Origin of the sequence: Streptomyces sp. NPDC090106 (genome assembly GCF_044747265.1) — a bacterium.
Lineage (GTDB): Bacteria > Actinomycetota > Actinomycetes > Streptomycetales > Streptomycetaceae > Streptomyces.
On record NZ_JBIVDS010000010.1, the window covers coordinates 1 to 55,418 of the forward strand.

Consider the following 55,418-nt stretch of genomic DNA (forward strand, 5'->3'; position numbering starts at 1 on the left):
CTGGCACCACCACGTCACCCTCGTATCGGCCGCTCATGCCTTCTGCACGCTGCAACGACTGGCACGAGACCCAAAAGACGTGGCGCAGGTCTGAGTCTCTACCAAGTCCTCCGGGAACTGCAGACCCTCCTCGCCACCTGGACCGGCGCCTGTCCCACCTGCCACCGCGACATACCCACACCCCTACGAACCTGACCAAGCCCTACTAGTAGGGCAGCAGGCGTCCCGACGGTGTCCTGCGGTCGATCGGCTCGTCCCGGCGCGGGGCGGGCCGGCGGGTGACGCGGACGCGGGTCTGGCTGATCATGGCGGCCTCCTCATGCCTGATGCGCCCAGCCTTGTCGCCGAGGGAGGCGCGCACATCGTGCAGAGGGAGTCATACCCCCTGACCTTGCGGGGGCATGCGCGCGGTCGCCCTCCTCCTTTCGGAGGAGGGCGACCGCGGTGCGTTCCCGGTCAGCCGCGGGCCGGGGTCACACCGACCGCAGGTACTGGTCGGGGACATGGACGTCCCCACCCAGCTCGCGTGCCGCCAGCCGCGCCCAGGACGGGCTGCGGAGCAGTTCGCGGCCCAGCAGCACGGCGTCGGCCTCGCCGTTGACGAGGATCTTCTCGGCCTGCTCGGGCTCGGTGATCAGCCCGACGGCGGCGACCGGCAGAGTGGTCGCGGCCTTCACCCGGGAGGCGAAGGCCACCTGGTAGCCGGGGCCGAGGGGGATGCGGACCCCGGCCGCGTTGCCTCCGGTGGAGACGTCGAGGAGGTCGATGCCGTGGGCCTGGAGGTCGGCGGCGAAACGGACCGTGTCGTCCGCCGTCCAACCGCCCTCCTCCAGCCAGTCCGTGGCCGAGATGCGGAAGAACAGCGGCTTGTCCTGCGGCCACACCGCGCGCACCGCGTCCACGACCTCCAGGGCGAACCGGGTGCGGTTCTCGTAGGAGCCGCCGTAGGAGTCGGTGCGCTGATTGGAGTGCGGGGACAGGAAGTTGGAGATCAGATAGCCGTGCGCGCCGTGGATCTCGGCGACTTCGAAGCCCGCGGCGAGCGCGCGCCGGGCCGCGTCCGCGAACTGGCCCACCACGTCCTGGATCTGAGCGACCGTCAACTCGGTCGGTACCGGGTGCCGTTCGTCGAAGGCGAGCGGGCTCGGGCCGAGCGGCTGCCAGCCGAGCGCGTCCGTCCCGAGCGGCGCCCCGCCGGTCCAGGGGCGGTCGGTGGACGCCTTGCGGCCCGCGTGCGCGAGCTGGACCGCCGGCACCGTGCCCTGCGCCACCAGGGCGCGGGTGATCCGCCGGAACGCCTCGACCTGGGTGTCGTTCCAGATGCCCAGGTCGTACGGCGAGATGCGGCCCTCGGGGCTGACGGCGGTGGCCTCGACGATCACCAGACCCGTGCCGCCGGTGGCGCGGGCCCCGTAGTGCGCGAGGTGCCAGTCGTTCGGCGCGCCGGTCTCCGGGCCCTCGGGCAGCGCGGAGTACTGGCACATCGGCGGCATCCACACACGGTTCGGGATGGTCAGTTCACGCAGGGTGTACGGCTCGAAGAGCGCGGTCACGGCGGGCTCCATTCGTCACGGGACCGGAAGTCGACTCGTACGATAGGCATCGTAGTACGCCAAGTGTCAAACTACGATGGTTCTCGTACAATGGTCCCTGTCGAGCCCGGGCCCGGGCTCGACCGCCCCGCCCGTGGGTGCGCCGCCCCCTCGCCAGTCGACTTCCCGCACCAGAGGAGCCGCCGTGACCTCGACCGTCGCCGTCAGCAGCCGCGATCTTCCGCACCCGGCGCGCGACGAGATCCGGCTGGAGGCGATCCTGCACGCGCTGTCCGACCCGATGCGCCTCGCGATCGTGCGTGAGCTCGCCGCCGTCGGCGACGAGCTCACCTGTTCGCAGTTCGAGCTGCCGGTCACCAAGTCCACGACCACGCACCACTTCCGGGTGCTGCGCGAGGCGGGCGTGATCCGGCAGATCTACCGGGGGACGGCCAAGATGAACGGCCTGCGCAAGGACGATCTAGACGGCCTCTTCCCGGGGCTGCTGGACTCGCTGCTCGGCGCCGCCGACCGGCAGGCCGTCCGGCTCGGCTGAACCGGCCTTCGTGGGCAGGTGGTTGAAGAGCAGGTTCAGCACGATCGCGGTCAGGCAGCCCGCGCTGATGCCGCTGTTCATGACCGTCTGGAACCAGTCGGGGAACTTGTCGTAGACCGTCGGCACACCGACCGGCAGCACGCCCATCGCCACCGACACGGCGACCACGGTCAGGTTGTGGTTGCCCTTGAAGTCGACCTGCGCGAGGGTCCGCAGCCCGCTCGCGGCGACCGTCCCGAACATCACCAGACCCGCGCCGCCCAGCACGGGCGCCGGTATCGCGGCGACGACCGCGCCCAGCTTCGGCAGCAGGCCCAGCAGGACGAGGATGGCGCCCGCCGTCGCGACGACCCAGCGGCTGCGCACCCGGGTCATGCCGACGAGGCCGACGTTCTGCGCGTACGCCGTGTAGGGGAAGGTGTTGAAGACGCCGCCCAGCACCGTCGACAGACCGTCGGCGCGCAGGCCGTCCGCGAGCGGGCGCGGCTCGACCCTGCGGTCCGTCATCTCGCCCACCGCGATCAGGTCACCGGTCGTCTCGGTCATCGTCACCAGCGCCACGACCAGCATCGAGGCGATGGCGGAGGCCTCGAAGGTCGGCGCCCCGAAGTGGAACGGCGTGCTGATGCCGAGCCAGTCCGCGTCGCCCACCCCGGCGAAGTCCGTGAACCCGAACGGCACCGCCACCGCGAGGCCCACCCCGATGCCGATCAGCACCGCGACCCGGCTCAGGAACGCCGGGGCGAACCGCTGCACGCCGAGCACGACCAGCAGCACGAACAGCGCCAGGCCCAGGTTCTTCGGCTCCCCGAAGTCCGCCGAACCGGCCCCGCCCGCGGCCCAGTTGCCCGCCACCGGCAGCAGCGAGATGCCGATGATCAGGATCACCGTGCCGGTCACGAGCGGCGGGAAGAACCGCAGCAGCCTCCCGAACACGGGGGCCAGCAGCATGATCGCGAGCCCCGCGACGATCACCGAGCCGTAGATCGCGGGCAGTCCGCCGCCCGTCGTGCCGATCAGCACCATTGGGGAGACGGCGGCGAACGTACAGCCCTGCATGATCGGCAGCCGGACGCCGAAGCGCCAGAAGCCGACGCACTGGATCAACGTCGCGACACCGCAGACGAGCAGGTCCGCGGTGATCAGATAGGCGAGGTCGGCGGGCGACAGCTTCATCGCACTGCCGACGATCAGGGGGACGGCCACGGCGCCCGCGTACATCGCGAGCACGTGCTGGAGGCCGAACGCCAGAAGATGGCGTGCCGGCGGGACTTCGTCGACAGGGTGCTTGGTCATGGGAGGGACCGTAAGCTCCTTAAACAGATTGTTGATTTCGCGGGTGTTGCGGGTTGGTTTCCCGGTCCACGGGCGATCGGGGCCCGGACCTGAACGGTCGCGCGGGGCCCCGCGGGCCAGGGCGTGCGGCGAAAACCCAGTGCGGTGCCCGCGGCGCCCGGCGCACCCCCTAGTCGGTGTCGCCTCGCGCGGCGGCCATCAGCGCGTCCCAGTCGGGGAGTTTCACCGTCGGCCGGCCCAGCGACGCCCCCAGTGCCGCCTCCGCCCGCTCGATCGCCCGCCAGCCCGGCCACTCGACCGGCGCCACCCCCTCGGCCCGCAGCACCTCCAGCGGATCGGCCCGCTCCACCTCGCGCGCGACGGCACCGGCGTCCGCCAGCAGGGAGGCCACCGTCTCCTTCGCGCACGGGCGGTTCGTGCCGATCACGCCCGTGGGCCCGCGCTTGATCCAGCCCGCCACGTACTCGCCCGGCGCCACCACGCCCTCGCGCAGGACGCGTCCGGCGAGATGGGGGACCGTGCCCCGGCCGGCGTCGAAGGGCAGCCCCTCCAGCGGGATCCCGCGGTAGCCGACCGACCGCAGCACCAACTGCGCCTCGACGTCCTCGAACCGGCCCGTCCCGGTCACCCCTCCGTGCCCGTCCGGCACCGTCCGCTCGAAGCGCACCGCGCCCACGCGCCCGTCCCGGGCGAGGAGTTCGACCGGGCGCAGGAAGAAGCGCAGATGGATGCGGCGCGCCGTGTCCGCGTCCGGCGTCCGCGCCCAGCCGCGCATCACCTCGACGTTGCGGCGCTGCGCCGCGGGCAGTCCGGAGGGGTCGAGGAAGTCCGGGTCGAGGCCCAACTCCGCCGGATCCACGATGACATGGGCATCCGGCAGCCCGCCCAGCTCCCGCAGCTCCTTGGTGGTGAACCGGGCCTGCGAGGGGCCGCGCCGCCCCACCATGTGCACCTCGGTCACCCGGCTCGCGGCCAGCGTGAGCAGCGCCGCCTGCGGCATGTCGGTGGGGCTCAGCTCGGTGACGCCGCGGGCCAGCATCCGGGCCACGTCGACGGCCACGTTGCCCACGCCGATGACGACGGCCGCGCGCACGTCACGCACGAACCCGTCGGCCACCGCGTCCGGATGGGCGCTGTACCAGGACACGAACTCGGTCGCCGACCAGCTCCCCGGCAGCTCCTCGCCCGGGACGCCGAGCCGCCGGTCGGTCGCGGCGCCGACGCAGTACACGACCGCGTGGTACAGCTCCAGCAGCCGGGCCGCGGACACCCCGCCGGCGCCGACCGGGACCCCGCCGAGGAACCGCACCCGCTCGTGCTCCAGCACCGTGCGCAGGGTGTTCTGCAGGGACTTGATCTTCTCGTGGTCCGGTGCCACCCCGTACCGCACCAGGCCGTACGGGCACGGCAGTCGGTCCAGGACGTCGACATGGACCGACGGATGGAGCTGGACCAGGCTCTGGGCGGTGTAGCACCCGCTCGGTCCTGAGCCGACGACGGCGACACGCATCACGGCGGAACTCCTTGTCCGTGGGGTCCCGTGGGACCGGAGGAGATCGGAGGAGGTCGCTGATGCCTCCAGCATCGCACCGCGGCCGCTGCGCTGACAGGGTGCTGTACGGGGTGGAGGGCGCGTGTCCGTTGGTATGCAAAGTGATCATGCGGTTACGTTCCGTATGTGCTAGAAGCATCCTTTCTTAATCTTTCTGATCGTTGTCCGATCGACGGTCGTGTGACCGTATGGCCGGCCTGGGAAGTTCAGGAGGGCGAGGGCGCCACCTCCTGGTTCAACGTGCGGCTGGCCTTCACCGACGGGGCCCGGGTCGACGCGCTCGCGGTGGTGGCCGACGGGAGCGTCTCCCTGGAGGACGTACGGGCCCAGCCGGCGCTGTGCCTGGACGATCTCGCGGCGCTGGCCGACTGGATCGAGGACCCGCTCTTCGAGGCGTGCGGGGTGCAGCCGGTGCCCGAGGAGGACGAACCCGTCGCGTCCCGCCGTGCGCGCCCGCCCTGGCCGCGCGGCATCGAGGGGCGCTGGCTCGTCGCCGAGGAGTACAAGGCGGCCCAGGGGGACGGTGTCGACCCGGTGCTCGCCGTGATGTGCGCGACCGGGCACAGCCGCCGCAAGTCGCTCCGGATGATCGCGCAGGCGCGTGACGCGGGGTATCTGACGCCGCGTCACGCCAAGCGCTGACAGGGGCGGTTGCCGGTCAGAGCAGGTCCCGCATCCGCGAGATCTCGCTCGTCTGCTGGGCGACGACGTCGTCGGCCATCTCCTCGATCTGGATGTTGTTGCCCTGCGACTTGACCTCCGTGGCCATGGTGATCGCGCCCTCGTGATGCGTGATCATCAGGGTCAGGAACAGTTCGTCGAAGGCCGCCCCCTTCGCCGCGCGCAACTTCTTCAGCTGCGCCTCGGTGGCCATGCCGGGCATCGCGGCGTGGTCGTGGGTCTCACCGGTCTCGTCCTTGCCCTGTGCCGTCAACCAGCCGCGCATGCTGGTGATCTCGGGCCCCTGAGCCGCCGCGATGCGGTCGGCGAGCCGCTTCACCGAGGTCGACTTCGCCCGGTCCGGGACGAGTCCGGTCATCTCCAGGGCCTGGGCGTGGTGCTCGATCATCGTCCGGGCGTACGTGACGTCGGCCGAGTTGGGCGAGTCGTCCTCGGCACGCTGCTCGGCCGCCTCCTCGGCGGACAGGGTGCGGTTCTCCCCGCCCGGCTCGCCGGGTGCGATCACCGAAGGACCGCTCCCGGAAGCCGACTTGGCGTCCGGGTCGGCGTCGGAGTCGCACGCGCCGAGCGCGAGCACGGTGACGAACAGAAGCGGCAGGACGCGGAACCGGGGCGCGACAAAAAACTTCATTGCGATCTTGTTGCCCCCTGTTGGTATGTGCATGGCGAAGACAATACTTCGTGGGTGCGTGAACCGTTCCGAAGGGAACGGGAACCAGGGAGGAAACAGTGATCCTGTTGAACAGTCCCCGAACTCGACACAGACGATTCGGAGTTGCCGCAGCCGCAGCCGGACTCATGGCGGCGCTCCTGACGGCGGTCCCGGCGTCCGCGACCCCCGATCCGGGGGACGCTCCGGCGGCCGGCCAGGAAGTGTCCAGGAGCGCCGGGGCCGACGTGAGCGCCGCGATAGCGAGCGGCGAGATACCCGGCCAGGACGAGATCGTCCACTCCGACAACATCGAGCATCTCACCAACATCGCCAAGGACGCCCTGCCCGGCTTCAACTCGGACCTCGCCTTCCAGGGCAAGTACGCCTTCGCCGGCAACTACGACGGCTTCCGTATTTTCGACATCAGCAACCCGAAGGCGCCCCGGACCGTCGCCCAGGTGCTCTGCCCGGGCTCGCAGAACGACATCTCCGTCTCCGGGAACCTGCTCTTCCTGTCGACCGACTCCTCGCGCAGCGACAGCAGTTGCAACAGCACCACCCAGCCCGCGACCGAGAAGTCCTCCTGGGAGGGCATGAAGGTCTTCGACATCAGCGACAAGACCAACCCCAAGTACGTCGCCGCCGTCGAGACCGCGTGCGGCTCGCACACCCACACGCTGGTGCCCGAGCGCCGCAATGTCTACGTCTACGTCCAGTCGTACTCGCCGAACGCCGCCTATCCCGACTGTCAGCCGCCGCACGACGGCATCTCCGTCATCAAGGTGCCGCGCAACGCCCCGGAGAAGGCCGCGGTCGTCGGCTTCCCCGTCCTGTTCCCCGGTGAGGGCCCGGACGGCGGCGGCAACCCCGGTTCGCCGACCAACCCCGGCGTGTCCAAGACCACCGGCTGCCACGACATCACCGTCCTGCCCGACCAGGACCTCGCGGCCGGCGCCTGCATGGGTGACGGCATCCTGTTCTCCATCAAGGACCCCGAGCACCCGAAGGTCCTCGACCAGGTGCAGGACAACGTGAACTTCGCGTTCTGGCACTCGGCGACCTTCAACCAGAAGGCCAACAAGGTCGTCTTCACCGATGAGCTGGGCGGCGGTGGCGCCGCCACCTGCAACGCGACGGTCGGACCGGACCGCGGCGCCGACGGCATCTACGACATCGTCGGCAAGGGCGACAAGCGCAAGCTCGTCTTCCGCGCCTACTACAAGATCCCGCGCCACCAGGCCGACACCGAGAACTGCGTCGCCCACAACGGCTCGCTGATCCCGGTCAAGGGCAAGGACATCATGGTCCAGGCCTGGTACCAGGGCGGTGTCTCCGTCTGGGACTTCACCGACTCCACCAAGCCCAAGGAGATCGCCTACTTCGAGCGTGGCCCGATCAGTACGGACACCCTCAGCGTCGGCGGTTCCTGGTCGGCGTACTACTACAACGGCTACATCTACTCGAACGACATCGCCAAGGGCTTCGACGTCCTGAAGCTGAGCGACCGCCGGACGGACCCGGCCAAGCGGGTACGGCTGAACGAGCTCAACGTCCAGACGCAGCCGGACTACTTCGACTGACCGTCCCGGTCGCGCTCCGGTGCGGCCTCGGTCGCGAAGAACCGCGACAGATCCGCGTCACCCGTCCCGCCGGACGCCCCCTCGGGGTCCGGCGGGACGCCCGACTCCCAGTCCAGCCCGTACCGTTCGAACAGCTCCGCGCGCAGCTCGGGGACGCCCATCGGCGCGCCCGGCACCAGCGCCGCGTAGACCGCGCCCATCAACTGGGCCCGCAGCATGGGGTAGTCGGCGTCCACGTCCGACGAGCCGTGCCGGGTGACGGTGTCCCGCAGCAGCTCGGCCAGCCGCCGCTGCTCCGCGCACGGGACGAACCCCTCGGCCGACAGCAGCCCCGCCATGTGCTGGCGCATCAGCACCGGACGCTCCCGGGCCAGCCCCAGGATCGCGTCGATGGCCCGCGCCAGCCGCTCCCGGCCGTCCTCGGAGCGCGGCTCGCGCTCCAGCGCCTCCTCCAGCGTGCGGTGCATCAGCCGGTGCACGGCCGACTGCACGAGCTGCCGCTTGCCGGGGAAGTAGTACGAGACCAGTCCGCGTGCCGAGCCCGCCCGGTCGGCGATGTCGCCGAGCGTCGTCGACTCGTACCCCTGCTCGCCGACCACCTCGACGGCCGCCTGGAGGAGCCGCTCCCGGGAACGCCGCCGCAACTCTTCATTGACCGAGGCGCTGCGCGGGGACATGCTGGACTCCTGCGTTGACTGGCTGGCAGCCAACTATACTCAGCGCATCCGGACCGGCCCGTGAAAGGCCAGGTCCGGGCTGCCGTCCGCCTCGGGCGACGCGGGGGATCGCCCGAGGCGGGCGCGCTTTCCGCCCCGGTGGTGGCCTGAGGCTACTGACCCGGGCCGTCCGCCGGAGCCGTCCGCGCCCCGCCGACGAGGTCCAGCACCGGCCGCAGTCCGCCGGGCCGCTCGGCCACCGGCAGATGGTCCACGAAGTGCACGCCGCACCCCAGCACGGCGGCCCCGCCGTCCGCCCGCCGGTCGTCGCCGACCATCAGCGTCCTGCCCGGCTCGACGCCCAGGTCGTCGCAGGCGGTCGCGAACAGCCGCGGATCGGGCTTCTGCACCCCGTGCTCGTACGACAGCACGTACGCGTCGACGTACGGGTCGAGGCCGTGCGCGCGGAACACCGGCCGCAGGTCCCAGCCGATGTTGCTGACGACGCCGACCTTGACGCCCCCCTCCGACAGTGCCCGCAGCACCTCGGCGGTGTCGGGGTACGGCCGCCAGGCCGCCGGGGTCATGTGCCGGTCGTAGAGCGCGTCGTGCAGGGCGGGGTCCGGCAGCGTGACGTGGCGGGACAGGCCCGTGTACGCGGCCCGGTGCAGTGCGGCGCTCTTGTCGCGCACTCCCCAGATCCCGGCGACGTCCTCCGGCACCCGTACCGGGTTCGCCCCGCCGGGCAGGGCGCCCATCACCTCCAGCGCCCGCGCGGCCTCGGCGATCTCGGCCTCGGGCCAGTCGGCGCCGGCGGCGGTGAGCGTGCCGCGCAGCCAGGACTCGGTGGACTCGACGCGGAAGAGGGTTCCGGAGAAGTCGAACAGCACAGCGATCATGGGAGGTGATCCTAGGTGTCCCGCGGGTGCCGGACCGCGGGTTCCGGTCACGCCCGCATCCGCCCGCGCACCAGGACGGCGAGCGCCACCGTCAGGGCGCCCAGGAGCCAGCCGCCCAGCACGTCGGTGGTCCAGTGGACGCCGAGCCAGACGCGGGTGAGGCCGACGCCGAGGACGGAGACGACCGCCACGGCCAGGGCCGCCCGGCGCAGCGGATGACCGGGGGCGTGATGGTGCAGCAGCCACAGCAGCAGGCCCAGGACGACCGTGGCCGTCATGGCGTGCCCCGAGGGCCAGGCCGCGTAACGGGCGCTGTCCACGGGGTCCGGCCAGGTCGGGCGGGGCCGGTCGACGGCCGCCTTGAGCGCCTGCTGGACCGCCGTGCCGAGCGCGCACGTCACCGCCAGCCACAGGCCCGTCCGCCACGCGGAGTGCCGCCACACCAGCCACACCACGACCACCGCGCACAGCAGCCGCATCGTCCACGGGTCCCAGACCCAGTCCGTCAGGACCCGGAACACCTGGGTGGGCCCGTACTCCTCGACCGCCCAGCGGTGCGTGGTCGTCGCGATGTCCTCGTCGAGGTCCATCAGGGGCCGCCACCGGACCACGACCAGTGCCAGCAGCAGCGCGGAGCAGACCGCGAGGCCGACGGCCGTGCGGGCGACGGTGCGCTGCCGCGGTCGGCCGGGAGGTGCGTCCAGGGTCGGCGTGTGCATACTGCGATCCTCGCCGACCCGTGAGCCGAAAGCGAACTCCGCGCACACGCACGGCCCCGCCGATGTCATGAGCGCACGGCGGCCGGTCGCCGCCGGGCGCGCCGGAGCCCGGTCCCCGGCCTGTCGGCGCGGCTCCCGTGCCGGTCGCCCTCAGTACCCGCCCAACGCCTGCAGCCCGGGGACGAACGCGACCAGGACCGGAATCACCGGTACCAGCGCGGCCGTTGCCGTCAGGCCCAGGCGGCGGGCCGCCGTGAGGCGGTCCGGAGGGGTCAGCAGTCGGTTCACCCGCTGGGGGACGAGGGCGTGCGGGGCCGGGACGGGGCCGAACACGCCGCGGTCCTCGTTGAGTTCGACCAGGGCGAGCGCGGTGGTCAGCCGGCCGAAGCGCCGGGAGGCCATGTCGTCGGCGGCGAGTTCGACGAGCCGGTGCATCTCGTCGCGGAACGCGGCGAAGACCGGCACCTGCGGGAACCCGCCCGCCAGCGCGGCCGAACAGTGCAGCAGCCAGTCGTGCCGGGCCTGGGCGTGGCCCTCCTCGTGGGCCACCAGGGCGTCGAGCTGCCGCCCCTTGAGACGGCGCAACGCGGCCGTGGTGATGACCAGTCGGGGCGTGGACCCCGGCAGCCACCAGGCGTCGGACCGCTCGCCCTCCAGCACCATGAGCCGCCCGGTCGTCCGCTCCTCGCCGGGCAACAGGGGCGAACGCACGACGAGTTCGGCGCGGCGTGAGCGACGGCGCCGCCGTGCCCGTACGACTTCGCGGACCAGCATCGCCGCGGTCCACGCACCGCCCAGGGCCAGCGTCACCGCGGTCGCCGCCGCCCAAGTGCCCCCGGCTCCCAGGGCGTACGCCTCCACGACCGCGCGCGGCGCGGGGGCGAAGACGTGGCCGCGCACCGCCTGCCAGGCCGCCGCCGCGCTGAGCGTCATCGACAGGGCGCAGCACAACAGGACCGCCGCCACCGCGCACTGCCAGGCCCACAGGGCGACCACGGGTTCACGGTCCGCCCAGTCGGCCCGGGCGAGCAGCCGGGGGGCCAGGACGGCGACCAGGGCGCCGAGCAGCAACAGTGCCGCGGGGACCATCATGAGGGCAGCCTATGAGCGGTCCGCCGCGCACGGGTACGGCATGCGGTACCGAAGTGACGCAGGGCACAGCCCTGGGCGCGACTCCCTCACATCGTCGCGAGCATCGCGACCATCGCGATCCCCATCGACAGCCGGCACGCCCGCGCCAGCTCCGGCCGGTCGCCCCACCCGACGGCCGCGCCCCCGGCCGCGGCCGGCACCAGCCGCACCCCCGACAGCAGGACGTACCCCACGAAGTACAGGAGCAGCGCCCCGGTCAGCACCGGCACCCCGGCGCCCGTGTGGTGGTGGCCGGGGGAGAGGGCCATCGTGACGGCCATGTAGACCATCGCCGACGCGCCGACCAGATGGTGGAGGTGATGGGTTCGCGTGCGGGCCGCCCACAGCGCCCGCAGCGCCGCCGCGCCGAACACCGCGGCGTAGGCGCTCCAAGCCCACGCGGGTGGGGTGAACACCGCCGCCGGCACGGCCATCGCGGCCATCCCGAAGCCCATGAGCGCCTCGCCGCCCGCGGTGCGGCGCTGCTCCTCGACCCCGCTGCGCATGCGCAGCAGACAGTAGGCGCCGGTCGCCGCGCACAGCGCGACCAGCAGCCAGCCGGGCGAAGCCGGTCCGTGCACACGCGCCTCCCCGTTCGACGGTCAGGTCAGGAATGCGATGCCCCGGCCACGCGGCGCGCACGCGAGCGCAAGGGTGTACACGGGGAGCATTCGGGGGAGCACGGCAGGTCACGGGGAGGGGCGGGAGGGCTCGGGACGGGCCCCGGGGAGCCCCGCCATATGTTTCACGAGTAAAACACCTGCTAATCTGTTTTCATGAGCAGTGCCACCCCCCGCCTCCCCCTCGCCGCCGCCCTCCGCCTCGGCCGTCCCTCGGACATCTGGTTCAAGCCCGCGCTGAGCGTGGTCGTGGCGGTCGCCCCGCCGAACCTCACCCTCCTCGCGCTCGGCCGCCTCGACCTCGCGATGTACACGATGGCCGGATCCCTCTGCGCGCTCTACGCCCACAACCGCCCCTACGCCGCCCGGGCCCGCGCCCTGGCCTGGGTGGTGCTCGGCATGCTCGGCGGGCTGGCCGTCTCCCTGGTCACCGCCTCGCTCACCACGAACGCGGTCGTGCTGGTCACCGTCGGCGCGCTGCTGGCCGCCGCGCAGAAGACCCTGTGCGACGCCACCCGGATCGGCCCGCCCGGCAACGTCGTCCTCACCTTCATCAGCTCCGCCTCCCTCTTCGCCCCGCAGACCCTCGCCCAGGTGCCCGGCCATCTCGCCATCGCCGTCGCCGCGGGCGTCTGGGCCTGGCTCGTCGGCATGGCACCCGGCCTGGTCCGGCCGCACGGCCCTGAACGCCGCGCCACCGCCCACGCCCTGAACGCCGCCGCCATCGCCGTCGAACGCCCCGAGGACGACCGCGCCCGGGCCGCCGCGGCAGCCGCCGTCCAGGCCGCCTGGCAGTCCCTGCTCTCGGCCGGCGCCCGCACGCCCGCCCGCCGCGCCCTGGAACGGCTCGTCGTCCGCGCCGAGGTCGCGTTCTCCGCCCCCGCCGACGCCTCCGCGGCCCGTCTGCGGAGCCACGCCCGCGACCTGCGCGGCAACGGACCGGTCCCGCGGGCCGAGGACGACCCCGAGCTGCTCGGCATCGACGTCGAACTCGCCGCCCCGGCCCGCCCCTGGTGGACCCGGCTCGGCCCGCTGACCCCGCTCGCCGTGCGCACCGCCGTCGGCTGCGCCCTCGCCGGATACGCCTCCCTCGCCCTCGGGGTCGGCCGCCCCTACTGGGCGCTGGTCACCGCCGCCTCCCTGTACCAGGCCAACCTCACCCTCACCTGGACCCGAGGCGTCCAGCGGGTCGTCGGCAACCTCGCCGGGGTGCTCCTCTTCGCCGCCGTCGTCCCGCTCGCGCATCTCGGCCCGGTCGCCCTCGTGCTGATCTGCCTCGCCTTCAACTTCGGCGCCGAAGCCCTGATCGGCCGCAACTACTGGCTCGGCAGCGTCTGCGTCACCCCGATGGCCCTGCTCATCACGGAGTTCGCCGGGACCCAGGAACCCGGACGGCTGATCACCGAGCGCGTGGCCGACACCGTCGTCGGCGCCCTCGTCGGCCTGCTCGCCGCGATCGTCGTCACCGACCGGCGGGCCGGTGACCGTGTCGAGCGGGCCCTCACCGCCGTGGAGAGCGCCCGAGAGCGGGTCGCGCGCCTGCTCGCCGCACCCGCCCCGCACCCCGAACCGCGCGCCCTGCCCGCCGCCCGCCGCGCGCTCGCCACCGCGCTGGTCGACCTGCGGGCCACCGTGGACGCCGCCTCCGGCGAGTGGTGGTCGCGCGCCCTGCCCCAGGAGCGGGTCGTGCGCGCCGAACAGGCGGGACACCGTACGCTCGCGGCGACGGTACGGCGGCAGACCACGGGAAAAGAGGGCGTACGGCCATGACGGCACCGAACGGACGGCAGGCGGACGCGACCACGGGTGCCCCGGGCGCCGCCGCGGTCCGGCAGGACACGGTCTCCGCAGTGGTCCGGCAGTGGCAGGCCGTCCACCCCGATCTCGACACCGGCCCCATGGAGATCATCGGCCGCATCAACCGCTCCGCCGCCCTCCTCCAGCAGGCCGAGGACGCCCCCCTGCGCCGCGCCGGTCTCAGCCGGCCCGAGTTCGACCTGCTCGGCGCGCTGCGCCGCACCGGCCACGAGCTGACCCCCGGCGACCTGGCCCGCGAGACCTTCTCCTCGGGCGCCGCCGTCACCAAGCGGCTCAAGCAGCTCACCGAACGCGGTCTGGTCGACCGCCGGGGCGACACCCGTGACCGCCGGGTGGCCCATGTCCGTCTCACGGACGCCGGCCGCGAACTGGTCGACGGCATCCTGCCCGAGCAGCTCGCCTACGAGACCGCCGTGCTCTCCGTGCTCGACGGCGAGCGACAGGGCGAACTCGCCACCCTGCTGGGCGAGTTGCTGGGACGCCTGGAAGGCCGCCTCGGCGCCCTGCGGGCCTGAACCGGGGCGGGGCCGGGACGGGACCGGGGCGGGGCCGGGGGCTCCGCAACTTTCGCTCCCCGACACGCCATTGACGTGATCGACGAGGGCTCCTTACGGTCGGTTCGACTCAGCGACCGACGTTCGGCCATCCGAACCGTCCGTGCAGGAAGAGAGCCGCCGTGGCAGCCGAAACCCTCACCGTCGACCTCGGCACCGGGACCGGCCCCTTCCACGGCGGCGCGAGCGGCACGCTCTACGGCCTGTACGGCGACGGCGTCCCCACCCGGACCGCCGTCGAGGGCATGTACGTCCGCACGGTCGCCACCAAGGCCCAGGACGGCGTCCAGCACCCCGGCGGCGACGCCCTGGAGGTCCTGCCGGCCTTCGTCGCCGCGGGCGGCCGGGACCTCTACCTCTACATGCCGGACATCCTCCGCGGCTTCCCCTACGAATGGCCCGGCGCGACCGGCGAGGAACGCCTCGCCCGCTACCGGGAGAACATCCGCCGCCAGGTCGAACAGGTCGTCCGGGCGGGAGAGCCCGCCTCCCACGTCGTGTACGTCCCGTTCAACGAGCCCGAGGGCAACATGTTCGGCGAGGGGGAGTGGAGCCATGACCGCGTCTCCTGGCGCACCGACCCGGAGCGCTACTTCGCGGCCTGGCGCGACATCCACCGGCTGATCAAGGACCTCCACCCGGGCGCCCGCGTCGCCGGCCCCAACACCTGCCTGCTCTACCCGGAGGTCAAGGGTTTCCTCGCCTTCGCCAAGGAGCACGGCGTCCTGCCCGACGTCATCACCTGGCACGAACTCTCCTCGCCCGCCGAGGTCCGCACGAGCGTGGCCCGGTACCGCTCCTGGGAGCGGGAACTGGGGATCGGCCCGCTGCCCGTCAACGTCAACGAGTACGCCCACAACTACCATCTCTCGGTCCCGGGGCAGATGATCCAGTGGATCGCCGCGATCGAGGAGTCCAAGATCGACGCCGACATGGCGTACTGGAACATCGCGGGCAACCTCAACGACTCGGTGGTCGAGGCGAACAAGGCGAACGGCCAGTGGTGGCTGTTCAACGCCTACGGGCGGCTCACCGGCGACACGGTCGAGGTGACCGCCCCGCACCCGAACGTCCAGTACACGCTCCAGGGCGTCGCCGCGCTCGACCGCGACAAACGCCAGGCCCGGGTGCTGTTCGGCGGATCGGGCGGCGAGGCGGAGGTGGCCGTCCGGGGCGTCGACCCCGGCCTCTTCGGCACGACCGTCCACGCGCGGGTGGTGGAGATCCCCTGGACCGGCCAAGTCGGCTCCTGCGCCGGTCCGTTCGTCGTACGCGACGGAGAACTCCCCGTCGTGGACGGCGAGGTGACCGTCCCGCTCGCCGGTCTCGACGCGATGTCCGCCTACCAGCTCACCCTCTCACCGCGCGGCGCCCCCACGGCGCCCACGGCCGGGTGGCGCCGCTCGTACGCGGCCGAGGACGCGGCCTGGACCGGCACCGGCCGCACCCTGAACGGGCCCGAGGGCTCCCCGGAGCACGTCGACCGCTTCGCCTCCTACGGCGGCCGTCACGTCGGCGGCCTGCGCACCGGCTCCGACCTCGTGCTCGCCTTCGACGTCGAGGTGCCCGAGGACGGCACGTACGACCTGCGGGTGCACGCCACCTCGCACAACCAGGCCGACGGTGTGCGCGAGCACGGGCCCGCGAACGTGTTCCTGCGCGTCGACGGCGAGGACCCGCGCGAACTGCGCCTGCCCCTCGGCTACAAGTGGGCCGTGTGGGGCCACACCGGCACCCGGGTCCGGCTCGCCGCGGGCCCGCACCGCGTCACCCTCGCCGCCCACGACCCCCTGCTCGGCGCCACCCGGGGCGACGCGGTCGTCGACCGGATCGAACTCGCCCTGCGGGAACCGGAGTCCACCGCCGCCTACGACGCCGTGCACGCGGCACTCGGTGGCGCGGCCCGGGTGCGCGACGACGCCGTCAGCCTCCCGCAGGGGAGCACGGTCACCTTCTGGGTCCACGCGGAGGACGACGGCGAGACCACCACGACCCTCCACGGGACCGGGCAGGGCGGCCTCACGGTCAACGGCGAGCCGATCGACGCCGTCGTGGGCGAGGACCTGGCGCTCTTCCTCGCCGCGGGCGTCAACAAGGTCACGGTGACCGCGACCTCGCCCGAACTCGTCGTACGGAAGCTGACCGTCGGCCCGTCGCGCGGCCTGCTGCCCAGCACCACCCACGCCGCCGAGGACGGGGTGCTGACCGGTACGGCCACCGTGGCCGCCTTCTCCTCGGCCACCGGCGGCAAGGCCGTCGACGGCGTCGGACACGGCCCCGCGAACGCCCTCACCCTCACCGTCACCGCCGACCGGACCGGACGCCACGCCCTGACGATCCGCTACTCGAACGGCGAGCAGCCGCCCGGCACCCACTACAACCCGGACCCGGTCTGCCGCCACGCCGACCTCACCGTGAACGGCAGCGACGCCGGGCGCGTGCTGTTCCCGACCACCTTCCACTTCGACAACTTCTGGCGGCTCGCCGTCCCCGTCACCCTGCGCGAAGGCGTCAACACGCTCACCTTCACCTCCGACGCGCTCCCCGACGTCGACGGCACCACCGGGAACACCCACGGCCGGCGCTCCGCGTACGCGCCCGTCCTGGACTCGGTGACCGTCACCCCGCTCGCGGGGCGTCGGGCCGTGTCCTAGAGCACCTCGGTCACGGTGCGCCGGTACCCGGAGCGGCGGTCGTCGATGTCCTGCCGGCGCTCCTTGCCGCAGCCGTGGGCGAGACCGTCCGACACCCCCTAGATCCCGGGGCGGTGGCGGATCGGGTGGTCGGCCGGGACCTCCACCAGGACGATCCGGGTGCCGTCCGGGTCCGTGATCCACATCTCGATCAGTCCCCAGGGCTCCTTCACCGGAGGACGGTCGATCGCGACGCCCTTCGCCGTGAGCTCCTCGTGCGCGGCGGCGACGTCCTCGACCTGCATCCAGAGCCGGACGGCGGGCGAGGGGGCGCTCCCGGTGCGGCCGGAGACCTCCAGGAAGCCGCCGCCGAGGAAGTAGACGGTGCCGCGCTCGGGCCCCGTGCCGAACTCGCGGTAGACGGCGAGGCCGAGCTGCTCGCCGTAGAAACGGCGGGACCGCTCGGGGTCGGTGGGGTGGAGGAGGGTCCGGCCGCTCAGTACGTGCACCATGCGGGCGAGCCTAGGGGGTGTGGAGCGTTAGGCTCGGCCGTGCCCGAAACCGGTGCCCGAGAGTGGAGAGACGCACCATGACCGCTGGACTCACCTTCCGTGACGCCGCCGACGCCGACGTGGACGACCTGGTCGCGCTGATCGAGTCCGCGTACCGCGGGGACTCCAGCCGGCAGGGATGGACCACCGAGGCGGACATCCTCCAGGGACAGCGGACCGACCCGGAGGGCGTGCTCGCGGTCATCAAGTCGCCCGACGCGCGGCTGCTCACGGTGGAGCGGGAGGGCCGCGTGGTCGCCTGCTGCCAGCTCGAACACCGGGGTGACCACGCCTACTTCGGGATGTTCGCCGTCAGCCCCGCGCTCCAGGGCGCCGGACTCGGCAAGGTGATCATCGCGGAGGCGGAACGGCAGGCCCGTGAGACCTGGGGCGTCACCGAGATGCACATGACCGTGATCTCCGTGCGGGAGGACCTCATCGCCTGGTACGAGCGCCGCGGCTACCGCCGTACGGGAAAGACGACGCCGTTCCCGTACGGCGACGAGCGGTTCGGTGTCCCGCAGCGCGACGACCTCCGCTTCGAGCTGCTGGTCAAGCCGCTGGCGTGAGGGCAGTGACGTTCATGCGGTGAAGCGGCCGGTGCGCTTGATCTCCGGGTAGTCGGTGGTCGCGCCGTCCAGCTGCAACGCGCGGACCAGCCGCAGATGGTCCTGGGTGTTCACCACCCAGCCGATGATCCTCAGGTCGGCCTTGCGGGCGTGCTCGACGACCTCCAGGGTGATGCGGCGGATGTTCAGACACACCGTCGCCGCGCCCGCCTCGACCGCGCGGTCCACGATGTCGAGGCCGTAGCGGCTGCCGATCAGCGCGGTCCGCACCCCCGGCACCAGCCGGGCGATCTCCGCGATGGCCTCGTCGTGGAAGGACGACACCTCCACCCGGCCGGTCAGATCCCGCTCGATCATGACGTCGGCCAGCGCCCGCGCCGCCGCCAGGTCCTTGATCTCGGCCTGGAGCGGTGCCCGTACCGCGTCCAGGACCTCCTCGAAGACGGGGACGCGTTCCCCGCGGCCCGCGTCCAGGGCGCGCAGTTCGGCGAGCGTCATGCCGGCGATCGGGCCGGTGCCGTCGGTCGTGCGGTCCACGTCCGTGTCGTGCATGACGGCGAGCGCGCCGTCCTTGCTGAGATGCAGGTCGAGTTCGATGGCGTCGAAGCCGGCCTGCTGGGCGGCGACGAAGGAGCGGAGGGTGTTCTCGGGTTCGACACCCATGACCCCGCGGTGACCGATGGTAAGGAAGTTCAAGGTTCAACTCGCTTCCGTCGACGGCGGCTCGGCCTCGCGCGGACCGGAGCGGACACCCGCGCGGGTGGCTCCGCAGCCTAGTGGCCCCGGCCGGTGATGAACCCCCGCGTACAGCGGGCGATCGGCGGGGTGGACGGGGTGTCCGTGGCCGGAACGGGTCGGGTCGGTCACTCGGGCGTGGGCGGGTCGCGCGGGCATCGACCGACGCCTACCCCGGAGGAGAAGGTCTACCCGGTCGGACCGTGTTCATGGCATCCGGCAGGAAAAAATTCCGTGACCATGAGGTTGAACAGGAGAATTTCCGGGGACCCCCCTTGCTGGAAGAAACCCCGTATGCCTACCGTGTCCCTACGCGAGGTTCTCCCGTGGAGGATGGGACATGACGGAAATTCTTGTGCAGGCGACGACGGGGGAGCAGTTCCCTCCCGTGACCAGGGTGGTGGAGCACCCGGCGTGGCCCGTGCTCAAGGATGCCGTGGAGCGGATCCGGCCATGGCAGTCCAAGGACGGGTCGATCGACTTCACGGCCGAGGGTGCCCCCGGGCGCGCCGACGCCGAGAGCGCCGTGCGGCGGCTCACGGCCGCCGTCGAGGAGCTCGCCCCGCTGCTCCCGCACGACAGCGCCTACCACGAGGCCCTCGTCGCGGACCTGCGCCGCTGGGCCGAGGGCGGCTTCGAGGTGCCCGACTTCCTCGACTCGCTGCTGGCCTTCCAGCCCGCCGCGAGCCGCGCGGACGGCCTCCAGCACCTGGTCGTCTTCCCCATGTACACGCAGAACGGCAACCCGGACCGCAACTTCGAGGCGGTCGTCCTGCGCATGGTCTGGCCCGAGTGGCTGGCCGAGCTGGAGCGCACCCGCTACGACAACCCGCTGTTCTGCGGGATCACGTTCGAGGACTTCACGGCCGGGTACGACACCAACTCCGCGGTGCTGTTCCCGGAGACCATCGCCGTCCGTGAGGCGCCGGAACGATTCTCCTGGGGCGGTATCTTCTGCGACCGCGAGGCCGCCCGCTTCCGCCGGGTCACCGAGGCCGCCGTCGACATCCTCGGCCTGGAGCTGCCCGAGGACATCGCCGCGATGGTCCACGACCAGACCCGCTGCGAGGAGGCGTTCGTCCTGTGGGACATGGTCCACGACCGCACCCACAGCCACGGCGACCTGCCCTTCGACCCCTTCATGATCAAGCAGCGCCAGCCGTTCTGGATGTACGGCCTCGAAGAGCTGCGCTGCGACCTCACCGCCTTCAAGGAGGCCGTGAAGCTGGAGGCCGACGGCGTCCCGCAGGCCCGTGACGTGCAGTACGCGGTCCTCTTCGACCGGATGTTCCGCTTCCCGGTCACCGGCGAGCGCGTCCGCAACTACGACGGCGTCGGCGGCCAGCTCCTCTTCGCCTACCTGCACCAGCACGACGTGGTCCGCTGGACCGACAACAAGCTGCACATCGACTGGCGGCGCGCCCCGCAGGTCACCAACGAGCTGTGCGCCGAGATCGAGAAGCTCTACCGGGACGGCATCGACCGCCCCAAGCTCGTCCACTGGTTCGCCGGGTACGAACTGGTCTCGACCTATCTCGCCCCGCACCCGGGCTCCAAGTGGGCCAAGGGCCCCGACGCCCTCGACCTGACCCTGCCGCCGCGCAAGCTGGTGGATGACGTGCTTCCGGACGAGTTTCCGCTGAGCATGTTCTATGAGGCACTCTCCAAGAAGCTCAAGAACGTGATCGCCTCGACCCGGGGCATCACGGCGGGGAGTGCCGGGCGAGTCGCCGCGTGAGCGACCGCACGACCACGGCTCAGGCTGCTCAGGAGGCGAAGGACATGGCGGGGAACGGCGCAGGCGACGGAGCTCTCAGTGGCGCGGTGATCGCGGTGGCAGGAGCGGGCGGACCCGCCGGCCGGGCGGCACTGCGACGGCTGGCCGAGGCGGGCGCGACGGTCGTCGGGGCGGACAACGATCCCGAGCGGCTCGCCGAGGCGGTGGCGCACGCCCGGGACGCGGCCGGCGGGGCCACGGTCATCGGGGAGCCGGTCGACCTGCTCGACCTGGACTCCACCAAGGACTGGGCCGCCGGCATCGAGAAGGAGTTCGGCCGCGTCGACGGCGTCGTCCACCTCGTGGGCGGCTGGCGCGGCAGCGAGACCTTCGTCAAGACCAGCCTCGACGACTGGGACTTCCTGGAACTGCTGCTCATCAGGACCGTCCAGAACACCTCGCTCGCGTTCTCCGAGGTCCTCCAGCGCAGCGACCGCGGCCGGTACGTGCTGATCAGCGCCGCGGGCGCCAGCCATCCGACCGCGGGCAACGCCGCCTACGCCGCCGCCAAGGCCGCCGCCGAGGCCTGGACCCTCGCCATGGCGGACTTCCTGCGCAAGGCCGGGGCCGGTGCGGAGCTCACCTCCGCCGCCACGATCCTGGTCGTGAAGGCCCTGGTGCACGACGCCATGCGCGCCGAGCGTCCCAACGCCAAGTTCGCGGGCTTCACCGACGTCAAGGACCTGGCAGAGGCCATCGCCGAGGTCTGGGACAAGCCCGCCGAGGAAGTGAACGGAAACCGTCTGTGGCTCACCGAGCAGCCGTGAACCCCGCCAAGACCGACGCACGACGCCACCACGACCCCGACAGCCGCGGCTTCGCCAGCGACAACTACGCGGGCGTCCACCCGGAGATCCTCGCCGCCCTCGCCCTCGCCAACGGCGGCCACCAGGTCGCCTACGGCGAGGACGACTACACCGAGAACCTCCAGGCGGTCGTCCGCGGCCACTTCGGCGCCGGCGCGGAGGCCTTCCCGGTCTTCAACGGCACCGGCGCCAACGTCGTCGCGCTCCAGGCGGTCACCGACCGCTGGGGCGCGGTGATCTGCGCCGAGAGCGCCCACATCAACGTCGACGAGGGCGGCGCCCCCGAGCGCATGGGCGGCCTCAAACTGCTCACCGTGCCCACGCCCGACGGCAAGCTCACCCCCGAGCTGATCGACCGGCAGGCGTACGGCTGGGACGACGAGCACCGGGCGATGCCCCAGGTCGTCTCGATCACCCAGAGCACCGAACTGGGCACGCTCTACACGCCCGACGAGATCCGCGCGATCTGCGACCACGCCCACGCCCACGGCATGAAGGTGCACCTCGACGGCTCCCGCATAGCCAACGCCGCCGCGTCCCTGGACGTCCCCATGCGGACCTTCACCAACGCGGTCGGCGTCGACATCCTCTCCCTCGGCGGGACGAAGAACGGCGCGCTCTTCGGCGAGGCGGTCGTCGTGATCAACCAGGACGCCGTCTCCCACATGAAGCATCTGCGCAAGCTGTCCATGCAGCTCGCCTCCAAGATGCGCTTCGTGTCGGTGCAGTTGGAGGCGCTGCTCGCCAAGGACCTGTGGCTGCGCAACGCGCGCCACTCCAACGAGATGGCGCAGCGCCTCGCGGAGGGCGTCCGTTCCGTCCACGGTGTGGAGATCCTCTACCCGGTGCAGGCCAACGGCGTGTTCGCCCGGCTCCCGCACGAGGTGAGCGTGCGGCTGCAGAAGCGGTTCCGGTTCTACTTCTGGGACGAGACCGCGGGCGTGGTGCGCTGGATGTGCGCGTTCGACACGACCGAGGAGGACGTGGACGCGTTCGTGGCCGCCCTCAAGGAGGAGATGGCGCACTAGCGCGAGCGGTCCCACGACGGACCTCTTGGATGCATAGGTATGCGGTCACTCGTAAAGTCATTGACTCTCGGGTGATCGCTTTCCTATGCTCAGGAACCATGGAGCCGATCCAGGACACGCCCGACCTCTCCGCCTATCTGGCGGCTGACGAGGTCATCGACCATGACCACCCGCTGGTGCGGCAGATCGCCGCCGGCCTCGCGCGACAGGCCGAGGACTCGTATGACTATGCGCGACGCGCGTTCGAGTTCGTGCGCGACACGATTCCCCACTCCCAGGACGCGGGTGATCCGCGCGTCACCTGGCGCGCCTCGGACGTGCTGGAGCGGCGGACCGGCATCTGCTACGCCAAGGCCCACGCCCTGGCCGCGCTGCTGCGGGCCGAGGACATCCCGACGGCGCTGTGCTACCAGCAGTTCGACGTGGTGCACGGACTGGTCGCCGTGCGCTTCAACGGGGCCTGGCACCGCCAGGACCCCCGCGGCAACAAACCGGGCGTGGACGCCCGGTTCTCCCTCGACGGCGAGCGGCTCGCCTTCGTGCCCGACCAGGAGTCCGGCGAACTCGACTGGCCGGTCCTGTACGCCGCGCCCCACCCGGCCGTGCTGGCCGCGCTCAAAGCGGCCCCGGACCGGCCTCGCCTGTGGGACGCGCTGCCCACGCGGCTCTGAGCCGGCCCGCGGCCCTCTTCGCGGGCCGCTGGGACCTCAGAGGGCCTCCGACGCCTTGACCTCTTCGGGGGTCGGGGCGGTCCCGCCGAGATGGGCCGGCATCCACCAGGTGTCGTCGGCGTCCTTGGGCCGGACCGGGTAGGCGCGCTGCGCGGCCTCCAGCAACTCCTGGACGGTGCCCCGCAGCTGACGGGTGATCGCGCCCGCGTACTTGTCCTTGGACGCCTCGATCGCCTCGCCGACGCGAATGGTGATCGGGATGTGGCTGCGCTTGAAGTTGCGCGGGTGCCCCTTGGTCCACAGTCGCTGGGTGCCCCAGAGCGCCATCGGGATCAGCGGGACGCCCGCCTCCTGGGCGAGCCGGGCCGCACCGGACTTGAAGGACTTGAGGGTGAAGGACTGCGAGATCGTCGCCTCGGGGAACACGCCGACGATCTCCCCGGACCGCAGCGACTCCAGCGCGTGCTGGTAGGCGGCCTCACCCTGCTTGCGGTCCACGGGGATGTGCTTCATGCCGCGCATCAGCGGACCGGAGACCCGGTGCCGGAAGACGGACTCCTTCGCCATGAAGCGCACGAGACGCTTCTGCGGGAGCGCCGCGAGACCGTCGAAGACGAAGTCCAGGTAGCTGATGTGGTTGCTCACCAGCACGGCGCCGCCAGAGCGCGGGATGTTCTCCGACCCCTTGCAGTCGATCTTCAGGTCCCACACCTTGAACAACGTCTGGGCGAGACCAACGACGGGACGGTAGACAAGCTCTGCCATGGACGGGGTGGACCCTTCCTTCTCTGCCTGGGAACGGGGTCTCCCGGCGGGAAAGTTACGGTGCCGTAGGTTTACGGCATCTCGCAGATCGTGCCCGAAGAACGGCCGGGTGGCCAGTCTTGGTGCCCATCGTCAGCGAGATCCTTGTCACGTCGGCGCGAGTGATCCACCTCGGGCTTTTGCGTCGTCTTTACTGCGTGCGCACCGTGACACGCCGCACGAGCAGGTACATCTCGCAGCCCAGGCAGTAACCGAACGCGGCGTTGAGGAACGCCGCCGCGAGCGCCGCCCCGGTCGCGGCCAGGCCCAGCCACTCGGGACCGAGCCCGTAGCCCACCAGACCGAGCCCCGCGAAGAGGAGTCCGACGGCCTGCGCGAACCGCGGCGGCTCCGGTGCCTCGAACTCGGTCGGCGGTCCCAGCCGGGGACGGACCGCTGTGCGGAACAGCCATCCGTAGGGCGAGCGCGCCACCCCGCCCGCCGCGCCCAGCGCGAAGGCCAGGGTCTGCCAGGCCAGCAGCCAGGCGCTGCCGGTGATCAGGACGACCGCCAGTACCAGGGTCGTCAGGACCGCCCCGAAGCGCGGTCCTCTCACGTCGATGTCCATGAATCCAGCATTCCGCACGGAAAGCCGGGCATGGTTCCGGGAATCTTTGCAGTCTCGTGAACGCTGGAGCCGAAGATGGCCGGACTGGTGGTGTGTGTCCTGGTGCTCGCCGGAGCGAGCGCCTACGGAGTGCTGCACAAGCGGCGGAGCGGGAGAGTACGGGTGCGCGGTCGGGACGACGGCAAGCGGCTCGGCGCGGCCGAGCTGGGCACGGAACTGGGGGAGCGGGCCACGCTCGTGCAGTTCTCCAGCGCGTTCTGCGCGCCCTGCCGGGCCACCCGGCGCGTCCTCGGCGAGGTGGCCGAACTGGTCCCGGGCGTGACCCACGTGGAGATCGACGCCGAGGCGCATCTGGACCTCGTGCGGGAGCTGGACATCCTCAAGACGCCGACCGTGCTGGTGCTGGACGCGGCGGGGCGGGTCGTACGGCGGGCCACGGGGCAGCCGCGCAAGGCCGACGTCATCGCGGCCGTCGGCGAGGCCGTGTGACCGTCGGGGGAAGGGTCGTATGACGGTGAGGCAGCTCCCATATACCGGGACGTACTTGACTGCACGTACCAACTATCGTCAGCCTGACCGTATGCCTTCGGAAGTCCTTCTCTTCGGGCGGGTCCACGTCGATCTGGCCCGCACCGCGAGCGCGCGCTGTCCGGGCCGCTGAGCACCCACGGCCCCGCAGACCCCGCCTCGCAGAAGGACAGCCCCATGACGGCCACGCCCGACCTCCGCACCCCTCAGCTCGCCTCCGCCGATCTGCTGCGTTCCGTCTTCCGGCGGCACGCGGCAGGTGTCGCCGTGATCACCGCGGGTGGCGAGGGTGGGCCCGTCGGCTTCACCGCCACCTCGCTCACCTCGGTCTCGGCCGAGCCGCCCATGCTGTCCTTCTCCATCGGCACGGGAGCCTCCAGCTGGCCCGCGGTCTCCGAGACGGAGCATCTCGGCGTCCACATACTCGGCGAGCACCAACGGGAACTGGCCGCCACCTTCGCGCGCAGCGGCGCCGACCGCTTCGGCGCCCCGACCGTCTGGCGCGAGGGTCCCGAGGGGGTGCCCGTCCTGGACGACGTGCTCGCCTGGCTGGTGTGCCGGGTCGTGGCGCGGGTGCCCGCGGGGGACCACCGCATCGTGCTGGCCGAGGTGGTCATGGGTGACCCGGAGGGGCCGGGTCGTCCGCTCCTCTACCACCAGGGCCGGTTCGGCGGCCTGCGCGACTGACCTGGCGTCGCGCTCCGGCGCGGTGTGCGGCTGACCTCGCCCTACACGTCTGCCCCTGCGGGACGGTCGAGTTCCGATTACGCTGCGTTGCGAAGGTCACAGTTCAAAGCGCTTGCTTAGCGGGCATGAACTAGGTGTACTACTGACGAGTAATATTTCGTTCGGGTCGCAGGCCGCCCCGATCGGGATCGGCCGCTTGGGGCGCCTATGCTGCCTGCAAGTAGGCAGCACAGAAATGTCGACGCAGCAGTAGGAGAGCCGGCGTGAGCTTGAGGATCGTTGTCACCGTGAAGTACGTGCCCGACGCCACCGGCGACCGGCACTTCGCCGATGACCTGACCGTCGACCGTGACGACGTGGACGGTCTGCTCTCCGAGCTCGACGAGTACGCGGTCGAGCAGGCGCTGCAGATCTCGGAGAACTCCGACGACGACGTCGAGGTCACCGTCCTGACGGTGGGTCCGGAGGACGCCAAGGACGCGCTGCGCAAGGCGCTGTCGATGGGCGCGGACAAGGCCGTCCATGTCGAGGACGACGACCTGCACGGCACCGACGCGATCGGCACCTCGCTGGTGCTGGCCAAGGCGATCGAGAAGGCCGGCTACGACCTGGTGATCTCCGGCATGGCCTCCACCGACGGCACCGCCGGCATCGTCCCGGCGCTGGTCGCCGAGCGTCTGGGCGTCCCGCAGGTCACCCTGCTGTCCGAGGTCTCCGTCGAGGACGGCACGGTCAGGGGCCGCCGGGACGGCGACGCCGCCTCGGAGCAGCTGGAGGCGTCGCTCCCGGCCGTGGTGTCGGTCACCGACCAGTCGGGCGAGGCGCGTTACCCCTCCTTCAAGGGCATCATGGCCGCGAAGAAGAAGCCGGTGGAGTCCTGGGACCTCTCCGACCTCGACATCGAGGCCGAGGAGGTCGGTCTGGACGGTGCCTGGACGAAGGTCGAGACCGCGACCGAGCGCCCGGCGCGCACCGCGGGCACGATCGTCAAGGACGAGGGCGAGGGCGGCAAGCAGCTCGCCGAGTTCCTCGCGGGCCAGAAGTTCATCTGAGCCCGCCCCCCGCCGACCGCCCCTCATCCGATCCAAGCAGGAGAGCATTCCCATGGCTGAAGTCCTCGTCTACGTCGACCACGTGGACGGTGCCGTCCGCAAGCCCACCCTGGAGCTGCTGACCCTGGCCCGCCGTATCGGCGAGCCCGTCGCCGTCGCACTGGGAGGCGGTGCCGGTGACACCGCCGCCGTCCTCGCCGAGCACGGCGCGGTCAAGGTCTACACCCACGACGCGCCCGAGTACGCCGACTACCTCGTCGTGCCGAAGGTCGACGCGCTGCAGGCCGCCGTCGCCGCCGTCTCCCCGGCCGCCGTGCTGGTGCCCTCCTCCGCCGAGGGCAAGGAGATCGCCGCCCGCCTCGCGCTGCGCACCGGCTCCGGCATCATCACCGACGCCACCGACCTGGAGGCCGGCGACGAGGGTCCGGTCGCCACCCAGTCGGTGTTCGCCGCCTCCTTCACCACCAGGTCCCGTGTCATCAAGGGCACCCCGGTCATCACGGTCAAGCCCAACAGCGCGTCCGTGGAGGCCGCCCCGGCCGCCGGCGCGGTCGAGGCCCTCGCCGTGACCTTCTCCGAGCAGGCCACCGGCACCAAGGTGACCGCGCGCACCCCGCGCGAGTCGACCGGCCGCCCCGAGCTGACCGAGGCCGCGATCGTCGTCTCCGGCGGACGCGGCGTCAACGGCGCCGACAACTTCGCCGTCATCGAGGCGCTCGCCGACTCCCTCGGCGCGGCCGTCGGCGCCTCGCGTGCCGCGGTGGACGCCGGCTGGTACCCGCACACCAACCAGGTCGGCCAGACCGGCAAGTCCGTCTCCCCGCAGCTGTACATCGCCTCCGGCATCTCCGGCGCGATCCAGCACCGCGCGGGCATGCAGACCTCGAAGACCATCGTGGCGATCAACAAGGACGCCGAGGCCCCGATCTTCGAACTCGTCGACTACGGCGTGGTCGGCGACCTCTTCGACGTCGTCCCCCAGCTCACCGACGAGGTCAAGACCCGCAAGGGCTGACCTCCAGCAGGGCGCACCGGGCCCCCGTGACCGCTTCCAGGCGGTCGCGGGGGCCCGTCCCGTCCCGGAGCCGGTGCCGCTCAGCGCAGGGTCAGCGTCGCCTGCACCGGCAGATGGTCGCTCGGGAACTGACCGTTCAGGGCGAAGGTGTTCATCGCGGCCCGGTGCACGGTGACCTTCGGCGTCGTGAGGATCCAGTCGATGCGCGGCCCGTCGTGCGTCAGCGGCCGGTAGCCGTGGAACGTGGCGTACTCCGGGCTCCGCTCCGCGGCGGCGTCCCAGGCGTCGACGAGCCCCGAGCCGACGAGGATGTCGTAGGCCCGGTTGTCGTGCGCCGGAGCGTTGAAGTCACCGGTGACCACGATCGGGAGCGAGGCGTCGAAACCGGCGATCGTGTCGAGGATCATCTGCGCCGACCGCTCGCGCGCGTACTGGCTGACATGGTCGAGATGGGTGTTGAGGACGTAGAACTCGCGCTCGTCGGCCCGGTCCCGGAACCGGATCCAGGTGACGATCCTCGGGTAGCGGGCGCCCCAGGTGTTCGAGCCGATCGTCCTCGGGGTGTCGGAGAGCCAGAACGTGTCGTGTTCGAGCGGGGTGACGCGCGCGGTGTCGAAGAAGACCGCCATGGCCTCGTCGTGGCTGCCGCCGAGGCGGCCGGTGCCGATCCAGTCGTAGTCGGGGCCGAGGTCCTCCTCGATGTCCAGGAGCTGCTGGTGCAGGCCCTCCTGGGTGCCCAGGAAGGTCGGTGCCTCCTGGCGCAGCAGTTCGCGCATCACCGGGCGGCGGGAGGCCCAGCTGTTGGGCTCCGAGGTGTCCGCGAAGCGCAGGTTGTAGGTCATCGCCCGGACGGGCAGGGCTGTGAGGCGGTTCGCGTCGGGCTTGGCCGGCCGGGCTGCGGAGGCCGGCATCGTGGCGACCAGGGGCAGGCTGAGCGCGGCGGCCAAGGCCGTTCTCAGTCCCCTCCGACGGGTCATCGCGGTGGTGTCCGGCATGTGCATCCCCTCCCAAAGGATCAGGATGAAGGCTGTGAACCGGTACACGGAAGAGGCAGTTGGGGTTCGCCTGCGAGTTCCGTGCCGAGCACTCCGGTGAGGACGCGGGTGGGCTCCCGGGTGAGTCGGCGGGCGCGTTCCCGGCACGGCGGACGAACGGGGCGGCCCACGCTGTGGACGGGGTGTTGACCGGCGGGAAGATCGGCGGATAACTTCGTTCTACGGATTGTTGATTCCGTAGAGCGGAAAACAGGAGGGTGTGGCATGGGCCAGCAGGAGCAGGTGGCGACAAGCCTCGCGGGCGCCGTCAGCGAGGAGATCAGCGCCTCCCTCGCACCCGTCGACGCCGAACTGGAACGCCGCTACCCCGGCGACCCCGGCACCCGTCAGCCCGTCCACACCGTCTACGTCCCCGGCGACGTCTTCGCCGCCGGCACCCTGCGCTCCTGGGGCGACCGGGCGCTCGCCCTGCTGGACGAGCACGCGCCGGACGCCGAGTCGTTCGCCCGCGTCCTCGGACTCTCCGACGAACTCGCCGGGCCCGTCCACGCGCGCGTACGCGCCAAGCTGGAACGCGAGCCCGTCGAAGACCTCCGGGTCGACTTCGAGGACGGCTACAAGGGCACCCAGGAGGACCAGGACGCCGCCCGCGCGGCCCGCCTCGTCGCGGACGCCCAGGAGAACGGCACCGCGGCCCCGTACATGGGCATCCGCATGAAGTGCATGGAGTCCCCGGTCCGCGACCGCGGCATCCGCACCCTCGACGTGTTCCTCACCGGCCTCATGGAGGCCGGCGGGCTCCCCGACGGTCTCGTCCTCACCCTGCCCAAGGTGACCTATCCCGAGCAGGTCACCGCGATGGTCCGGCTCCTGGAGCAGTTCGAGAAGGCCCGCGGGCTCGCCCCGGGACGGATCGGCTTCGAGATCCAGATCGAGACCAGCCAGGCCATCCTCGCCGCCGACGGCACCGCCACCGTCGCCCGCATGATCGACGCCGCCGAGGGCCGCGCCACCGGACTGCACTACGGCACCTTCGACTACAGCGCCTGCCTCGGTGTCTCCGCCGCCTACCAGGCCAGCGACCACCCGGCCGCCGACCACGCCAAGGCGATCATGCAGGTAGCCGCCGCGGGCACCGGCGTCCGCGTCTCCGACGGCTCCACCAACGTCCTGCCCGTCGGCTCCACCGCCAACGTCCACGAGGCCTGGAGGCTGCACTTCGGGCTCACCCGCCGCGCCCTCGCCCGCGCCTACTACCAGGGCTGGGACATGCACCCCGGCCATCTGCCCACCCGGTACGCGGCCGTGTTCGCCTTCTACCGCGAGGGCTTCGAGGCCGCCGCGGGGCGCCTGGCCGCCTACGCCAACCACGTCGACGGCGACGTCATGGACGAACCCGCCACCGCCAAGGCCCTCGCCGGGTACCTGCTGCGCGGCCTGGACTGCGGCGCGCTCGACCCGGGCGAGGTCACCCGCCTCACCGGCCTGACCCTGGCCCGGCTCCGGTCCTACGCCGCACCGCGCCGCGCCGACCTCACGGCATCCGCCCAGTAGCACCGGTCGGGGGCGCCCCCGCTTCCCCGTAGTCTGTACGCCACTTGTACGTGTGTACGGACGATCGGGGCGGCGGTGTCTTCGGGGGACAACGGACGGACGGCGGAGACCAGCAGGGTGCTCGCCGGGCGCTACCGCGTCGTGTCGCGCCTCGGGCGCGGCGGCATGGGCGTGGTCTGGCGGGCCGTCGACGAACGGCTCGGCCGCGAGGTCGCCGTCAAGGAACTGCGTGCCTACACCGACGCCGACGGCCCCGAACTGGCCAACCTGCGGCTGCGGATGCAGCGCGAGGCCCGCGCCGCGGCCCGGGTCCGCCACCCCGGCGTCATCGCCGTGCACGACGTCGCCGAGGTCGACGGGCGCCCGCTGATCGTCATGGAACTGGTCGACGGCCCCTCCCTCGACGACGTCCTGCGCGAACGCGGCACCCTCGACCCCCGCGAGGCCGCCGGTATCGGCGTGAAGGTCATGGACGCCCTCGCCGCCGCGCACGGCGCCGGAGTCCTGCACCGGGACGTCAAGCCCGGCAACATCCTGCTGGAGCGCACCGGCCGGGTCGTCCTCACCGACTTCGGCATCGCCTCCATGGACGACCCCGGCGACGGCTCCACCACCCACCTCACTCGCAGCGGCGAACTCGTCGGCTCCCTCGACTACCTGGCGCCGGAGCGGGCCCAGGGCGCCGACCCGGGACCCGCCTCCGACGTCTGGGCGCTGGGCGCCACGCTGTACGCGGCCGTCGAGGGCACCTCGCCGTTCCGCCGCACGTCCGCCTTCACCACCCTCACGGCGATCGTCGCCGACCCCGTGCCGGACTCCCACCGCGCCGGACCGCTCGGCCCCGTCCTCGAACGGCTCCTGGAGAAGCGGCCCGGGGACCGCCCGGACGCCGACGAAGCGCGGGACCTGCTGCGGGCGGTCGCCGAGGGCCGGGACGGGGACGTGCCCACGACGGCGCTCAGAGCCACCGGACCCCGGTCCGCCGGGGCGCAGGCGCCGCCCGGGGACACGGCGGAGGAGCCCACGCCGGCGGAGCCCGCCGCCGCCCCGCGCCGCCGGCGCCGTGGCCTCCTCACCGCCCTCGTGGCCGCCGTCTTCCTCGCGGCGGCCGGAGCCACCGTCGCCGTGCTCCACTACGGCGGCGACGGCACCCAGGCCGAGGCCGGGCCCACCCCGACGGCCACCGGCAGCGGCGGCGCGGACACGGCCGAGCCGACCGAGCGGGACTCCACCACACCGACACCGACGCCCACCCCCACGCCCTCGCCCACGGGCACGCCGGGCTCCGGCAGCGGCCAGACGGCCTCCACCGCCGCCTGCGACCCCATCGGCGGCGGCAAGTACAACTGCCAGGTCACCAGGACCGCCGACTCCTACACCGCCGACGGCGCCAAGGCCGGCGTGCTCAAGACGGGCACCAGCTACTTCTACTGCCAGCAGAACCTGGGCCGCCGCGAGACGTACGGCGAGTGGACCAACGTCTGGTGGGCGAAGACCGACGACGACAGCGGCAACAGGGACGTCTTCGTCAGCGCCGTCTACATCCGCGGCGGCGACAACGACGAGCCGGTCCCCGGACTGCCCGTCTGCTGAGCCCGCACGTACCGCTCCAGACCGGACGCCGTCACCAGCTTCTCCTCCCGCAGCAGCAGGGTGCCGCGCCCGCACAGATCCCGGTCCGCCCGCGCCCGTGCGCAGAACTCCTCCGGCGTCACCCCGAACAGCTCCCTCAACCGCCGCGACCCCGCGAGGAGTTCGGTGAGCAGCGGGCGCTGGCCGGGGTGGGAGCGCGGAGCACCGGTGCCGTCGTGCAGGACGCCGCGGCGGTTGACGTAGACGTACGCGCCGGGCAGCTCCGTGCCGTCCGCGAAGTCGATCCGCACCTCGCCCCGGGGCAGCCACGCCCGCCGGTAGTTGCCGTCGGGCAGCGGCACGCCCTCGCTCGCGTCGACCACCGCGAGCTGCTCCGCGTCGAGCCAGGTGACGAACAACTCCCGCACCGCGCCCGGTGCCCGGACCGGTGAGGCGGACACATATCCCAGCAGACTCACATGCGCGGAGACACCGACGGCGAGGCCCGTGACCCGTGCCTCGACCATCGGGACCGGCGAGGCGATGCCCGACCGGGCCATCTTGAGCCGCAGTTGGGCCGGGCTCGCGTTGGACCCGACCGCGAGCACCGGCACCCGGTCCTCGTACGTCAGCCGCTCCAGCGGCAACAGCCGGTCCCCGTCGAGGAGTCCGGACCCCGGCGGCCACACCCCCGGGTACAGCAGCGGGTGTTCGCTCGGCGCCTCACCCAGCCCGAGGGCGTCGAGGGAGTCCTCGCCCACGGTCAGTCCGCCGGGGGCAGCTCGCCCGAACCGCGGGTGATCAGCCGCGTCGGCAGCTCGATGCGCTCCGGGGTGACCAGGGTGCCGTCGAGCTGGCGGAAGAGCCGGTCGGCGGCCGTGCGGCCGAGCGCGGCGGCGTCCTGGGCGACGACGGTGACGCCCGGCTGGAGGAGGTCGGCGAGCTCGATGTCGTCGAAGCCGACGAAGGCGACCCGGCGGGAGTGTTCGGCGAGGACCCGGATCACGGTGACCGTCACCCGGTTGTTGCCGGCGAACACCGCGGTCACCGGCGCCGGACCGGTCAGCATGTCCTCGGCGGCCCGCCGCACCCGCTCCGGATCGGTGACGCCCAGCGACATCCAGGAGTCCGCGACCTCGATCCCCGCGTCCTCCATCGCGGCCCGGTAGCCGCGCAGCCGCTCGGCGGCGGTGTGGATGCGGGGCATGTCGCCGATGAAGCCGATCCGGCGGTGCCCGTGGGCGATGAGATGGGCGACGCCGTCCCGGGCGCCGCCGAAGTTGTCGGACAGGACGACGTCCGCGTCGATCTGCCCGGCCGGACGGTCCACGAACACCGTGGCCACGCCCGCCTTCAACTCGGGCTCCAGATACCGGTGGTCGTCACCGGCCGGGATGACCACCAGACCGTCCACCCGCCGCGCGCACAGCGCCAGCACCAACTCCTGCTCGCGGTCCGGGTCCTCGGCGCTGGAACCGTTGATCAGCAGCGCCCCGTTGGCCCGTGCCACCTCCTCCACCGAGCGGGACAGGGGCCCGTAGAACGGGTCCGCGAGGTCTTCGAGGACCAGCCCGATGCTCGCCGTACGGCCCTTGCGCAGCACCCGCGCGCTGTCGTTGCGCCGGAACCCGAGCGCGTCGATGGCCTCCTGGACCCGGCGCTCCGTCTCGGGCGTGACCCCGGGCTCGCCGTTGACCACCCGGGACACCGTCTTGAGGCCGACCCCGGCACGCGCGGCGACGTCCTTCATGGTCGGACGGTTGCCGTAACGCGTGCTGGAGAGGCGGGCGGCGCGGGAGGTCTCGTGCACGATGCGGCGTCCTGTCCTGCCGCCAGCCCCAGGGGGGTGCGGCGTCCATGATTTTGTATGAGGATGTGGCGTCGAGCATAGGGCCTGGACAACGTTGTCAGATGCGGGAGACACTGTCCACCGCAATCGCCGTTTCCGAGCCCCCACCCCGGAGCGGCCACCCTTCTCATGGTTGACGGGGAGATCGGACTCTCATGCACAGCGACCTCGTGGCAGCGCTCGACATCGGCGGCACCAAGATCGCCGGTGCGCTGGTCGACGACCAGGGCCGGATCCTGGTCCGCGCACAGCGCGCCACGCCGGCGCAGGAGGACGGCGGCACGGTGATGCTGGCCGTCGAGGAGGTGCTGGGCGAGCTGACCGCGTCGCCCCTGTGGGGACGCGCCTCCGCCCTCGGCATCGGCAGCGCCGGCCCCGTGGACGCCTCCGCGGGCACCGTCAGTCCCGTCAACGTGCCCGGCTGGCGCGACTATCCGCTGGTGCGGCGGGTGCGCGAGGCGGCGGGCGGGCTCCCGGTCGAGCTCATCGGCGACGGCGTGGCGATCACCGCGGCCGAGCACTGGCAGGGCGCCGCCCGGGGCCACGACAACGCGCTGTGCATGGTCGTCTCGACGGGCGTCGGCGGCGGTCTGGTCCTCAACGGCCGTCTGCACCCCGGTCCTACGGGCAACGCGGGGCACATCGGCCACATCAGCGTCGACCTCGACGGCGATCTGTGCCCGTGCGGTTCGCGCGGCTGCGTGGAGCGCATCGCGAGCGGCCCGAACATCGCCCGCCGGGCACTGGAGAACGGCTGGCGGCCCGGACCGGACGGCGACGAGTCCGCCGCCGCGGTGGCCGCCGCCGCCCGCGCCGGTGACCCGGTCGCCGTGGCCTCCTTCGAGCGGGCCGCGCAGGCGCTGGCCGCCGGGATCGCCGCCACCGCGACCCTCGTCGAGATCGACATCGCGGTGATCGGCGGCGGTGTGGGCAAGGCGGGCGAGGTGCTGCTCGCGCCCCTGCGCAAGGCCCTGACCGAGTACGCGACGCTCTCCTTCGTCCGGCGCCTGGTGGTGACCGGCGCCCAGATGGGCACGGACGCGGGGCTGGTGGGGGCCGCCGCCGCAGCGCTCGCGATGGACGTGGACGCGGCGGCGGTCTGACCGGACGGTCTGACGGGATTTCAGCAGGAACGTTCCCCCGTTGCCGTTGCCGTACGAGGGCGGGCGCGGGGGCCGTTCGGCACCGTCGGTGCGACCGATGTTCGTCCGGGTCGGTGGGATGCCGTGACCCCCGGCGGGTCCGGGGAGTTGAGCCGGGCATGAAGAAGCGCAGCATGCTCGCCATCGCCTCCCTGGCCACCGGTTTCGTCGTCGCGGCGGTCACCCCGTCCCACGCGGTCGGTGAGGAACTCGGTGACCTCGACGTGGACAAGACCCTGAGCGCCCTCGACCACACGATCGCCAGCGACAGCCTCGCCGTCGACAAGAACGCCCTCGGGCAGAACGGCTGACGACAGCGGCGGTCCGATTCCGGTGCCGGTGCTCCCGTCCCGGGGAGCACCGGCACCGTCATGTGCGCACCCCTCAGCTGTCATATGCACACCTCGGCTGTCGTCTGCGCACCCTCAACTGGGGCTGGTTTCCGTGGCAGGGTGGAGCGGGCAAGCCTCAGGGGGCCAACAGAAGAGGGGGAACCGTGACCGTCGTTTGGATCAACGGCGCGTTCGGTGCGGGCAAGACCAGCACCGCACGGGAACTGATCGAACTGATCCCGAACAGCACGCTCTTCGACCCCGAGGTCATCGGCGCGGGGCTCCCGCAGCTGCTGCCGGCCAAGCATCTCGCCGAGGTCGCCGACTTCCAGGACCTGCCCATCTGGCGCCGGCTCGTGATCGACACGGCCGCCGCCCTGCTCGCCGAACTCGGCGGGACCCTCGTGGTCCCCATGACCCTGCTGCGCCAGGAGTACCGCGACGAGATCTTCGGCGGTCTCGCCGCCCGCCGGATCGCCGTACGACATCTGCTCCTCGCCCCGGCGGAAACGATCCTGCGCGAGCGAATAGCCGAGCGGGAGATCCCGCCCGACCTGCCCGACGGCGAGATACGGGTCCGCCAGTGGTCCTACGACCGCATCGAGCCCTACCGCGCCGCCCTCGCCTCCTGGCTCACCGCCGACGCCCACCCGATCGACACCAGCGCGCTGACGCCGTACGAGACGGCCGTACGGATCGCGGAGGCCGTCGGCTCCGGCACCGCCGAGGTGTGCGACATCGTCCAGACCCCCGAGCCCACCGCCGAGACCCTCGCCGCCGGAGTCCTCCTCTTCGACGAGCGGGACCGGGTGCTGCTCGTCGACCCCACCTACAAGGCCGGCTGGGAGTTCCCCGGCGGCGTCGTCGAACCCGGTGAGGCACCCGCGCGCGCGGGCATGCGCGAGGTCACCGAGGAGACCGGCGTCCGGCTGGAGGACGTGCCCCACCTGCTGGTCGTCGACTGGGAGTCGCCCGCACCGCCCGGCTACGGCGGCCTGCGCCTCCTGTTCGACGGCGGGCGGCTCGACCCCGCCGAGGCCCGCCGGCTCCACCTGCCCGGTCCCGAACTGCGCGAGTGGCGCTTCGTGAGCGAACAGGAGGCCGCCGATCTGCTGCCCCCCGTCCGCTACGAGCGGCTGCGCTGGGCCCTGCGGGCACGTGAACGCGGCGCCGCGCTCTACCTGGAGGCCGGAATCCCGGTGGGCCAGGGCCCCGCGTCGGGGTCATGAAGGAGCGGCCCGGCCCCACCGGTGCGGTGAGGCCGGGCCGCCGCGCGCTTCCGTACGGTGCGGAGACCGTCGTACGCCTTCGTCCTTCGTCCTTCGTCCTTCGGCTGTTCGGCTGTGTCCTTCGACGGGTCAGATGGCCGCGTAGTTGCGGAGGAACAGCGCCTCCGCCACCGACAGCCGCTCCAGCTCGTCCGGCGAGACGCTCTCGTCGACCGCGTGGATCTGCGCCTCGGGCTCGCTGAGACCGATGAGGATGATCTCGGCGCCGGGGTACAGGGCGGCGAGCGTGTTGCACAGCGGGATGGAGCCGCCCTGCCCGGCGTACTGCATCTCCTGGCCGGGGTAGGCGACCTTCATCGCGTCCGCCATCGCCGTGTACGCCGGGCTGGTGGTGTCGGCGCTGAACGGCTGGCCCTGGCCGATCTGCTCGGTGCCGACCCGGGCGCCCCACGGCGTGTGGGCCTCCAGATGGGCCTGGAGCAGCTTCGTCGCGTCCGCCGCGTCGACGCCCGGCGGGACACGCAGGCTGACCAGCGCGCGGGCGCCGGCCTGCACGGACGGGGTCGCGCCGACGACGGGCGGGCAGTCGATGCCGAGGACGGTCACCGCGGGACGGGCCCAGATGCGGTCCGCGACCGTGCCGGAACCGATCAGCTCGACGCCGTCGAGGACCTTGGCGTCCGCGCGGAACTGCCCCTCGTCGTACTGGAGACCCTCCCAGCCGCTCTCGGGGGTCAGACCCTCGACCGTCGTCGAACCGTCCTCCGCGCGCAGCGAGTCGAGCACGCGGATCAGCGCGGCCAGCGCGTCGGGCGCGGCACCGCCGAACTGCCCGGAGTGCAGGTTGCCTTCGAGGGTGTCGACCGTGACACGCAGCATCGTCATCCCGCGCAGCGTGGTCGTCACGGTCGGCAGGCCGACACGGAAGTTGCCCGCGTCGCCGATGACGATCGTGTCGGCCTCCAACAGGTCCGGGTGGGCCTCGGCGTACCGCTCCAGGCCGCCCGTGCCCATCTCCTCGGAGCCCTCGGCGATCACCTTGACGTGCACCGGCACACCGCCGTTGGCCTTCAGCGCCCGCAGCGCGAGCAGGTGCATGATCACGCCGCCCTTGCAGTCGGCGGCACCGCGGCCGTACCAGCGCCCGTCGCGCTCGGTCAGTTCGAAGGGCGGGGTCGTCCAGGCGGCCTCGTCCAGCGGGGGCTGCACGTCGTAGTGGGCGTACAGCAGGACGGTCTTGGCGCCCTCGGGGCCGGGCAGGTAGCCGTAGACCGACTGGGTGCCGTCCGGAGTGTCGAGGAGGGCCACGTCCTGGAAGCCCTCGGCGCCGAGCGCGTCCGCGACCCAGCGCGCCGCGCCCTCGCTCTCGCTCCTCGGGAACTGATCGAAGTCCGCCACCGACTTGAACGCCACCAGTTCGGTGAGCTCCGCCTGTGCCCGGGGCATGAGAGAGGCGACGGTCTCGGCGACCGGATTCGACGACATGGGCACGCTCCTCGTGGGTGCGACGTTGTACGTGTAAGTAATGGGTAGCGAGATCCTCCCACAGCGGCTTCGGCGCACGTCGGCCGTAGGATGCGGGGGACGCGCAGGGACGGCTTGATCAGGAGCAGCAGACCATCGTGAGCAGCGAGAACTCTTCGGCGGACGAGGCCCGGCAGGTGGACGACGCCCAGCAGGTGTGGGACGTCGTGGTGGTGGGCGCGGGCCCGGCAGGCGCATCGGCCGCGTACGCGGCGGCGGTCACCGGACGGCGGGTCCTGCTGCTGGAGAAAGCCGAGCTGCCCCGGTACAAAACCTGCGGCGGCGGCATCATCGGCCCCTCGCGCGATGCCCTCCCGCCGGGCTTCGAACTCCCCTTCAAGGACCGGGTGAACGCGGTCACCTTCTCCAACAACGGCCGTTTCACACGGACCCGCCGCTCCAAGAACATGCTGTTCGGGCTGATCAACCGGCCCGAGTTCGACCAGCAGCTCGTCGAGCACGCGCAGAAGGCAGGCGCCGAACTGCGCACCGGCGCGACCGTGCAGCGGGTGGAACAGCACGGCTCGGCGGTGCCGGACCGGCGGACCGTCGCCGTCGTCCTCCAGGGCGGCGAGACGCTCCTGGCGCGCGCGGTGGTCGGCGCCGACGGCAGCGCCAGCCGCATAGGAGCGCATGTCGGTGTGAAGGTCGACCAGGTGGATCTGGGCCTGGAGGCCGAGATCCCGGTGCCCGAGACCGTCGCCGAGGACTGGAAGGGCCGGGTCCTCATCGACTGGGGTCCCATGCCCGGCAGCTACGGCTGGGTCTTCCCCAAGGGCGACACGCTGACGGTCGGGGTCATCTCCCGGCGCGGTGAAGGAGCCGCGACCAAGCGGTACTTGGAGGAGTTCATCGGACGGCTCGGGCTCGCCGGGTTCGAGCCGAGCATCTCCTCCGGGCATCTCACGCGCTGCCGCGCCGACGACTCGCCGCTGTCGCGCGGCCGGGTGCTGGTGTGCGGTGACGCGGCGGGGCTGCTGGAGCCGTGGACCCGTGAGGGCATCTCCTTCGCGCTGCGCTCGGGGCGGCTCGCGGGGGAGTGGGCCGTGCGGATCTCCGAGGCGCACGACGCCGTGGACACCCGGCGCCAGGCCCTGAACTACGCGTTCGCCGTGAAGGCGGGGCTGGGCGTCGAGATGAGCGTCGGCAAGCGGATGCTCGCCGCGTTCGAGCGGCGGCCGGGGCTCTTCCACGCCGCGCTCACCGGATTGCGGCCCGCCTGGAAGGCGTTCGCGGACATCACCCGCGGGTCCACCTCGCTGGGCGAGCTCATCCGGGCGCATCCCATGGCCCAGCGGGCGCTGACCGCGATGGACCGCCGCTACGAGGCTGCGGCCGTCTCCGCGGGCGCAGCGTCCGGGCGGTCGGGGGACGAGGCGGCCGAGGCGGCCGGGCCCGAGGGGAACGCGTCCGACGTGGCGGGTGCCGGGGACGCCGGTGCGGGGGACACCGCTGCGGGGGAGTCGGGGTCCGCGAAGACGCGTGCCGACGAGGCCGGTTCCTGACCGTCAGCTCTCGGCGGCGATCCGGAAGACCGGGTGGTCCGGCGCGATACGGCGCAGGTCGGCGTCGGGGGAGTCGGGGCCGACGCCGTTGAAGAACACGCCCACCTCGGCCTTCCAGCGCTTGAGGTAGGCGCGCAGCAGCGGGACCTTGTCGTCGTCGGAGACCTCCGTGGCGGTGAACACGTCCACGTGCTTGCCGAGACGGAGTTCGCCGCCGCCGGCCGCCCGCATGTTGTGGGTCCACTGGACGTGGCCGCGCGGGGCGACGAGGTACCGCTGTCCGTCGACGGTCAGCAGGTTGACGGGCGTGGTGCGCCACTCGCCGCTCTTGCGGCCGCGGACGGCGAGGACACGGGAGCCCCAGACGCTCAGACCGCGGCGGGTCAGCCAGGCGATCGAGCGGTTGAGGACGTTGACGGTGAACCAGCCGGGCTTCTGGACGTGTGCGGACGTGGCCATCGGGACTCCCAGGACGCATGTGCGGAGCGGTGCTCTCTTTTGTGAGCGGTGCTCTCGCTTGGTGGGTTCAGTGTGCCTTGGACTGGTGCTCCAAAGCAAGAGCAGTGCTCTCGTTTTGGGTCGGCGCTCTCGATTCGGCTTGCTGCTCTTGAGTTGGATCAGCGCTCTCGTTTGTGTGCAGTGCTCTCTTTTCATGGGAGACTGGCCAGATGAACCCGCCGCCCGAGAGCTCCGACCGACCGAACCGCCCTGATGCTGCCGGCCGTACCGACGGTCCCGACCGTTCCGATCGACGTGCCGCACCGCTGGGCGCCCGGGCCCGTGCCCGCGTCGAGGTCACCACGGCCATCAAGGACGAGGCGCGCAGACAGCTCGCCGCGGACGGCGCCGCCAAGCTCTCCCTGCGGGCCGTCGCACGCGAACTCGGCATGGTGTCCTCCGCGATCTACCGCTACTTCCCCAGCCGCGACGACCTGCTCACCGCACTCATCATCGACGCCTACGACTCCCTCGGCGAGAGCGCGGAGGCGGCCCGTGACCGGTCCGCGGGTGCCGCGCCCGCGCAGCGCTGGGTCGCGGTGTGCGAGGCGGTGCGCGGCTGGGCGCTCGGCAGCCCGCACGAGTACGCGCTGATCTACGGCTCCCCGGTCCCCGGCTACCGCGCCCCCCAGACGACGGTGCCGCCCGCGTCCCGTGTCGGCCTCGTCCTGTTCGGCCTCGTCCGGGACGCGTACCGGGCGCGTGGGCTGGCCGTGGCCCGGCTCCCCGCCGAACTGCGGCCCGAGGCCGAGCGCATGGCGGCCGACCTCGCGCCCGACCTGCCGCCCGCGACGGTCGCGGCCCTCGTGGCGGCCTGGGCGCAGCTGTACGGGCTGGTCGGGTTCGAGCTGTTCGGCCAGTTCCACCGGGTGGTGGAGGACCGGCCGGTGTTCTTCCGCGAGGCGGTGGCACGGCTGGCGGACGGGGTCGGGCTGGCGTACCCCGACTGACTCCACCGTCCGGGCGTCGCACCCCGCCGGTGGCCTCAGGACGCGAGGTCGATGACCGTCCCGATGCCGTCCCGGCGGGCGCGGTCGACGAGGAGGCGGGTGACCGTCAGGTCCTGGAGGCCGATGCCGACGGAGTCGAAGAGGGTGATCTCGGCGTCGGAGGTGCGGCCGGGGGCGAGGGAGGCGAGGACCGCGCCGAGTTCGAGGGCGAAGACGTCCTCGGTGACGGCGCCCTCGGCCAGCGGGACGAGCAGGTCGCCCGACTTCGCGCGGGCCGTGGCGGAGGAGTCGACGACCACCCGGCAGCGCGCGACGGCTTCCGAGTCGAGCTCACGGTGGTCGGGCCGGGGCGGTGCGCCCACCGCGTTGACGTGCTGGCCTGGCCTCAACCAGGCGCCGTGCACGACGGGTTCGCGTCCCGGAGTGAGGGTGCACAGCACGTCGCACGCCTCCACCACCGCGCGTACCGAGGTCAGCACCCGCGCCTTCGTGCCGAGTTCGCCGGTGATCCGGTCGGCGAGGGCGCGGGCGTGCTCGGCGGTGCGGCCCCACAGCACGACCTCGTCGAAGTCCCGGGTGGGCAGCACGGCGTGGGCGTGCGCGTGGGCGAGCGGGCCGGTGCCGACGAGCCCCAGGACACGGGCGTCCGTACGGGCCAGGGCGCGGGTGGCGACCGCGGTCGCGGCGGCGGTGCGGGCCCGCGTGACGGCGGCCCCGTCCACGAGGGCCTCGCAGGCCCCGGTGTCGGTCGACACGGCCAGCACGGCCGATCGCTGCACGGGCAGGCCGCGTTCCCGGTTGCCGGGCAGGTCGGCCAGCAGCTTGACCGAGGCCAGCCGGTCGGGGCCGGAGGCGGCCGTCATCGCGAGGAACGCGCCGTCCGACCCCGGTGCCGTCATCGACGGGGGAGCGGGCAGGACCGCCTCGCCCAGTGCCAGGTCGCGGTGCGCGCGCTCCACCGCCGCCTCGACGTCGTCACCCAGGCGGGACAGGAGGGTCAGGACGTCGGAGCGGGTCAGGATCAAGGTCATGGTGCGGGTCCTTCGGGGTGGTGAGGGGGGCGAGGCGCCGACGCGCCCACGGCCGAGGCGCCGACGGGCCCACGGGACAGGCGTCGACGCGGCCGTAGGGAGGGCGAGTCGGCGGGTAGGGCGGGTCAGCCGGCCCGTACGAACGGCACCGTCAGACCGGACGGGGCCCGGCTGCGTCCGACGAGCCCGCTGACCGCGAGGAGCGCGAAGACGTACGGCAGGGTCGTCAGCAGCGGCCCGGAGATGTGCAGGCCGAGGGCGGGGGCCGCGAACTGGAGGGACTGGGCGACGCCGAAGAACAGACAGGCGACCATGGTCGGCCAGGCGCGCCAGCGTCCCGCGATGACCGCGACGACGGCGAGGTAGCCGATGCCGCCGGTGATGTTGTCGCTGAACGCGTGCACCTCGGAGAGCGCGAGCTGGGCGCCGGCGAGCCCGGCGGTGGCTCCGGTGAGCAGGACGGCGGCGTACCGGACGGCGCGTACGGGCAGGCCGCATCGGTCGGCGGTGGTCGCGTCCTCGCCGACCGCGTCGACGGCGAGCCCCCACGGGGTGCGCCGGCTGCACCCGAAGGCGAGCGCGGCGGCGACGAGGAAGGCGACGTAGCCGAGGGCGGACTGCTGGAACAGGGCCGGGCCGAGGACCGGGATCCCGTGCAGTCCGGGGATCGGCAGCGGGTCGAAGCCGGGGACCGAGTCGGCCTTGCCGTCGCCGAACAGCAGCCGCGCGCCGTAGGTCGTCCCGCCGAGCGCGAGGGCGTTGGCGGTGATGCCGGTGACGATCTGGTCGGCGCGCAGGGTGATGCTGAGCAGCGCCTGGAGGGCGGCGAAGGCGAGTCCGGCGGCCAGGGCGGTGAGGGCGCCGACCGCCGCGCTGCCGGAGGCGAGGGCCCCCGCGGCACCGGCGAACGCGCCGGTGAGCATCATGCCCTCGACGGACAGGTTGAGGACACCGGCACGCTCGCTGAGGAGTTCACCGGAGGAGGCCAGCAGCAGCGGCACGGCCAGGCGTACGCCACCGGAGGCGAGTTCGTCGATCACGGCGCTCATGACGCGCTGCTCCTGGTGTGGTTGCTCCAGAGCATGGCGGCGGCGATGAACAGCACCAGCAGGCTCTGGACGATCTGCACGGACGAGGCGGGGACTTCGGCGGCCAGCTGGAGGTTGATGCCGCCGCTGGTGAGGAAGCCGAACAGGAGGGAGACGGCGGTGACGGCGAGCAGGGAGCCGCGGGCGAGCAGCCCGACGACGAGCCCGGAGAAGCCGTAACCGGAGGAGAAGTGCTCGGCGAGCACGTAGGGGGCGGTGGCGACCAGGGACGCGCCCGCCACTCCGGCGAGGCCGCCCGCGAAGGTGAGGCCGCCGGTCTCCAGCCGGGTGACCGGCAGTCCGAGCCGGGCCGATGCGGCGGGCGAGTGCCCGACCGACCGCAGCCGCAGCCCCACGGCGGTGTGCCGCAGCGCGACCGCGGTGAGGACGACCGCCGCGGCGGCGATGAGGACGATCGCGGTGGCCGGGGACTCCGGGCCCCCGATGAGGGGCAGTTGGGCGCCGACGGGCAGGGGAGCGGACTGCGGCAGGGTCTCGGACGAGGTCACCGGCTGGCGCAGCAGCGCCGCCTCGTGCACGGCGATCGAGACCGCGCCCGCGCCCACGAAGTTGAGCAGCAGGGTGGTGATCACCTCGCTGGTGCCCCGCCGGATCCTGAGCCAGACGGCGACACCGGCCCAGGCCGCGCCGGCCGCGAACCCGGCGACGAGCGTGACCGGTACGCCGACGGCGGTCGGGACGCCGTCGGGCAGCGCTAGGCCGGTGGCCGCCGCGGCGATGCCGCCCGCGCACAACTGGCCCTCGCCGCCCACGTTCACGAGTCCCGCGCGGTGGGCGACGGTGAAGCCGGTGGCGATGAGGGCGAGCACCGCGGCGGAGTTGAGGGAGCTGCCGATGGCGTAGTCCGAGCCGAACATGCCTTCGTCCAGGGCCGTCCAGGCGGCGGCGGGCGAGGCCCCGGCGGCGAGGACGAGGAGGACGCCGACGGAGGTGGCGAGGAGTCCTGCGGCGACCGCGATGCTCACGGGATGGCGGAGCGGCGCGGCCACCGGGAAGGGGGAGAGGCGCATGAGGGTGTTCCTTCGGGGGTCGAGTCGCGGCGGGCGCGGCGACTCAGAGGGGTCGGGGGTGAGGTGTCACGGTGCCGCGCCCTCCCGCACCGGACCGTCGGTCGCCTCCGTCACTCCCGTCGCCGTCCCGTCCGCGCCGGTCATCAGCCGGCCGATGCGTTCCCGCGCGTCCGGCGCGTCGGCGGGCACGGGGCCCAGGAGCCGGCCCCGGTAGGCGACGGCCACCCGGTCGCACAGGGCGAGGAGTTCGTCGAGTTCGGCGGAGACGACGAGGGCGCCCGCGCCCTGCGCCACGGCCGTGCGGATGCGGCCGTGCACGGCGGACACGGCGCCCACGTCCAGGCCCCGGGTGGGCTGGGCGGCGGCGAGGCAGCGCAGCGGGTCGAGGGCCAGTTCGCGGGCCAGGACCACCTTCTGCTGGTTGCCGCCGGAGAGGGAGGACATCGGCGCGGCGGGGCCGTCCGCGCGGATGCCGTGCTCGGTGAGGACGTCCTCGGCGGCGCGCAGCATCGCCTTGCGGTCCAGGAACAGACGGCGGCGCCGGAACCGGTCGAGGCGGCCGAGGTAGAGGTTGTCCGCGACCGACAACTGCGGCACGCAGCCCTCGTGGTGCCGGTCCTCCGGCACCAACCCGAGCCCGGCGGCGGTGCGTTCGCGCGGGGTGGTGCGGGTGACGTCGAGGCCGCCGACGGCGACGGTGCCGGAGTCCGGTGCCGTCGATCCGCCGAGCACCGCCATCAACTCGCTCTGTCCGTTGCCCTCGACGCCCGCGATGCCGACGATCTCGCCGGGCGCGATGTCGAGGTCGACGCCGTCGAGGGCGTAGGTGCCGTCCGCGCGGCGCACGCTGACCGCGTCGAGCCGCAGTGCCGAACCGGGTCGGCGGGGCGGGGACTTGGCGGTCGTCGTCGCCGTCGTCGTTGCTGTCGGCGTCACCGTGAGCCCGATCGACCCGGCGAGGGACGTGTCGAGGGAGTCCGCGGGGCGGCCGATCATGAGGGGGACCAGGCGCTCGACGGGGAGGTCGGCGAGGGGGCCGCCGCCCGCGATCCGGCCGCCGCGCAGGACGGTGGCCGCGTCGCCCGCGCGGGCCACCTCGCCCAGCTTGTGCGTGACCAGCAGGACGGCCCGGCCCGACTCGGCGATGCGCCGGCAGGTGTCGAGCAGGGCCTCGGTGGCGGCCGGGTCGAGGACGCCGGTCGGCTCGTCCAGGAGCAGCAGGCGGGGTTCGCGCAGCAGCGCCTTGACGATCTCCACGCGCTGGCGCAGTCCGACCGGCAGGTCCCCCACCCGGGCGTCCAGGTCGAGGTCGAGGCCGTACTCGTCGCGGACCCGCTCGACGCGTCCGGACAGGTCGCGCAGCCGCAGCAGCCGGAGGTTCTCCCCGACCGTCAGGGTCGGCACCAGGCTGAAGTGCTGGTGGACCATGGCGATCCCGGCGGCGAGCGCGTCGGCGGGGCGGCGCGGCGCGTACGGCTCGCCGTACAGGCGCAGGCCGCCGGTGTCCGGGGCCAGGGAGCCGCCGATGACGTGGCACAGCGTGGACTTGCCCGCGCCGTTCTCGCCCAGCAGGCAGTGCACGGTCCCCGGCCGGACGACCAGGTCGACGCCGTCGAGGGCGTGGACCGGGCCGAAGGACTTGCCGAGCCCGGTGATCTCCAGAGCGGGGGCGTCGCTCATCGGGTCACGGTCCGGCCGTCGGCGATCTTCGCCTTCAGTTCGTCGAGCTTCTCGGTCACGGACGCGTCGACGGTCCCGCACAGCACGATGTCGTTGTGCGGGGTGTCGAAGGTCAGCCCGAAGTGGACGGCCTCCGCCTTCCAGGAACCGGCGGCGAGCTGGTCGACGGAGTACTCGATCTCGGCGCCGATGTCCGTCTCGACGTACCCGGCGTACCCCTTCTCGGTGCCGCAGTCGTGCGCGATGGGGCCGCCGATCAGGGTGCCGCCGCTCTGGGCCGCGGCCTGGGCGACGCCCTTGTGGCCGAGGTTGAGGATCTGGCCGAGGACGTCGGCACCGGCGCCGTAGTCGGCGAGGGCGGACTGCTTGGCCTTGGCGGCGTCGTTGAAGTCGCCCACGTACTGCGGCGTCAGGACCTTCACGCCCGGGTCGGCGGCCTTGGCGCCGTTCTCGAACTCCTCGGCGGCGTTGACGATCGCGGGCAGTTCGGCGCCGCCGACGAAGGCGACCGTGCCCTTCTTCGACAGCAACGCGGAGGCGGCGCCCGCGAGATAGGCGCCCTCGGCCTGCTGCGGGTCGTACAGGGCGAGGTTGGCCAGCGGCTTGCCGTCGGCGGGGCCGCCGATCTCGGCGAACTTCACCTTGGGGAAGCGGGCGGCGACCTTGCGCACGGCGGCGTCGGTCTGGCCGCCGAGCGAGATCACCAGGTCGGAGGTGGTGGCGAAACGGACCAGGGCCTGCTCGTAGTCGGCGGGGGCGACCTGCTCGACCTTGCTGAAGGAGACCTTGCCGTCGTGCTGCTTCGCGGCCCGCTGGTAGCCGAGGTACGCCGACTCCATGAAGCCGTCGTCGGAGAGCGAACCGGGGAACAGGACACCGACCTTGAGCGCGTCGTCGCCGGTGTCGGCCGAGGACGATCCGCCGCAGCCGGTGAGCAGGAGGAGTCCGCCCACCACCGCGGTACAGGCCAGGGTGCGGGGGACGGTGTTCAGGGAGTACGCCACGGAAGTGCCTCCAAGGAGAACGGGACAGGGGGAACGGGACCGCGGCCGCGCAGGAGGGACCGGCCCTCGAACGAGTTAGTGGTATACCGTTAAGTCACCTCAGTGTCGGAGCGAAGTGTTTCCCCCGCGTTAGCGGGCGGTTAGCAGTAGCGGCGCGGCTGCGGCGCCCCTGCGGCGAACGCCTACTGTGGGCGGGTCCGGAAAGTGGAGGAAACCCTTGGTGACAGCAGCCGGCCGGTCCGGTACCCCGCGCGGATCGCTGCGCGACCATGCGTACGAAACCTTGCGGCGGCGCATCATCGAGGCCGAACTCCAGCCCGGCGAACGGCTCGTGGAGCGGGACCTGGCCGCCGAACTGGAGGTGTCCCGCATCCCCCTGCGTGAGGCGCTGCGGCTCCTGGAGGCCGACGGGCTCGTCCTGCTCGTGCCGCACCGGGGCGCCCTGGTCGCCCCGTTCACACCCGCCGACGTACGCGACCTGTTCGACGTGCGCGAGTCCCTGGAGTCGCTGGCCGCGCGTCTCGCCGCCGAACGGTCCGACCGGGCGGCGCTGGACCGGCTCGCCGCACGCCTCGCCACCGCGCGGGCCGCCACCCGGGCCGGGGACCAGGACGCGATCGCCGCCGCCAACGCCGGCTTCCACCGCGACATCGTCGAACTCGCCGACAACCCGTTGCTCCTGGGCCTGATGCGCCCCATGGAGGCGCGCACGCAGTGGCTGTTCCGGCTCACCGCCCAGCGCGACCCGGCCCGGCAGTGCAGCGAGCACGAACAGCTCTACGAGGCGATCGCCGCCGGTGACGCCGACCGGGCCGCGGCGATCGCCCACGAGCACGTCGCCGACGGCCGGGCCGACAGCCTCGCCCTGGCCGAGCGGTGGTCGCACCCCGACATCGACCCGGAGGCGGTCGCGGCCCGGCGGCGCAGACGCCCCACGTCCTGACCCGCGGGCCCCGGCGTACTTCCTGGGGAGTACGGGTGATCACCTCGCCCGGCGGACGCCGTCCGCACCGGGCGGCGTCTAGCGTGGCGGCCATGGACGAGGAGCGCGTGCACGGGGGCGGTCCGCCCCCGTGGTGGAACCGGTGGGCGGACCGGCACGGCCGCGCGCGCCTGCCCTGGCGCTCCACCCTGCTCATCACGGTGTTCGTGCTCGCCGGGACCCGGTACGCGGCGGCCCAGCAGGCGGGCGAGCGGGCCCCGCTCGACACCTTCGCGCGGCTGCTGCTCGTCCTCGCCTCGGTCCTGCTGCTGTGGCGGCTCCGGCACCCGGTGGTCGTGGTGTTCGGCACGGCCGCGGCCACGATGCTCTACCTGGGTGCCGGATACCCCTACGGGCCGGTCTTCGTCGCCTTCGCGGTCGCCTGCTTCAGCGCCGTCGTGGCCGGGCACCGCAAGGCCGCCTGGACCGCGCTCGGCGTGCTGTGGGCCGGTCACGTGCTGATCGCCCACTGGCTCCACCCGTGGCTGCCGCCCGCCCGGGACTCCGCCGCCGGGTGGGGTCAGGAGGGGGTGGTCGCCGCCTGGGGCGTCGCGATCCTCTCCGTCGCCGAACTGGCCCGGACCCGACGCGAGCAGTGGGCGCGCGAGCGGGCCGAGCGGGCTCAGGCGGCCCGCAGACGCGCCGACGAGGAGCGGCTGCGGATCGCCCGCGAACTGCACGACGTCCTCGCCCACAGCATCTCGGTGATCAACGTCCAGGCCGGTGTCGGTCTCGCCCTCCTCGACAGCGACCCCGAGCAGGCGCGCACCGCTCTCACCACCATCAAGGCCGCCAGCAAGGAGGCCCTCGGCGAGGTCCGCCAGGTCCTCGACACCCTGCGTGCCGCGGGCGACGCGCCGCGCGCCCCGGCCCCCGGGCTCGACCGGCTCCCCGAACTGGTGCGGCAGGCGGCGGGCACCGGCCTGACCGTGACCGTCGAGGGGACGGCCCCCACGCTGCCGCCCGGCGCCGACCTCGCCGCGTTCCGCATCGTCCAGGAGGCCCTCACCAACGTCGTACGGCATTCCGGCTCACGCCACGCGCGCGTGTGCCTCGATTCCGGGGACGGCACGGCGCTGCGGCTGCGGATCGACGACGACGGGCCCGCGACCGGCGCCGACGCGGGCGGCACCGGCAACGGACTGGCCGGGATGCGGGAGCGGGCCGCCGCCCTCGGTGGCACGATCGAGGCGGGGCGCCGCCCCGACGGGGGCTTCCGGGTGCTCGCCGTACTGCCGCTCAGGACCGGGGCCGAGGAGGACGACCGGTGATCCGCGTACTGCTCGCCGACGACCAGTCCCTGGTACGGGCCGGATTCCGCGCGCTGCTCGACGCGCAGCCGGACATCGAGGTGGCGGGGGAGGCCTCCGACGGCGAGGAGGCCCTGCGCCTGGTGCGTGAACTGCGCCCGGACGTCGTGCTGATGGACATCCGCATGCCCGTCCTCGACGGTCTCGCCGCGACCCGCCGGATCACCGGGGACGCGGCGCGGGCGGACGTGAAGGTGGTCATGCTGACGACGTTCGAGCTCGACGAGTACGTCTTCGAGGCGATCCGCTCCGGTGCCTCCGGCTTCCTGGTCAAGGACACCGAACCGGACGAACTCCTGCGCGCCGTCAGGGCGGTGGTCGAGGGGGACGCGCTGCTCTCGCCGGGCGTGACACGGCGGCTGATCGCGGAGTTCGCCGCCCGCTCCAAGGAACCCGCCGAGGGCGACAGGCTCGGTGGACTCACCGAACGGGAGCGGGAGGTGATGGCCCTGGTCGGCATCGGCCTGTCCAACGACGAGATCGCCCGGCGCCTGGTCGTCAGCCCGCTCACCGCGAAGACCCACGTCAGCCGCACCATGGTCAAGCTGGGCGCCCGGGACCGGGCCCAACTCGTCGTCATGGCCTACGAGTCGGGGTTGGTGCGGCCGGGCTGGCTCGGCTGAGCGCCCCGCCGGAAACGGACCAGCACACTCACCACCCGGGCCACGAACAGCACGGCCGCCAGCGCGAGACCCACACGCGGCAGCGACCGCTCGACCGGCCCGGGCAGGGCGAAGAGCCAGGCCGGTGCCACGAGCGCCGCGAACACGACCCCCGCCGCGAACGCCGCGCTGAGCAGCGCGTAACCGACCTCGACCGTGACCGCGTCCCGCTCGGCCTTGTCCGGGCGTCCCCCGTGCTCGTTCATGCGGGGAGTCTCACAGCCGTGCGCCCGGCGGGGCAAGCACGCCCCGCCGGGCCACGGACTCGGCGACCAGTCGCGCAGGGCCACGGATTCCGCCGCGGATTCCGACGCTGTCGCGGTGAGCGGAGAGGCCATGCGCAGGACTCCACATGCGCGTGCATTGAATGCAAGGGCATTTAAGTCCGGCGCAATAATTGCCGCTCTCTGCTACGGTGTCCGGCCATGGCGCCGAAGAAGGCCGAGCAGGCACTCGTGGACCAGTGGCGCGACCTCCTCGCGCTCCATGCGCGCACCCAGTGCGAACTCGATCGCGCACTGCATCAACACGGTTTGTGCGCCAGCGACTTCGAGGTGCTGGACGTACTCGCCGACGGCGGCTGCTCCTACCGCGTCCAGGAGATCTCCGAGCGGGTCCATCTGAGCCAGAGCGCGCTGTCGCGGCTCGTCGCCCGGCTGGAGAAGGACGGACTCGTCGAGCGCGGGATGTGCGAGGAGGACCGGCGGGGCGTGCGGGTGCAGCTCACGCCGAAGGGACGTGAACTGCACGGTGACGTACGGCCGGTGCAGCGGGCGGTGCTGACGAGGATGCTGGTCCGGGACTGAGTGGTCTCAGACGCCGGACGTCTCCCGCCACAGCTCGGCGAGCGAGGCGTCCCCGGTCACCCCGGGGAACGGCACCCTGTTCCACAGGGACAGGTACAACTCCCGCGCGGGGCCGCTGATCTCGCACTCCGCCTCGGCCGTCGCGCCGCGCTCCGCCGCCGGCGGCTCCGCGGTCAGCCGTACGGTCCACACCGCGTCCTCCGTGTCCGTGGCCCGCACCCGCAGCACCCTGGGCCGCTCGGTGCGGACCCGGCTCTTCGCGCGGGCGTGGAAGCCGCGCAGCAGCTCGTCCACACCGTCGGCCGCGAAGTCCGCCGCGATCGGGGAGGGGGCGCCGCCGCGCGCGGCCTCGGCGTCGATCCGGTGCACGGTCGTCTCGTGGGCCTGACGGCGTGCCCAGAACGCCAGCGGTGAGCGCGCGGGCAGGAAGTGGTAGCACTCCAGCGCCGGATCGGCCCGCTCCAGCGTCTCGACCAGCTGCCGGTGCCCGGCGCGGTACCAGGCGAGCAGCTCCCCGCCCTCCAGGCCGGGCGGTTCGGGAAAGGGGCCCGGAGCGGTGCGTCCCTCGGCGACGAACCCGGCCGCCCAGCGGTGCACCCTCCCCGTGTGCTCCACCAGATCCCCCACCCGCCACTCCGGGCAGGTCGGCACCTCGGCGTCGACGCCGGCCAGTTCGGCGGCGGAGGCGAGGAGCCGGCCCTCGTGGTCGAGCAGGCGGATGAAATCTGCGGTGTCCATGGAGGGAGTGTGCGGCATGCGCGGGGCGGCGCCCGCACGGTTTTCCGGCGGACGCGCACCCACCGGGCTCATGGTGCGAGGCGACGGGTCGCGAGCCCGATCACGGCCGCCGCCGCGGCCAGTGCCGCCGCGCTGGTGAGCGCGACGGGCAGGGAGGACCAGCCGGCCATGAAGCCGATCGCCGGCGGGCCCAGGAGCAGGCCGCCGTAGCCGAGGGTGGAGGCGATGGCGACGCCGTTGGGGCCGGCGAGGGCGCCCGCGCGCTCGATGGCCACCGGGAAGAGGTTGGCGAGGCCGAGGCCCGCGATGCCGAAGCCGATCAGCGCGGCCCACAGGGACGGGGCGAGGGCGCCGACCAGCATGCCCGCGGCGGCGACGACGCCGCCCGCGACCACGGTACGGGTGCGGCCGAGCCGCTCCAGGAGCGTCGTACCGCTCAGCCGTCCGATGGTCATGGCCAGCGCGAAGGAGGAGTAGCCGATGGCGGCGACCCCGGGGGAGGCGTCGAGGTCCTCCTGGAAGTGCAGGGTGCCCCAGTCGGCCATCGCGCCCTCGCCGTACGCCGTGCACAGGGCGATCAGGCCGAAGACGATCACCATCCCGCGGGTGCGGGGGGCCAGGCGGCGCGGGGCCGCCGTCTCCGCCTCCGCGCGCTCGTGCGCCACGGGCGGGTCGATGCGCAGGAGCGTCCGCCCGGCGACCGCCGTCACCAGCAGGCCGATCACGGTCAGACCGAGCAGATGCCGGGTCGGCGACAGATGGGCGGCGACCAGACCGCCGAGCGCCGCACCGAGCATGCCGCCCAGGCTGAACGCGGCATGGAAGCTGGACATGATCGGCCGGCGCAGCGCGGCGACCAGGTCGACGGCCGCGCTGTTGAAGGCCACGTTGAGCCCGCCGTACGCCGCGCCGAACACCAGCAGCACCGCGCCGAGGGTCACCACCGAGTGGGTCAGCGGCGGCAGCGCGACGCCGAGCGAGAGCAGCACCGCGCAGACCACGGTGACCGGATGCGTGCCGTACCGGCGGCACAGCCGGCCCGTGAGCGTCATGGTGATCACCGCTCCGGCCGAGACCCCGAGCAGCGCGAGCCCCAGCGCGCCGACCGAGGCGTTCGTCTGGTGCTTGATGTCGGGGATGCGGACGACCCAGCCGGCGAACAGGAAGCCGTCCATGGCGAAGAGCGCGGTGATCGCGACGCGGAGGCGGGTGAGGGAGGTGTCGGGCACGGCACTGTGCGACCGAAGTTTGTTTATTTGCGGCACAAAATCAGATTAGGTGGGGCGCCCGGACGGGGCAAGGCCCTCCTGGCGCGGGGTGTCCATGATCACGGAGGCGGTCGGGGATGCGCGTTCGCGGGACGGCGACGCGTCGTCCGGCGGTCCGCGCAAGGGGTCTCCTGCTCCCGCGGTCTGGATGGCGGCGGCCAGCCGGGGGAGAATTCCGGCCGACGGGTCATGGCCGGTGTCAGGTGAGCGGCAGGGGCGGGGACGATGAACTCGGCGGCATTCCAGTCAGGTTCCGTGGTCCGGCGCGGCGGCGGGAGGCCGGGACGCCGGGCCGTGTCGGGTGCCGGACCCGTGCTGGTGACGGGGGCCGCCAGCGGGATCGGGCGGCACTTCGCCCTCACGTACGCCCGCCGCGGGGTGCCCGTGGCGGCCCTGGACATCGACGCCGAAGGACTGGCGGGCCTGCCCGGCCACCCCTGCCTCCACGCCTTCCCCTGCGACGTCTCGGACGCCACCGTCCTGGACCGCACCGTCCAGGAGGCCGAGGCGGTCATCGGCACGCCGAACCGGGTCGTGCACAGCGCGGGCATCGCCCGGGTGGGGCGGCTGCTGACCCAGCCGCTCGCGGACATAGAGCGGCTGACGCGGGTCAACTACCTCGGCAGCGTCCAGGTGGCCCGCGCCACCGTGCCCTGGATGGCCGGGGCCGGGGGCGGCGGCCTGATCATCGTGGCGTCCATAGCGGGCTGGGTGCCGATGACCTCGGTCGGCGCCTACAGCGCGTCCAAGGCCGCCGTCGTGGCCATGGCCGAGGTGCTCGCGCGCGAGTGCGCCGGCAGCGGCGTCCGTGTCGTGTGCGTGTGCCCGCCCGCGGTGGAGACCCCGCTGCTCACACGGATGCAGCGGGACCACCCCGACGTCGTCAGCGACGCCCCGGGCATCCTGCCCGAGGAGGTCCTGCGCGCCGCCGAACGCGGTCTGGTCAAGGGCCGCACGCTGGTGTTCCCGGGCCGTGGCACGACCATGCTCTGGCGCGCCCGCCGCCTGGCTCCGCTCCAGGTCACACGGCTCCTCGAAGCGGTCCTGCTCAAGCGGACGAGCGCGGGGCGCGCGGCGGGCGGTGCCCCGGGGAGCGCTCTGGGCGACGCTTCGGACCGGGGACGCGCGGCCTCGTAGCGGACGACATGCGGGCGGAGGCGGTTGCGGACCGTGCCCGGCCACGGCGATGCGGGGCCGCCGTCGAGGGGGAGCACGGCGTGCGCCGGGCGCGACGGCGGTCGATGGCGGTGCGGGCCGGCGGTTGCCGAGGGGTGCCTCCGGCGCCATCAGCGCGTGGTGGACGGAGCCGGAGGCCGGTGTCCGGCGGTTCGTCCCCGTTTCCGGAGCGGTGTCCGGCGGGGCCGCACGGGTTCCGGTCCGACGGGGCGGTCGCCGCGCGTGCGCGTGGCGACCGGTGGCCCGGTGCCGTACCTCCGGTCCGGCTTCACGGCGCCGCCGGTGGTGGAGGTCCGCCCGCCGTGTCGTACCTGCCGGGGTACGGCCCGTCGGGCGTTGGCGAGGGCTCACGCGGTGTCCGGTGGCTCGGTACGGTCCTGGCTCGGCGGCGTAGCGCGCGGGTCGGCCGGGGTCCGGTCGCACGAGGCTGTCCCCGGCCGTGCCGGTGGCGTCCGGGACACCGGTGTCGTCCCTCCGGGTGTCCGGGGCGGGCGGGAAGTGCGACGCTGGAGGTGTTCGCCGATCCGCCGAGGGGACTCGGGAGGCGCCGATGGGACGCGATGTTCCGGCCCTGGTGTTCACGCGGGAGGACCGCCGCCGCTACCGGGAGAAGATGCACACGTGTCTCGACGTGCTCGCGCAGATGCTGCGCGAGTCGACCTTCGAGAGCGAACGCCCGAAGGTCGGGCTGGAGATCGAGCTGAACCTGGTGGACGACGCGGGAATGCCCGCGATGCGCAACACCGAGGTGCTCCGGGCGATCGCCGACCCGGCCTGGTCGAGTGAACTGGGCCGGTTCAACCTGGAGATCGACATCTCCCCGCGGGAGTTGACCAGCGGCGGCCCCGGCGCGTGGGAGCAGACGATCCGGGACGCGCTCAACCACGCCGAGGAACGTGCCGCGCGGGTCGGGGTCCACCTCGTCATGGTGGGCATCCTGCCGACGCTCGCGGAGTCGCACGTGGACGAGTCCGCCCTGTCCGGCGACCCGCGCTACAAGCTCCTCAACGAGCAGATCTTCGCGGCGCGCGGCGAGGACCTGCGCATCCGGGTGGACGGCGTGGAACGGCTGTCGATGTACGCCGACGCCATCACCCCGGAGGCCGCCTGCACCAGCACCCAGTTCCATCTCCAGGTCGCCCCGCGGGAGTTCGCCGCCTACTGGAACGCCGCCCAGACCGTCGCGGGCGTCCAGACGGCCCTCGCCGCCAACTCGCCCTTCCTGTTCGGCCGGGAACTGTGGCGGGAGACCCGCATCCCGCTCTTCGAGCAGGCCACCGACACCCGCCCGCAGGAGATCAAGGCCCAAGGGGTGCGCCCCCGGGTCTGGTTCGGCGAACGCTGGATCACCAGCGTCTTCGATCTCTTCGAGGAGAACGTCCGCTACTTCCCCGCCCTGCTGCCCCTGTGCGAGGACGAGGACCCGCAGACGGTCCTCGACGGCGGCGGCGCCCCGCAACTGGGCGAACTGACCCTGCACAACGGCACGATCTACCGCTGGAACCGCCCCGTCTACGCCGTCACCGACAGCGGCCCGCACCTGCGCATCGAGAACCGTGTGCTGCCCGCGGGCCCCACCGTCGCCGATGTCATCGCCAACGGCGCCTTCTACTACGGCCTCACCCGCGCCCTCGTCGACGAGGACCGCCCCGTGTGGACCCGCATGTCCTTCTCCGTCGCCGAGGAGAACCTCCACGCCGCCGCCCGTGACGGCATCGACGCCCGCCTCTACTGGCCCGGCGTCGGCGAAGTCCCCGTCACGGAACTGGTGCTGAGGCGGCTCCTGCCGCTCGCGCACCGCGGGCTGGAACTCGCCGGCCTG

Annotated in this window: 54 protein-coding genes (1 of these 54 running past the window's edge); 28 read left to right on the forward strand and 26 right to left on the reverse strand. The window is 72.8% G+C overall.

Translation table 11 applies throughout. The annotated features are described in order from the left end of the window. Positions 1–473: 473 nt before the first annotated feature. Complete coding sequence (locus tag ACIPSE_RS29715; protein WP_401668308.1) at positions 474–1,553, reverse strand: NADH:flavin oxidoreductase/NADH oxidase; 1,080 nt, start codon at positions 1,551–1,553, stop codon at positions 474–476. Positions 1,554–1,737: 184 nt separating this feature from the next. Here ACIPSE_RS29715 and ACIPSE_RS29720 point away from each other — a divergent pair, with 184 nt between their 5' ends. Further along, positions 1,738–2,088: an ArsR/SmtB family transcription factor gene (locus ACIPSE_RS29720; RefSeq protein WP_401668310.1), complete on the forward strand. Its 351-nt coding sequence runs from the start codon at positions 1,738–1,740 to the stop codon at positions 2,086–2,088. Here the strand turns inward: ACIPSE_RS29720 and ACIPSE_RS29725 are convergent. Together ACIPSE_RS29725 and ACIPSE_RS29730 are read right to left on the reverse strand one after the other, a co-directional pair. Continuing rightward, the gene (locus ACIPSE_RS29725) at positions 2,014–3,384 is read right to left on the reverse strand and encodes a nucleobase:cation symporter-2 family protein (protein ID WP_401668313.1); all 1,371 of its coding nucleotides are present in this window, start codon (positions 3,382–3,384) and stop codon (positions 2,014–2,016) included. The genes ACIPSE_RS29720 and ACIPSE_RS29725 overlap by 75 nt on opposite strands. Before the next feature lie 169 nt (positions 3,385–3,553). Continuing rightward, the gene (locus tag ACIPSE_RS29730; protein ID WP_401668315.1) at positions 3,554–4,897 is read right to left on the reverse strand and encodes an FAD-dependent oxidoreductase; all 1,344 of its coding nucleotides are present in this window, start codon (positions 4,895–4,897) and stop codon (positions 3,554–3,556) included. A 219-nt stretch (positions 4,898–5,116) separates the two neighbouring features. Here ACIPSE_RS29730 and ACIPSE_RS29735 point away from each other — a divergent pair, with 219 nt between their 5' ends. Then, entirely contained in the window at positions 5,117–5,578 is a 462-nt protein-coding gene (locus tag ACIPSE_RS29735) for a DUF6214 family protein (protein WP_401668318.1), read from the forward strand. Between the two features lie 16 nt (positions 5,579–5,594). Here the strand turns inward: ACIPSE_RS29735 and ACIPSE_RS29740 are convergent, their stop codons facing one another. Next, positions 5,595–6,248, reverse strand: a complete 654-nt coding sequence (locus ACIPSE_RS29740; protein ID WP_401669243.1) for a DUF305 domain-containing protein — start codon at positions 6,246–6,248, stop codon at positions 5,595–5,597. A 98-nt stretch (positions 6,249–6,346) separates the two neighbouring features. On the opposite strand from ACIPSE_RS29740, the gene ACIPSE_RS29745 reads away from it, so the two are divergent. Then, positions 6,347–7,849 (forward strand): LVIVD repeat-containing protein, encoded by a 1,503-nt coding sequence (locus ACIPSE_RS29745; protein ID WP_401668321.1) that lies wholly within the window; start codon positions 6,347–6,349, stop codon positions 7,847–7,849. Here the strand turns inward: ACIPSE_RS29745 and ACIPSE_RS29750 are convergent. From ACIPSE_RS29750 to ACIPSE_RS29770, 5 genes are all read right to left on the reverse strand, one after another. After that, the gene (locus tag ACIPSE_RS29750) at positions 7,837–8,526 is read right to left on the reverse strand and encodes a TetR/AcrR family transcriptional regulator (protein ID WP_401668323.1); all 690 of its coding nucleotides are present in this window, start codon (positions 8,524–8,526) and stop codon (positions 7,837–7,839) included. The genes ACIPSE_RS29745 and ACIPSE_RS29750 overlap by 13 nt on opposite strands. A 152-nt stretch (positions 8,527–8,678) precedes the next feature. Beyond that, positions 8,679–9,404 (reverse strand): HAD family hydrolase, encoded by a 726-nt coding sequence (locus tag ACIPSE_RS29755; RefSeq protein WP_401668326.1) that lies wholly within the window; start codon positions 9,402–9,404, stop codon positions 8,679–8,681. Positions 9,405–9,451: 47 nt separating this feature from the next. Further along, on the reverse strand, positions 9,452–10,123 hold the full coding sequence (locus ACIPSE_RS29760; protein WP_401668328.1) for a phosphatase PAP2 family protein: 672 nt from the start codon (positions 10,121–10,123) through the stop codon (positions 9,452–9,454). A 150-nt stretch (positions 10,124–10,273) separates the two neighbouring features. Continuing rightward, positions 10,274–11,215: a M56 family metallopeptidase gene (locus ACIPSE_RS29765; protein ID WP_401668331.1), complete on the reverse strand. Its 942-nt coding sequence runs from the start codon at positions 11,213–11,215 to the stop codon at positions 10,274–10,276. Positions 11,216–11,301: 86 nt separating this feature from the next. Then, positions 11,302–11,835 carry a DUF5134 domain-containing protein gene (locus ACIPSE_RS29770; RefSeq protein ID WP_401668333.1) on the reverse strand — a complete coding sequence of 178 codons (534 nt, stop codon included), beginning with the start codon at positions 11,833–11,835 and terminating at the stop codon, positions 11,302–11,304. Positions 11,836–12,030: 195 nt separating this feature from the next. Here ACIPSE_RS29770 and ACIPSE_RS29775 point away from each other — a divergent pair, with 195 nt between their 5' ends. The 3 genes from ACIPSE_RS29775 (at position 12,031) to ACIPSE_RS29785 (ending at position 16,900) form a co-directional block, all read left to right on the forward strand. Then, on the forward strand, positions 12,031–13,644 hold the full coding sequence (locus tag ACIPSE_RS29775; protein ID WP_401668335.1) for an FUSC family protein: 1,614 nt from the start codon (positions 12,031–12,033) through the stop codon (positions 13,642–13,644). After that, a complete protein-coding gene (locus tag ACIPSE_RS29780; RefSeq protein ID WP_401668338.1) occupies positions 13,641–14,207 on the forward strand; it encodes a MarR family winged helix-turn-helix transcriptional regulator in 567 nt (188 codons plus the stop codon). Before ACIPSE_RS29775 ends, ACIPSE_RS29780 begins: the two co-directional genes overlap by 4 nt. 161 nt (positions 14,208–14,368) lie before the next feature. Next, the gene (locus ACIPSE_RS29785; protein WP_401668341.1) at positions 14,369–16,900 is read left to right on the forward strand and encodes a cellulosome protein; all 2,532 of its coding nucleotides are present in this window, start codon (positions 14,369–14,371) and stop codon (positions 16,898–16,900) included. Between the two features lie 98 nt (positions 16,901–16,998). On the opposite strand, the gene ACIPSE_RS29790 is transcribed toward ACIPSE_RS29785, so the two are convergent. Further along, positions 16,999–17,391, reverse strand: coding sequence for a VOC family protein (locus tag ACIPSE_RS29790; RefSeq protein ID WP_401668343.1), 393 nt, complete (start codon positions 17,389–17,391; stop codon positions 16,999–17,001). Positions 17,392–17,468: 77 nt separating this feature from the next. On the opposite strand from ACIPSE_RS29790, the gene ACIPSE_RS29795 reads away from it, so the two are divergent. Then, positions 17,469–17,999, forward strand: a complete 531-nt coding sequence (locus ACIPSE_RS29795; protein WP_401668345.1) for a GNAT family N-acetyltransferase — start codon at positions 17,469–17,471, stop codon at positions 17,997–17,999. 12 nt (positions 18,000–18,011) lie between these two features. On the opposite strand, the gene ACIPSE_RS29800 is transcribed toward ACIPSE_RS29795, so the two are convergent. After that, positions 18,012–18,695 (reverse strand): glycerophosphodiester phosphodiesterase, encoded by a 684-nt coding sequence (locus ACIPSE_RS29800; protein WP_401668347.1) that lies wholly within the window; start codon positions 18,693–18,695, stop codon positions 18,012–18,014. A gap of 379 nt (positions 18,696–19,074) precedes the next feature. Between ACIPSE_RS29800 and ACIPSE_RS29805 the strand changes: the two genes are divergently transcribed. The 4 genes from ACIPSE_RS29805 (at position 19,075) to ACIPSE_RS29820 (ending at position 23,016) form a co-directional block, all read left to right on the forward strand. Further along, positions 19,075–20,472, forward strand: coding sequence for a DUF6421 family protein (locus ACIPSE_RS29805; RefSeq protein ID WP_401668350.1), 1,398 nt, complete (start codon positions 19,075–19,077; stop codon positions 20,470–20,472). Between the two features lie 44 nt (positions 20,473–20,516). Continuing rightward, positions 20,517–21,278: an SDR family NAD(P)-dependent oxidoreductase gene (locus ACIPSE_RS29810; protein WP_401669246.1), complete on the forward strand. Its 762-nt coding sequence runs from the start codon at positions 20,517–20,519 to the stop codon at positions 21,276–21,278. Next, the gene (locus ACIPSE_RS29815; protein WP_401668352.1) at positions 21,275–22,345 is read left to right on the forward strand and encodes a threonine aldolase family protein; all 1,071 of its coding nucleotides are present in this window, start codon (positions 21,275–21,277) and stop codon (positions 22,343–22,345) included. The genes ACIPSE_RS29810 and ACIPSE_RS29815 overlap by 4 nt, the downstream gene beginning before the upstream one ends. Before the next feature lie 98 nt (positions 22,346–22,443). Further along, entirely contained in the window at positions 22,444–23,016 is a 573-nt protein-coding gene (locus tag ACIPSE_RS29820; RefSeq protein ID WP_401668354.1) for a transglutaminase domain-containing protein, read from the forward strand. Between the two features lie 36 nt (positions 23,017–23,052). On the opposite strand, the gene ACIPSE_RS29825 is transcribed toward ACIPSE_RS29820, so the two are convergent. Together ACIPSE_RS29825 and ACIPSE_RS29830 are read right to left on the reverse strand one after the other, a co-directional pair. Continuing rightward, complete coding sequence (locus tag ACIPSE_RS29825) at positions 23,053–23,781, reverse strand: lysophospholipid acyltransferase family protein (protein WP_401668356.1); 729 nt, start codon at positions 23,779–23,781, stop codon at positions 23,053–23,055. A 190-nt stretch (positions 23,782–23,971) separates the two neighbouring features. Next, entirely contained in the window at positions 23,972–24,388 is a 417-nt protein-coding gene (locus ACIPSE_RS29830; RefSeq protein ID WP_401668359.1) for a DUF4395 domain-containing protein, read from the reverse strand. Positions 24,389–24,463: 75 nt separating this feature from the next. Here ACIPSE_RS29830 and ACIPSE_RS29835 point away from each other — a divergent pair, with 75 nt between their 5' ends. The 4 genes from ACIPSE_RS29835 (at position 24,464) to ACIPSE_RS29850 (ending at position 27,670) form a co-directional block, all read left to right on the forward strand. Then, positions 24,464–24,877, forward strand: coding sequence for a thioredoxin family protein (locus ACIPSE_RS29835; RefSeq protein WP_401668362.1), 414 nt, complete (start codon positions 24,464–24,466; stop codon positions 24,875–24,877). 216 nt (positions 24,878–25,093) lie between these two features. After that, positions 25,094–25,603, forward strand: a complete 510-nt coding sequence (locus tag ACIPSE_RS29840) for a flavin reductase family protein (RefSeq protein ID WP_401668365.1) — start codon at positions 25,094–25,096, stop codon at positions 25,601–25,603. Positions 25,604–25,866: 263 nt separating this feature from the next. Then, on the forward strand, positions 25,867–26,655 hold the full coding sequence (locus ACIPSE_RS29845) for an electron transfer flavoprotein subunit beta/FixA family protein (protein WP_401668368.1): 789 nt from the start codon (positions 25,867–25,869) through the stop codon (positions 26,653–26,655). A 52-nt stretch (positions 26,656–26,707) separates the two neighbouring features. Beyond that, complete coding sequence (locus ACIPSE_RS29850; RefSeq protein WP_401668371.1) at positions 26,708–27,670, forward strand: electron transfer flavoprotein subunit alpha/FixB family protein; 963 nt, start codon at positions 26,708–26,710, stop codon at positions 27,668–27,670. A gap of 80 nt (positions 27,671–27,750) precedes the next feature. Here the strand turns inward: ACIPSE_RS29850 and ACIPSE_RS29855 are convergent, their stop codons facing one another. After that, positions 27,751–28,665, reverse strand: coding sequence for an endonuclease/exonuclease/phosphatase family protein (locus ACIPSE_RS29855; protein WP_401668373.1), 915 nt, complete (start codon positions 28,663–28,665; stop codon positions 27,751–27,753). A 264-nt stretch (positions 28,666–28,929) separates the two neighbouring features. Between ACIPSE_RS29855 and ACIPSE_RS29860 the strand changes: the two genes are divergently transcribed. Continuing rightward, entirely contained in the window at positions 28,930–30,219 is a 1,290-nt protein-coding gene (locus ACIPSE_RS29860; RefSeq protein WP_401668375.1) for a DUF6986 family protein, read from the forward strand. A 75-nt stretch (positions 30,220–30,294) separates the two neighbouring features. After that, positions 30,295–31,812, forward strand: a complete 1,518-nt coding sequence (locus tag ACIPSE_RS29865) for a serine/threonine-protein kinase (protein WP_401668378.1) — start codon at positions 30,295–30,297, stop codon at positions 31,810–31,812. Here the strand turns inward: ACIPSE_RS29865 and ACIPSE_RS29870 are convergent. Both ACIPSE_RS29870 and ACIPSE_RS29875 read right to left on the reverse strand, forming a co-directional pair. Beyond that, positions 31,758–32,552: a hypothetical protein gene (locus ACIPSE_RS29870; RefSeq protein WP_401668380.1), complete on the reverse strand. Its 795-nt coding sequence runs from the start codon at positions 32,550–32,552 to the stop codon at positions 31,758–31,760. The genes ACIPSE_RS29865 and ACIPSE_RS29870 overlap by 55 nt on opposite strands. A gap of 2 nt (positions 32,553–32,554) precedes the next feature. Then, positions 32,555–33,601 (reverse strand): LacI family DNA-binding transcriptional regulator, encoded by a 1,047-nt coding sequence (locus ACIPSE_RS29875; protein WP_401668383.1) that lies wholly within the window; start codon positions 33,599–33,601, stop codon positions 32,555–32,557. 194 nt (positions 33,602–33,795) lie between these two features. Between ACIPSE_RS29875 and ACIPSE_RS29880 the strand changes: the two genes are divergently transcribed. From ACIPSE_RS29880 to ACIPSE_RS29890, 3 genes are all read left to right on the forward strand, one after another. Beyond that, on the forward strand, positions 33,796–34,743 hold the full coding sequence (locus ACIPSE_RS29880; protein WP_401668384.1) for an ROK family protein: 948 nt from the start codon (positions 33,796–33,798) through the stop codon (positions 34,741–34,743). A 158-nt stretch (positions 34,744–34,901) separates the two neighbouring features. Continuing rightward, on the forward strand, positions 34,902–35,093 hold the full coding sequence (locus ACIPSE_RS29885) for a hypothetical protein (RefSeq protein ID WP_401668386.1): 192 nt from the start codon (positions 34,902–34,904) through the stop codon (positions 35,091–35,093). Between the two features lie 185 nt (positions 35,094–35,278). After that, positions 35,279–36,343 carry an NUDIX domain-containing protein gene (locus ACIPSE_RS29890; RefSeq protein ID WP_401668388.1) on the forward strand — a complete coding sequence of 355 codons (1,065 nt, stop codon included), beginning with the start codon at positions 35,279–35,281 and terminating at the stop codon, positions 36,341–36,343. Positions 36,344–36,472: 129 nt separating this feature from the next. Here ACIPSE_RS29890 and ACIPSE_RS29895 read toward each other — a convergent pair whose 3' ends face one another. After that, positions 36,473–37,828 carry a dipeptidase gene (locus ACIPSE_RS29895; RefSeq protein ID WP_401668390.1) on the reverse strand — a complete coding sequence of 452 codons (1,356 nt, stop codon included), beginning with the start codon at positions 37,826–37,828 and terminating at the stop codon, positions 36,473–36,475. Between the two features lie 137 nt (positions 37,829–37,965). Here ACIPSE_RS29895 and ACIPSE_RS29900 point away from each other — a divergent pair, with 137 nt between their 5' ends. Further along, on the forward strand, positions 37,966–39,372 hold the full coding sequence (locus tag ACIPSE_RS29900; protein ID WP_401668393.1) for a geranylgeranyl reductase family protein: 1,407 nt from the start codon (positions 37,966–37,968) through the stop codon (positions 39,370–39,372). A gap of 3 nt (positions 39,373–39,375) precedes the next feature. On the opposite strand, the gene ACIPSE_RS29905 is transcribed toward ACIPSE_RS29900, so the two are convergent. After that, on the reverse strand, positions 39,376–39,831 hold the full coding sequence (locus ACIPSE_RS29905; protein ID WP_401668395.1) for a nitroreductase family deazaflavin-dependent oxidoreductase: 456 nt from the start codon (positions 39,829–39,831) through the stop codon (positions 39,376–39,378). A 209-nt stretch (positions 39,832–40,040) separates the two neighbouring features. Between ACIPSE_RS29905 and ACIPSE_RS29910 the strand changes: the two genes are divergently transcribed. Next, complete coding sequence (locus tag ACIPSE_RS29910) at positions 40,041–40,820, forward strand: TetR/AcrR family transcriptional regulator (protein ID WP_401668397.1); 780 nt, start codon at positions 40,041–40,043, stop codon at positions 40,818–40,820. Positions 40,821–40,855: 35 nt separating this feature from the next. Here the strand turns inward: ACIPSE_RS29910 and ACIPSE_RS29915 are convergent, their stop codons facing one another. The 5 genes from ACIPSE_RS29915 to ACIPSE_RS29935 all read right to left on the reverse strand — a co-directional run bounded on the left by ACIPSE_RS29915 (position 40,856) and on the right by ACIPSE_RS29935 (position 46,654). After that, on the reverse strand, positions 40,856–41,851 hold the full coding sequence (locus tag ACIPSE_RS29915; RefSeq protein WP_401668399.1) for an ornithine cyclodeaminase family protein: 996 nt from the start codon (positions 41,849–41,851) through the stop codon (positions 40,856–40,858). Positions 41,852–41,976: 125 nt separating this feature from the next. Next, complete coding sequence (locus ACIPSE_RS29920) at positions 41,977–42,900, reverse strand: ABC transporter permease (protein ID WP_401668402.1); 924 nt, start codon at positions 42,898–42,900, stop codon at positions 41,977–41,979. Beyond that, positions 42,897–43,970 carry an ABC transporter permease gene (locus tag ACIPSE_RS29925; RefSeq protein WP_401668404.1) on the reverse strand — a complete coding sequence of 358 codons (1,074 nt, stop codon included), beginning with the start codon at positions 43,968–43,970 and terminating at the stop codon, positions 42,897–42,899. The genes ACIPSE_RS29920 and ACIPSE_RS29925 overlap by 4 nt, the downstream gene beginning before the upstream one ends. A 66-nt stretch (positions 43,971–44,036) precedes the next feature. Continuing rightward, positions 44,037–45,650, reverse strand: coding sequence for an ABC transporter ATP-binding protein (locus tag ACIPSE_RS29930; RefSeq protein WP_401668407.1), 1,614 nt, complete (start codon positions 45,648–45,650; stop codon positions 44,037–44,039). Next, positions 45,647–46,654, reverse strand: a complete 1,008-nt coding sequence (locus ACIPSE_RS29935; protein WP_401668409.1) for a BMP family protein — start codon at positions 46,652–46,654, stop codon at positions 45,647–45,649. The genes ACIPSE_RS29930 and ACIPSE_RS29935 overlap by 4 nt, the downstream gene beginning before the upstream one ends. Before the next feature lie 220 nt (positions 46,655–46,874). On the opposite strand from ACIPSE_RS29935, the gene ACIPSE_RS29940 reads away from it, so the two are divergent. The 3 genes from ACIPSE_RS29940 to ACIPSE_RS29950 all read left to right on the forward strand — a co-directional run bounded on the left by ACIPSE_RS29940 (position 46,875) and on the right by ACIPSE_RS29950 (position 49,569). After that, entirely contained in the window at positions 46,875–47,597 is a 723-nt protein-coding gene (locus ACIPSE_RS29940) for a GntR family transcriptional regulator (RefSeq protein ID WP_401668411.1), read from the forward strand. A gap of 92 nt (positions 47,598–47,689) precedes the next feature. Beyond that, positions 47,690–48,907, forward strand: a complete 1,218-nt coding sequence (locus ACIPSE_RS29945) for a sensor histidine kinase (protein WP_401668414.1) — start codon at positions 47,690–47,692, stop codon at positions 48,905–48,907. Next, entirely contained in the window at positions 48,904–49,569 is a 666-nt protein-coding gene (locus ACIPSE_RS29950) for a response regulator (RefSeq protein WP_401668417.1), read from the forward strand. Before ACIPSE_RS29945 ends, ACIPSE_RS29950 begins: the two co-directional genes overlap by 4 nt. Here ACIPSE_RS29950 and ACIPSE_RS29955 read toward each other — a convergent pair. After that, entirely contained in the window at positions 49,530–49,814 is a 285-nt protein-coding gene (locus tag ACIPSE_RS29955) for a DUF6332 family protein (protein ID WP_401668420.1), read from the reverse strand. The genes ACIPSE_RS29950 and ACIPSE_RS29955 overlap by 40 nt on opposite strands. A 219-nt stretch (positions 49,815–50,033) precedes the next feature. Here ACIPSE_RS29955 and ACIPSE_RS29960 point away from each other — a divergent pair, with 219 nt between their 5' ends. Next, the gene (locus ACIPSE_RS29960) at positions 50,034–50,414 is read left to right on the forward strand and encodes a MarR family winged helix-turn-helix transcriptional regulator (RefSeq protein WP_401668423.1); all 381 of its coding nucleotides are present in this window, start codon (positions 50,034–50,036) and stop codon (positions 50,412–50,414) included. Positions 50,415–50,420: 6 nt separating this feature from the next. Here ACIPSE_RS29960 and ACIPSE_RS29965 read toward each other — a convergent pair whose 3' ends face one another. Both ACIPSE_RS29965 and ACIPSE_RS29970 read right to left on the reverse strand, forming a co-directional pair. Further along, positions 50,421–51,152, reverse strand: coding sequence for a maleylpyruvate isomerase family mycothiol-dependent enzyme (locus tag ACIPSE_RS29965; RefSeq protein WP_401668425.1), 732 nt, complete (start codon positions 51,150–51,152; stop codon positions 50,421–50,423). Between the two features lie 68 nt (positions 51,153–51,220). Beyond that, positions 51,221–52,381: an MFS transporter gene (locus tag ACIPSE_RS29970; protein WP_401668428.1), complete on the reverse strand. Its 1,161-nt coding sequence runs from the start codon at positions 52,379–52,381 to the stop codon at positions 51,221–51,223. A gap of 264 nt (positions 52,382–52,645) precedes the next feature. Between ACIPSE_RS29970 and ACIPSE_RS29975 the strand changes: the two genes are divergently transcribed. Next, positions 52,646–53,557 (forward strand): SDR family NAD(P)-dependent oxidoreductase, encoded by a 912-nt coding sequence (locus ACIPSE_RS29975; RefSeq protein WP_401668430.1) that lies wholly within the window; start codon positions 52,646–52,648, stop codon positions 53,555–53,557. Between the two features lie 589 nt (positions 53,558–54,146). Further along, positions 54,147–55,418 carry the 5' portion of a glutamate--cysteine ligase gene (locus ACIPSE_RS29980; protein WP_401668433.1) on the forward strand. Its footprint extends 207 nt past the window's final position, so the window shows 1,272 of its 1,479 coding nt (coding positions 1–1,272); it begins with the start codon at positions 54,147–54,149; its stop codon lies off the right edge, out of view.

Bases quoted from the DNA above. Each gene is read 5' to 3' on its own strand.
- ACIPSE_RS29805 (WP_401668350.1), top strand. From the start codon at position 19,075: ATGACGGAAATTCTTGTGCAGGCGACGACGGGGGAGCAGTTCCCTCCC.
- ACIPSE_RS29830 (WP_401668359.1), bottom strand. From the start codon at position 24,388: ATGGACATCGACGTGAGAGGACCGCGCTTCGGGGCGGTCCTGACGACC.
- ACIPSE_RS29820 (WP_401668354.1), top strand. From the start codon at position 22,444: ATGGAGCCGATCCAGGACACGCCCGACCTCTCCGCCTATCTGGCGGCT.
- ACIPSE_RS29810 (WP_401669246.1), top strand. From the start codon at position 20,517: ATGGCGGGGAACGGCGCAGGCGACGGAGCTCTCAGTGGCGCGGTGATC.
- ACIPSE_RS29975 (WP_401668430.1), top strand. From the start codon at position 52,646: ATGAACTCGGCGGCATTCCAGTCAGGTTCCGTGGTCCGGCGCGGCGGC.
- ACIPSE_RS29750 (WP_401668323.1), bottom strand. From the start codon at position 8,526: ATGTCCCCGCGCAGCGCCTCGGTCAATGAAGAGTTGCGGCGGCGTTCC.
- ACIPSE_RS29790 (WP_401668343.1), bottom strand. From the start codon at position 17,391: ATGGTGCACGTACTGAGCGGCCGGACCCTCCTCCACCCCACCGACCCC.
- ACIPSE_RS29920 (WP_401668402.1), bottom strand. From the start codon at position 42,900: ATGAGCGCCGTGATCGACGAACTCGCCTCCGGTGGCGTACGCCTGGCC.
- ACIPSE_RS29795 (WP_401668345.1), top strand. From the start codon at position 17,469: ATGACCGCTGGACTCACCTTCCGTGACGCCGCCGACGCCGACGTGGAC.
- ACIPSE_RS29765 (WP_401668331.1), bottom strand. From the start codon at position 11,215: ATGATGGTCCCCGCGGCACTGTTGCTGCTCGGCGCCCTGGTCGCCGTC.
- ACIPSE_RS29850 (WP_401668371.1), top strand. From the start codon at position 26,708: ATGGCTGAAGTCCTCGTCTACGTCGACCACGTGGACGGTGCCGTCCGC.
- ACIPSE_RS29825 (WP_401668356.1), bottom strand. From the start codon at position 23,781: ATGGCAGAGCTTGTCTACCGTCCCGTCGTTGGTCTCGCCCAGACGTTG.
- ACIPSE_RS29925 (WP_401668404.1), bottom strand. From the start codon at position 43,970: ATGCGCCTCTCCCCCTTCCCGGTGGCCGCGCCGCTCCGCCATCCCGTG.
- ACIPSE_RS29880 (WP_401668384.1), top strand. From the start codon at position 33,796: ATGCACAGCGACCTCGTGGCAGCGCTCGACATCGGCGGCACCAAGATC.
- ACIPSE_RS29945 (WP_401668414.1), top strand. From the start codon at position 47,690: ATGGACGAGGAGCGCGTGCACGGGGGCGGTCCGCCCCCGTGGTGGAAC.
- ACIPSE_RS29960 (WP_401668423.1), top strand. From the start codon at position 50,034: ATGGCGCCGAAGAAGGCCGAGCAGGCACTCGTGGACCAGTGGCGCGAC.
- ACIPSE_RS29860 (WP_401668375.1), top strand. From the start codon at position 28,930: ATGGGCCAGCAGGAGCAGGTGGCGACAAGCCTCGCGGGCGCCGTCAGC.
- ACIPSE_RS29895 (WP_401668390.1), bottom strand. From the start codon at position 37,828: ATGTCGTCGAATCCGGTCGCCGAGACCGTCGCCTCTCTCATGCCCCGG.
- ACIPSE_RS29855 (WP_401668373.1), bottom strand. From the start codon at position 28,665: ATGCCGGACACCACCGCGATGACCCGTCGGAGGGGACTGAGAACGGCC.
- ACIPSE_RS29885 (WP_401668386.1), top strand. From the start codon at position 34,902: ATGAAGAAGCGCAGCATGCTCGCCATCGCCTCCCTGGCCACCGGTTTC.
- ACIPSE_RS29905 (WP_401668395.1), bottom strand. From the start codon at position 39,831: ATGGCCACGTCCGCACACGTCCAGAAGCCCGGCTGGTTCACCGTCAAC.
- ACIPSE_RS29835 (WP_401668362.1), top strand. From the start codon at position 24,464: ATGGCCGGACTGGTGGTGTGTGTCCTGGTGCTCGCCGGAGCGAGCGCC.
- ACIPSE_RS29760 (WP_401668328.1), bottom strand. From the start codon at position 10,123: ATGCACACGCCGACCCTGGACGCACCTCCCGGCCGACCGCGGCAGCGC.
- ACIPSE_RS29775 (WP_401668335.1), top strand. From the start codon at position 12,031: ATGAGCAGTGCCACCCCCCGCCTCCCCCTCGCCGCCGCCCTCCGCCTC.
- ACIPSE_RS29725 (WP_401668313.1), bottom strand. From the start codon at position 3,384: ATGACCAAGCACCCTGTCGACGAAGTCCCGCCGGCACGCCATCTTCTG.
- ACIPSE_RS29915 (WP_401668399.1), bottom strand. From the start codon at position 41,851: ATGACCTTGATCCTGACCCGCTCCGACGTCCTGACCCTCCTGTCCCGC.
- ACIPSE_RS29755 (WP_401668326.1), bottom strand. From the start codon at position 9,404: ATGATCGCTGTGCTGTTCGACTTCTCCGGAACCCTCTTCCGCGTCGAG.
- ACIPSE_RS29965 (WP_401668425.1), bottom strand. From the start codon at position 51,152: ATGGACACCGCAGATTTCATCCGCCTGCTCGACCACGAGGGCCGGCTC.
- ACIPSE_RS29740 (WP_401669243.1), bottom strand. From the start codon at position 6,248: ATGAAGTTTTTTGTCGCGCCCCGGTTCCGCGTCCTGCCGCTTCTGTTC.
- ACIPSE_RS29910 (WP_401668397.1), top strand. From the start codon at position 40,041: ATGAACCCGCCGCCCGAGAGCTCCGACCGACCGAACCGCCCTGATGCT.
- ACIPSE_RS29780 (WP_401668338.1), top strand. From the start codon at position 13,641: ATGACGGCACCGAACGGACGGCAGGCGGACGCGACCACGGGTGCCCCG.
- ACIPSE_RS29840 (WP_401668365.1), top strand. From the start codon at position 25,094: ATGACGGCCACGCCCGACCTCCGCACCCCTCAGCTCGCCTCCGCCGAT.
- ACIPSE_RS29930 (WP_401668407.1), bottom strand. From the start codon at position 45,650: ATGAGCGACGCCCCCGCTCTGGAGATCACCGGGCTCGGCAAGTCCTTC.
- ACIPSE_RS29955 (WP_401668420.1), bottom strand. From the start codon at position 49,814: ATGAACGAGCACGGGGGACGCCCGGACAAGGCCGAGCGGGACGCGGTC.